This is a genomic window from Rhizobium sp. 01N424 (assembly GCF_056399485.1).
This window is the reverse complement of sequence record NZ_JBFTRK010000003.1, coordinates 395,690-450,125: the sequence shown is the minus strand read 5'-3', so window position 1 is coordinate 450,125 and position 54,436 is coordinate 395,690. Positions and strand designations below refer to the sequence as shown.

59 protein-coding genes and 1 tRNA gene (2 of these 60 cut by a window edge) are annotated in these 54,436 nt (G+C 61.3%); 32 read left to right on the top strand and 28 right to left on the bottom strand.

Annotation, left to right across the window (positions count from 1 at the left end; genetic code table 11):
• The 5 genes from AC1DNK_RS12660 to AC1DNK_RS12640 form a co-directional block, all read right to left on the bottom strand.
• Positions 1 to 282 carry the 5' portion of a hypothetical protein gene (locus AC1DNK_RS12660; RefSeq protein WP_112386097.1) on the bottom strand. Its footprint begins 36 nt before the window's first position, so only the first 282 of its 318 coding nucleotides appear in the window; the start codon lies at positions 280 to 282; its stop codon lies off the left edge, out of view.
• 124 nt (positions 283 to 406) lie between these two features.
• Positions 407 to 820, bottom strand: a complete 414-nt coding sequence (gene mutT, locus AC1DNK_RS12655) for an 8-oxo-dGTP diphosphatase MutT (RefSeq protein WP_477941371.1) — start codon at positions 818 to 820, stop codon at positions 407 to 409.
• The gene (locus AC1DNK_RS12650) at positions 817 to 1,638 is read right to left on the bottom strand and encodes a GNAT family N-acetyltransferase (RefSeq protein WP_477941370.1); all 822 of its coding nucleotides are present in this window, start codon (positions 1,636 to 1,638) and stop codon (positions 817 to 819) included. The genes mutT and AC1DNK_RS12650 overlap by 4 nt, the downstream gene beginning before the upstream one ends.
• Positions 1,607 to 2,848 (bottom strand): bifunctional glutamate N-acetyltransferase/amino-acid acetyltransferase ArgJ, encoded by a 1,242-nt coding sequence (gene argJ, locus AC1DNK_RS12645; protein ID WP_477941368.1) that lies wholly within the window; start codon positions 2,846 to 2,848, stop codon positions 1,607 to 1,609. Before argJ ends, AC1DNK_RS12650 begins: the two co-directional genes overlap by 32 nt.
• A 58-nt stretch (positions 2,849 to 2,906) precedes the next feature.
• Positions 2,907 to 3,794: a peptidylprolyl isomerase gene (locus AC1DNK_RS12640; RefSeq protein WP_112386101.1), complete on the bottom strand. Its 888-nt coding sequence runs from the start codon at positions 3,792 to 3,794 to the stop codon at positions 2,907 to 2,909.
• A 250-nt stretch (positions 3,795 to 4,044) separates the two neighbouring features.
• Here AC1DNK_RS12640 and secA point away from each other — a divergent pair, with 250 nt between their 5' ends.
• The 3 genes from secA to AC1DNK_RS12625 all read left to right on the top strand — a co-directional run bounded on the left by secA (position 4,045) and on the right by AC1DNK_RS12625 (position 9,617).
• Positions 4,045 to 6,759 (top strand): preprotein translocase subunit SecA, encoded by a 2,715-nt coding sequence (gene secA / locus AC1DNK_RS12635; RefSeq protein WP_112517675.1) that lies wholly within the window; start codon positions 4,045 to 4,047, stop codon positions 6,757 to 6,759.
• Positions 6,760 to 6,924: 165 nt separating this feature from the next.
• Positions 6,925 to 8,340: a lipopolysaccharide biosynthesis protein gene (locus AC1DNK_RS12630; RefSeq protein ID WP_477941367.1), complete on the top strand. Its 1,416-nt coding sequence runs from the start codon at positions 6,925 to 6,927 to the stop codon at positions 8,338 to 8,340.
• Positions 8,340 to 9,617: a GNAT family N-acetyltransferase gene (locus tag AC1DNK_RS12625; protein WP_477941366.1), complete on the top strand. Its 1,278-nt coding sequence runs from the start codon at positions 8,340 to 8,342 to the stop codon at positions 9,615 to 9,617. The genes AC1DNK_RS12630 and AC1DNK_RS12625 overlap by 1 nt, the downstream gene beginning before the upstream one ends.
• Here the strand turns inward: AC1DNK_RS12625 and AC1DNK_RS12620 are convergent.
• Positions 9,614 to 11,242, bottom strand: coding sequence for an AMP-binding protein (locus AC1DNK_RS12620; RefSeq protein ID WP_477941365.1), 1,629 nt, complete (start codon positions 11,240 to 11,242; stop codon positions 9,614 to 9,616). The two genes, AC1DNK_RS12625 and AC1DNK_RS12620, sit on opposite strands and share 4 nt — an antisense overlap.
• A 167-nt stretch (positions 11,243 to 11,409) precedes the next feature.
• On the opposite strand from AC1DNK_RS12620, the gene AC1DNK_RS12615 reads away from it, so the two are divergent.
• Complete coding sequence (locus tag AC1DNK_RS12615; protein ID WP_477941364.1) at positions 11,410 to 12,390, top strand: aldo/keto reductase; 981 nt, start codon at positions 11,410 to 11,412, stop codon at positions 12,388 to 12,390.
• A 19-nt stretch (positions 12,391 to 12,409) separates the two neighbouring features.
• On the opposite strand, the gene AC1DNK_RS12610 is transcribed toward AC1DNK_RS12615, so the two are convergent.
• Positions 12,410 to 12,997: a TetR/AcrR family transcriptional regulator gene (locus tag AC1DNK_RS12610; protein WP_477941363.1), complete on the bottom strand. Its 588-nt coding sequence runs from the start codon at positions 12,995 to 12,997 to the stop codon at positions 12,410 to 12,412.
• 126 nt (positions 12,998 to 13,123) lie between these two features.
• Between AC1DNK_RS12610 and AC1DNK_RS12605 the strand changes: the two genes are divergently transcribed.
• Positions 13,124 to 14,419 (top strand): MFS transporter, encoded by a 1,296-nt coding sequence (locus tag AC1DNK_RS12605; RefSeq protein WP_112517680.1) that lies wholly within the window; start codon positions 13,124 to 13,126, stop codon positions 14,417 to 14,419.
• A 119-nt stretch (positions 14,420 to 14,538) separates the two neighbouring features.
• Positions 14,539 to 14,623: transfer RNA gene (locus AC1DNK_RS12600), tRNA-Leu, on the top strand.
• 70 nt (positions 14,624 to 14,693) lie between these two features.
• Here the strand turns inward: AC1DNK_RS12600 and AC1DNK_RS12595 are convergent.
• Together AC1DNK_RS12595 and AC1DNK_RS12590 are read right to left on the bottom strand one after the other, a co-directional pair.
• Positions 14,694 to 14,981 carry a hypothetical protein gene (locus AC1DNK_RS12595; RefSeq protein WP_112386109.1) on the bottom strand — a complete coding sequence of 96 codons (288 nt, stop codon included), beginning with the start codon at positions 14,979 to 14,981 and terminating at the stop codon, positions 14,694 to 14,696.
• A gap of 164 nt (positions 14,982 to 15,145) precedes the next feature.
• A complete protein-coding gene (locus AC1DNK_RS12590) occupies positions 15,146 to 15,355 on the bottom strand; it encodes a hypothetical protein (protein WP_112386110.1) in 210 nt (69 codons plus the stop codon).
• Positions 15,356 to 15,594: 239 nt separating this feature from the next.
• Between AC1DNK_RS12590 and AC1DNK_RS12585 the strand changes: the two genes are divergently transcribed.
• From AC1DNK_RS12585 to AC1DNK_RS12575, 3 genes are all read left to right on the top strand, one after another.
• Positions 15,595 to 17,358, top strand: a complete 1,764-nt coding sequence (locus AC1DNK_RS12585) for a cation:proton antiporter domain-containing protein (protein ID WP_477941362.1) — start codon at positions 15,595 to 15,597, stop codon at positions 17,356 to 17,358.
• Between the two features lie 127 nt (positions 17,359 to 17,485).
• Positions 17,486 to 18,082: a YqaA family protein gene (locus tag AC1DNK_RS12580; protein ID WP_477941360.1), complete on the top strand. Its 597-nt coding sequence runs from the start codon at positions 17,486 to 17,488 to the stop codon at positions 18,080 to 18,082.
• A gap of 19 nt (positions 18,083 to 18,101) precedes the next feature.
• Positions 18,102 to 18,617, top strand: a complete 516-nt coding sequence (locus AC1DNK_RS12575) for a disulfide bond formation protein B (RefSeq protein ID WP_112386113.1) — start codon at positions 18,102 to 18,104, stop codon at positions 18,615 to 18,617.
• A 15-nt stretch (positions 18,618 to 18,632) separates the two neighbouring features.
• On the opposite strand, the gene AC1DNK_RS12570 is transcribed toward AC1DNK_RS12575, so the two are convergent.
• Complete coding sequence (locus AC1DNK_RS12570; protein ID WP_477941359.1) at positions 18,633 to 19,190, bottom strand: HNH endonuclease; 558 nt, start codon at positions 19,188 to 19,190, stop codon at positions 18,633 to 18,635.
• Between the two features lie 111 nt (positions 19,191 to 19,301).
• The gene (locus AC1DNK_RS12565) at positions 19,302 to 19,988 is read right to left on the bottom strand and encodes a DNA-3-methyladenine glycosylase family protein (protein WP_477941358.1); all 687 of its coding nucleotides are present in this window, start codon (positions 19,986 to 19,988) and stop codon (positions 19,302 to 19,304) included.
• Here AC1DNK_RS12565 and gluQRS point away from each other — a divergent pair.
• On the top strand, positions 19,987 to 20,868 hold the full coding sequence (gluQRS, locus tag AC1DNK_RS12560) for a tRNA glutamyl-Q(34) synthetase GluQRS (RefSeq protein WP_477941357.1): 882 nt from the start codon (positions 19,987 to 19,989) through the stop codon (positions 20,866 to 20,868). The genes AC1DNK_RS12565 and gluQRS overlap by 2 nt on opposite strands.
• Here gluQRS and AC1DNK_RS12555 read toward each other — a convergent pair.
• A complete protein-coding gene (locus tag AC1DNK_RS12555) occupies positions 20,833 to 21,798 on the bottom strand; it encodes a YihY/virulence factor BrkB family protein (RefSeq protein WP_477941356.1) in 966 nt (321 codons plus the stop codon). The two genes, gluQRS and AC1DNK_RS12555, sit on opposite strands and share 36 nt — an antisense overlap.
• 76 nt (positions 21,799 to 21,874) lie before the next feature.
• On the opposite strand from AC1DNK_RS12555, the gene AC1DNK_RS12550 reads away from it, so the two are divergent.
• The 7 genes from AC1DNK_RS12550 to AC1DNK_RS12520 all read left to right on the top strand — a co-directional run bounded on the left by AC1DNK_RS12550 (position 21,875) and on the right by AC1DNK_RS12520 (position 27,230).
• Positions 21,875 to 22,708 (top strand): SDR family oxidoreductase, encoded by an 834-nt coding sequence (locus tag AC1DNK_RS12550; RefSeq protein WP_477941355.1) that lies wholly within the window; start codon positions 21,875 to 21,877, stop codon positions 22,706 to 22,708.
• A gap of 18 nt (positions 22,709 to 22,726) precedes the next feature.
• A complete protein-coding gene (locus AC1DNK_RS12545) occupies positions 22,727 to 22,930 on the top strand; it encodes a twin transmembrane helix small protein (RefSeq protein ID WP_112386119.1) in 204 nt (67 codons plus the stop codon).
• A gap of 23 nt (positions 22,931 to 22,953) precedes the next feature.
• Positions 22,954 to 23,532 carry a cob(I)yrinic acid a,c-diamide adenosyltransferase gene (locus tag AC1DNK_RS12540; RefSeq protein ID WP_477941354.1) on the top strand — a complete coding sequence of 193 codons (579 nt, stop codon included), beginning with the start codon at positions 22,954 to 22,956 and terminating at the stop codon, positions 23,530 to 23,532.
• Positions 23,533 to 23,569: 37 nt separating this feature from the next.
• On the top strand, positions 23,570 to 24,325 hold the full coding sequence (locus AC1DNK_RS12535) for a rhomboid family intramembrane serine protease (protein WP_477941353.1): 756 nt from the start codon (positions 23,570 to 23,572) through the stop codon (positions 24,323 to 24,325).
• A 175-nt stretch (positions 24,326 to 24,500) separates the two neighbouring features.
• The gene (locus AC1DNK_RS12530; RefSeq protein ID WP_112386122.1) at positions 24,501 to 25,250 is read left to right on the top strand and encodes an electron transfer flavoprotein subunit beta/FixA family protein; all 750 of its coding nucleotides are present in this window, start codon (positions 24,501 to 24,503) and stop codon (positions 25,248 to 25,250) included.
• A gap of 22 nt (positions 25,251 to 25,272) precedes the next feature.
• Positions 25,273 to 26,202: an electron transfer flavoprotein subunit alpha/FixB family protein gene (locus AC1DNK_RS12525; RefSeq protein WP_477941352.1), complete on the top strand. Its 930-nt coding sequence runs from the start codon at positions 25,273 to 25,275 to the stop codon at positions 26,200 to 26,202.
• A gap of 149 nt (positions 26,203 to 26,351) precedes the next feature.
• Positions 26,352 to 27,230, top strand: coding sequence for a 3-hydroxybutyryl-CoA dehydrogenase (locus tag AC1DNK_RS12520; RefSeq protein ID WP_112386124.1), 879 nt, complete (start codon positions 26,352 to 26,354; stop codon positions 27,228 to 27,230).
• A 6-nt stretch (positions 27,231 to 27,236) separates the two neighbouring features.
• On the opposite strand, the gene tlpA is transcribed toward AC1DNK_RS12520, so the two are convergent.
• Complete coding sequence (tlpA, locus tag AC1DNK_RS12515; protein WP_477941350.1) at positions 27,237 to 27,899, bottom strand: thiol:disulfide interchange protein TlpA; 663 nt, start codon at positions 27,897 to 27,899, stop codon at positions 27,237 to 27,239.
• 42 nt (positions 27,900 to 27,941) lie between these two features.
• On the opposite strand from tlpA, the gene argH reads away from it, so the two are divergent.
• The 5 genes from argH to AC1DNK_RS12490 all read left to right on the top strand — a co-directional run bounded on the left by argH (position 27,942) and on the right by AC1DNK_RS12490 (position 34,287).
• Complete coding sequence (argH, locus tag AC1DNK_RS12510; protein WP_477941348.1) at positions 27,942 to 29,345, top strand: argininosuccinate lyase; 1,404 nt, start codon at positions 27,942 to 27,944, stop codon at positions 29,343 to 29,345.
• A gap of 96 nt (positions 29,346 to 29,441) precedes the next feature.
• Positions 29,442 to 29,636, top strand: coding sequence for an LPS translocon maturation chaperone LptM (gene lptM / locus AC1DNK_RS12505; RefSeq protein WP_112386127.1), 195 nt, complete (start codon positions 29,442 to 29,444; stop codon positions 29,634 to 29,636).
• Between the two features lie 12 nt (positions 29,637 to 29,648).
• Entirely contained in the window at positions 29,649 to 30,917 is a 1,269-nt protein-coding gene (gene lysA / locus AC1DNK_RS12500; RefSeq protein ID WP_112539035.1) for a diaminopimelate decarboxylase, read from the top strand.
• 163 nt (positions 30,918 to 31,080) lie between these two features.
• Entirely contained in the window at positions 31,081 to 33,762 is a 2,682-nt protein-coding gene (locus AC1DNK_RS12495) for a TIGR02302 family protein (protein ID WP_477941347.1), read from the top strand.
• Between the two features lie 78 nt (positions 33,763 to 33,840).
• Complete coding sequence (locus tag AC1DNK_RS12490) at positions 33,841 to 34,287, top strand: hypothetical protein (protein ID WP_477941346.1); 447 nt, start codon at positions 33,841 to 33,843, stop codon at positions 34,285 to 34,287.
• A 10-nt stretch (positions 34,288 to 34,297) separates the two neighbouring features.
• Here AC1DNK_RS12490 and AC1DNK_RS12485 read toward each other — a convergent pair whose 3' ends face one another.
• From AC1DNK_RS12485 to AC1DNK_RS12475, 3 genes are all read right to left on the bottom strand, one after another.
• The gene (locus tag AC1DNK_RS12485; protein WP_027512336.1) at positions 34,298 to 34,657 is read right to left on the bottom strand and encodes a response regulator; all 360 of its coding nucleotides are present in this window, start codon (positions 34,655 to 34,657) and stop codon (positions 34,298 to 34,300) included.
• A gap of 118 nt (positions 34,658 to 34,775) precedes the next feature.
• Positions 34,776 to 35,318: a hypoxanthine phosphoribosyltransferase gene (hpt, locus tag AC1DNK_RS12480; RefSeq protein WP_112386130.1), complete on the bottom strand. Its 543-nt coding sequence runs from the start codon at positions 35,316 to 35,318 to the stop codon at positions 34,776 to 34,778.
• Positions 35,319 to 35,379: 61 nt separating this feature from the next.
• Entirely contained in the window at positions 35,380 to 36,042 is a 663-nt protein-coding gene (locus AC1DNK_RS12475; protein WP_477941344.1) for a hypothetical protein, read from the bottom strand.
• 207 nt (positions 36,043 to 36,249) lie between these two features.
• Here AC1DNK_RS12475 and ftsE point away from each other — a divergent pair, with 207 nt between their 5' ends.
• The 4 genes from ftsE to AC1DNK_RS12455 all read left to right on the top strand — a co-directional run bounded on the left by ftsE (position 36,250) and on the right by AC1DNK_RS12455 (position 39,583).
• Positions 36,250 to 36,909 carry a cell division ATP-binding protein FtsE gene (ftsE, locus tag AC1DNK_RS12470; RefSeq protein ID WP_477941343.1) on the top strand — a complete coding sequence of 220 codons (660 nt, stop codon included), beginning with the start codon at positions 36,250 to 36,252 and terminating at the stop codon, positions 36,907 to 36,909.
• Between the two features lie 58 nt (positions 36,910 to 36,967).
• Positions 36,968 to 37,915: a cell division protein FtsX gene (locus AC1DNK_RS12465; protein ID WP_405049624.1), complete on the top strand. Its 948-nt coding sequence runs from the start codon at positions 36,968 to 36,970 to the stop codon at positions 37,913 to 37,915.
• A 67-nt stretch (positions 37,916 to 37,982) separates the two neighbouring features.
• The gene (locus tag AC1DNK_RS12460) at positions 37,983 to 38,699 is read left to right on the top strand and encodes a YdcF family protein (protein ID WP_477941341.1); all 717 of its coding nucleotides are present in this window, start codon (positions 37,983 to 37,985) and stop codon (positions 38,697 to 38,699) included.
• A gap of 86 nt (positions 38,700 to 38,785) precedes the next feature.
• Positions 38,786 to 39,583, top strand: coding sequence for a lysophospholipid acyltransferase family protein (locus tag AC1DNK_RS12455; RefSeq protein ID WP_112386134.1), 798 nt, complete (start codon positions 38,786 to 38,788; stop codon positions 39,581 to 39,583).
• A 2-nt stretch (positions 39,584 to 39,585) separates the two neighbouring features.
• Here AC1DNK_RS12455 and AC1DNK_RS12450 read toward each other — a convergent pair whose 3' ends face one another.
• On the bottom strand, positions 39,586 to 40,116 hold the full coding sequence (locus AC1DNK_RS12450) for a gamma-glutamylcyclotransferase (protein WP_477941340.1): 531 nt from the start codon (positions 40,114 to 40,116) through the stop codon (positions 39,586 to 39,588).
• Positions 40,117 to 40,167: 51 nt separating this feature from the next.
• Between AC1DNK_RS12450 and AC1DNK_RS12445 the strand changes: the two genes are divergently transcribed.
• Positions 40,168 to 41,169 (top strand): DUF2125 domain-containing protein, encoded by a 1,002-nt coding sequence (locus tag AC1DNK_RS12445; RefSeq protein ID WP_112539042.1) that lies wholly within the window; start codon positions 40,168 to 40,170, stop codon positions 41,167 to 41,169.
• A 26-nt stretch (positions 41,170 to 41,195) separates the two neighbouring features.
• On the opposite strand, the gene AC1DNK_RS12440 is transcribed toward AC1DNK_RS12445, so the two are convergent.
• The 3 genes from AC1DNK_RS12440 to AC1DNK_RS12430 all read right to left on the bottom strand — a co-directional run bounded on the left by AC1DNK_RS12440 (position 41,196) and on the right by AC1DNK_RS12430 (position 44,095).
• Positions 41,196 to 42,128 (bottom strand): prephenate/arogenate dehydrogenase family protein, encoded by a 933-nt coding sequence (locus AC1DNK_RS12440; RefSeq protein WP_477941339.1) that lies wholly within the window; start codon positions 42,126 to 42,128, stop codon positions 41,196 to 41,198.
• Positions 42,125 to 43,234: a histidinol-phosphate transaminase gene (hisC, locus tag AC1DNK_RS12435; RefSeq protein ID WP_477941338.1), complete on the bottom strand. Its 1,110-nt coding sequence runs from the start codon at positions 43,232 to 43,234 to the stop codon at positions 42,125 to 42,127. The genes AC1DNK_RS12440 and hisC overlap by 4 nt, the downstream gene beginning before the upstream one ends.
• Positions 43,235 to 43,318: 84 nt before the next feature.
• A complete protein-coding gene (locus AC1DNK_RS12430; protein WP_112386139.1) occupies positions 43,319 to 44,095 on the bottom strand; it encodes a class I SAM-dependent methyltransferase in 777 nt (258 codons plus the stop codon).
• Positions 44,096 to 44,148: 53 nt separating this feature from the next.
• On the opposite strand from AC1DNK_RS12430, the gene gloB reads away from it, so the two are divergent.
• Complete coding sequence (gene gloB / locus AC1DNK_RS12425; protein WP_112517699.1) at positions 44,149 to 44,919, top strand: hydroxyacylglutathione hydrolase; 771 nt, start codon at positions 44,149 to 44,151, stop codon at positions 44,917 to 44,919.
• Positions 44,919 to 45,341 (top strand): cupin domain-containing protein, encoded by a 423-nt coding sequence (locus tag AC1DNK_RS12420; protein ID WP_112517700.1) that lies wholly within the window; start codon positions 44,919 to 44,921, stop codon positions 45,339 to 45,341. The genes gloB and AC1DNK_RS12420 overlap by 1 nt, the downstream gene beginning before the upstream one ends.
• Position 45,342: 1 nt before the next feature.
• Here AC1DNK_RS12420 and yddG read toward each other — a convergent pair whose 3' ends face one another.
• Positions 45,343 to 46,236 (bottom strand): aromatic amino acid exporter YddG, encoded by an 894-nt coding sequence (yddG, locus tag AC1DNK_RS12415; RefSeq protein ID WP_477941424.1) that lies wholly within the window; start codon positions 46,234 to 46,236, stop codon positions 45,343 to 45,345.
• A 30-nt stretch (positions 46,237 to 46,266) separates the two neighbouring features.
• Positions 46,267 to 47,043 carry a DUF3108 domain-containing protein gene (locus AC1DNK_RS12410; RefSeq protein WP_112386142.1) on the bottom strand — a complete coding sequence of 259 codons (777 nt, stop codon included), beginning with the start codon at positions 47,041 to 47,043 and terminating at the stop codon, positions 46,267 to 46,269.
• 238 nt (positions 47,044 to 47,281) lie between these two features.
• Between AC1DNK_RS12410 and rpmB the strand changes: the two genes are divergently transcribed.
• Complete coding sequence (gene rpmB, locus AC1DNK_RS12405) at positions 47,282 to 47,581, top strand: 50S ribosomal protein L28 (RefSeq protein WP_112386143.1); 300 nt, start codon at positions 47,282 to 47,284, stop codon at positions 47,579 to 47,581.
• Positions 47,582 to 47,714: 133 nt separating this feature from the next.
• Positions 47,715 to 48,350, top strand: coding sequence for a VUT family protein (locus AC1DNK_RS12400; protein ID WP_310296172.1), 636 nt, complete (start codon positions 47,715 to 47,717; stop codon positions 48,348 to 48,350).
• 22 nt (positions 48,351 to 48,372) lie between these two features.
• On the opposite strand, the gene AC1DNK_RS12395 is transcribed toward AC1DNK_RS12400, so the two are convergent.
• From AC1DNK_RS12395 to AC1DNK_RS12375, 5 genes are all read right to left on the bottom strand, one after another.
• Positions 48,373 to 48,933 carry an ATP-binding protein gene (locus AC1DNK_RS12395; RefSeq protein WP_310296174.1) on the bottom strand — a complete coding sequence of 187 codons (561 nt, stop codon included), beginning with the start codon at positions 48,931 to 48,933 and terminating at the stop codon, positions 48,373 to 48,375.
• A 69-nt stretch (positions 48,934 to 49,002) separates the two neighbouring features.
• Complete coding sequence (locus AC1DNK_RS12390) at positions 49,003 to 49,992, bottom strand: esterase-like activity of phytase family protein (protein ID WP_477941335.1); 990 nt, start codon at positions 49,990 to 49,992, stop codon at positions 49,003 to 49,005.
• Between the two features lie 4 nt (positions 49,993 to 49,996).
• Entirely contained in the window at positions 49,997 to 51,898 is a 1,902-nt protein-coding gene (cobT, locus tag AC1DNK_RS12385) for a cobaltochelatase subunit CobT (protein WP_477941333.1), read from the bottom strand.
• A 12-nt stretch (positions 51,899 to 51,910) separates the two neighbouring features.
• Positions 51,911 to 52,903: a cobaltochelatase subunit CobS gene (gene cobS, locus AC1DNK_RS12380; RefSeq protein ID WP_112517950.1), complete on the bottom strand. Its 993-nt coding sequence runs from the start codon at positions 52,901 to 52,903 to the stop codon at positions 51,911 to 51,913.
• Between the two features lie 304 nt (positions 52,904 to 53,207).
• The gene (locus tag AC1DNK_RS12375; RefSeq protein WP_477941331.1) at positions 53,208 to 53,822 is read right to left on the bottom strand and encodes a J domain-containing protein; all 615 of its coding nucleotides are present in this window, start codon (positions 53,820 to 53,822) and stop codon (positions 53,208 to 53,210) included.
• 107 nt (positions 53,823 to 53,929) lie between these two features.
• On the opposite strand from AC1DNK_RS12375, the gene AC1DNK_RS12370 reads away from it, so the two are divergent.
• A complete protein-coding gene (locus tag AC1DNK_RS12370; RefSeq protein ID WP_112386148.1) occupies positions 53,930 to 54,211 on the top strand; it encodes a BolA family protein in 282 nt (93 codons plus the stop codon).
• A 55-nt stretch (positions 54,212 to 54,266) separates the two neighbouring features.
• Here the strand turns inward: AC1DNK_RS12370 and AC1DNK_RS12365 are convergent, their stop codons facing one another.
• A protein-coding gene (locus AC1DNK_RS12365) for an HlyC/CorC family transporter (RefSeq protein ID WP_310296183.1) crosses the window boundary here: on the bottom strand, positions 54,267 to 54,436 show its final stretch. 1,141 nt of this gene lie beyond the right edge of the window; the window shows 170 of its 1,311 coding nt (coding positions 1,142-1,311); its start codon lies off the right edge, out of view; the stop codon is at positions 54,267 to 54,269.

Below are 54,436 nucleotides of genomic sequence, written 5' to 3'. Positions count from 1 at the left end.
GCAGACGGAGCCAGGGCTTTCCTGGAGCACGCTGCGGCGGATTGTGTAGCGCTTGCCGTTCTCGGTCTTGGGGATCGAGCCCGTCGTGATGTTGTCGAATTCCGTCGGCACGCTGGCAAACACGCTGGACTTCGATTTATCGGCGAGCATCGGCGTGAGGATCAACGTCAGGGCGACCGCGGCTGTGCCGAACAGCAAGGCAAGATTAAGCGCACCCGTCCTGCGCGAGGCATTCGAGCTCTGCTGCTTCTCTCTGACTGCTTTCCAGAAATCGTCGTCCATCCGTCAAGCCTTTACACACACACGCCGGTTGCTTGATTGAGGCCGATCTTTGGCAGAAGGTGATAAACGATCGATTAATATCCGCGGACAAAAACCATCCGTGAAAGTAAATCGTGAGAAATCTCTAAAGTAGATCCTGCAGCATCGGTATCAGCGGCTCGTCGGCCGGTGGCATCGGATAATCGCGCAATGCCATGGGCTTAACCCATTTCAGCGCCTGGCCTTCGCGGCCCTGCGGAACGCCTTCGTAGCGGCGGCATACATAAAGCGGCATCAGCAAATGAAATGTGTCATAGCTGTGGCTGGCGAAAGTCAGCGGCGCCAGACAGGCGACCTTGGTCTTGATGCCGAGCTCTTCCTCGAGCTCCCGCACCAGCGTTTCCTCCGGCGTCTCGCCGGGCTCCAGCTTGCCGCCCGGAAATTCCCAGAGCCCTGCAAGCGATTTCCCCTCCGGGCGCTGCGCCAGAAGAATTCGCCCATCGGAATCGATCAGCGCGCAGGCGGCAACCAGAAGGATCTTCTTGCCGGCCTCGCTCATCCGCAGCGATCCTTGCGCCAGTAGCTGTAGCGATAGGCTTCGCGAAAGCCGATCCGCTCGTAAAGAGCGAGCGCCGGCGCATTGTCCGCCTTTACCTGAAGCCAGGCGGAGCGCGCAGAGCGCATCCGTGCCCAGCGCAGCGCAGACGTCAGGATTTCGAGACCCAGCCCCTCGCGCCGGCGCTCCCGCGCAACCGATAGCGACATGATACCCGCGAGATCGTTGTCCTGAACGCAGAGCACTGTCGCCAGCGGACCGGTCTCCGGATCCTCGATCATGAACAAGCCGGATGGCGGCTTGATCGCATTGATGATCTCGGCAAGCGCCGGCTTCAGTTTCGCCGAGACCTGATCGGTCGCCAGATTGGCATCGACGAAGCGGCCGATATCGTGGGTCGGGAGATGATCGAGCGTATCGGGAAGCTCGGCCTGCGTCAGATCGCAGGTCATGACGATCGTCTCGTCGAAATGCGTCCAGTTCTGCGCTGCCACCAGATCCACCAGCAAGGGCGAGCAGAGCGGCGTTTGCCGCAAAACCGCCGGGCGGCCATAGGCCTCGAACTTGCGGCTCGCCTTTTCCACGCGGATTTCGATGTCGCGATGGTCGGACGGATCGAGCGGCACGATGGAATTCAGGCGGTTGGACGGATGACCGGCCGTCAAACGCACCTGCCAACTGCCATCATATTGCACGGACGAGGCCGGCCAGGCCCGGAACCCGACGGCCTCGAGCCTGCGCACCAGCGGCAGATTTGCACTTTTTGAAGAAGTCTCAGTCAATGAACGATCAGCTCCGGTAGTCGCCGTTGATCGCCACATACTCCTTAGTGAGGTCGCAGGTCCAGACCGTTGCGTGACCATTCCCGAGGCCGATATCGACTTTGACAGGAATATCCTGCTCCTTCATGACATTCGAGGCCGCCTCTTCGGAGTAGCCGGGGTCACGCTCGCCGTTGACGGCAACGCGCACGTCACCGAACCAGATCGCCAGCCTGTCGCGGTCCGCCATCTCGCCGGCCTTGCCGACAGCCATGACGATACGCCCCCAATTGGCGTCTTCGCCGGCAGCCGCGGTCTTCACCAGCGGTGAATTGGCGATCGAAAGCGCGATGCGCTTTGCGGCAGCGTCGCTCTCGGCGCCGGTCACGGTGATCTCCAGCATCTTCGTGGCGCCTTCGCCATCGCGACAAACCTGCAGGGCGAGATCCTTGAGCACTTCATTGAGCGCTACGCGGAAAGTCGCGAGGCGGGCATCGTCGGCGCGCTCGACGCGGGCCTGACCGTCTGCCGTAGCCGCACCCGTTGCAAACAGCATCAGCGTATCGGATGTCGAGGTGTCGCTATCGACAGTCATCGAGTTGAAGGTCGGGCCAACGCCCTCGGACAGCATCGCCTGCAGGACAGCCGGGGCAATATCGGCATCGGTCACCACGAAGGACAGCATCGTCGCCATATCGGGCGCGATCATGCCAGCGCCCTTGGCGATGCCGTTGATGGTGACGGTCGCACCACCGATCTCGGCGCTGCGCGTGGCGACCTTCGGATAGGTATCGGTCGTCATGATCGCCTTGGCAGCTTCGAACCAGAAGTCGCCACTCGCATCGCGATGCATGGCATCCAGAACACCAGCAAACTTGGTCGCATCCAGCGGCTCACCGATGACGCCGGTCGATGCCAGGTAGATTTCATTCTCGCCGCAGCCGACGGCGGCGGCAGCCGACTTCGCCGTCAGCTCGGTCGCAGCGCGACCCTTGAGGCCAGTAAAGGCGTTGGCATTGCCGGAATTGACAACGACGGCGCGTGCAATGCCATGCGGCAGGTTGGCGCGGCAGAAATCGACAGGCGCCGAAGGGCATTTCGAACGCGTGAAAACGCCCGCAACCGAGGCAGGCTTGTCGAAGACCATCATCAGCACGTCGGTCCGGTTCTTGTACTTGATGCCTGCAGAAGCGGTCGCCATGCGCACACCGCGCAGCGCAGGCATGGATGCGAAGGTCTTCGGGGCGAGCGGAGAAACGGAACCGGACATTGTGATGGACCTGCCTGATAGTGAAGGGCCCGGAAGAACCGGGCCCGAATAGTGATGATTACTGCTGCGGCTGAACGACGGGCTCTTGACCCGGCGCCGGCTGCTTGTTCGCATCCTCGTAACCCTTGCGCAGGGTTTCGTCCATGATGTCGACCTTGGACTTTTCCTTCGCGGAAGCGAGAAGAGCAAGATACTTGTCGCGCATGACGAGCTGACGAACCTGATCCTTGACCTGATCGAACGGCGGCGGAGGTGCGTCGCGCTTATCTTCGACCTTGATGACGTGATAGCCGAAATCGGTCTTCACAGGGGTCTTCGAGTAGGTTCCCTTGTCGAGCGCGAAGGCTGCGTCTTCGAATTCCTTGACCATGCGGCCCTTGGTGAAATAGCCGAGATCGCCCCCGTCAGCCTTGTTCGGGTCGGTGGACTTTTCCTTGGCGAGCTCTGCGAAATCCTTGCCGGCGTCGAGCTGCTTGATGACGTCCTTGGCTTCGTCTTCGGTCTTCACCAGGATGTGGCGGGCATGCACTTCTTCCTGCTTCGGAAGAGCGGCGACTTCCTTGTCGTAGCGCGCCTTCACTTCGTCGTCGGTAACGGTGTCAACGACGTGCTTCTTGAAGTAGGCGTTGTGCAGTTCGCGGTCCGTCAGATACTGAAGGCGCTTCTTGAACTCGTCGGTCTGATCGAGCTTTTCCGTGGCGGCATCGCCGGCGAGCAGCTTTACGTCGATGGCGGCGGAAAGCGCTGCGACCTTCTTCTGATCGTCAGGCAGCTGCGCCAGCTGCGGATCGAGATTGGCGATCGCCAGATCCAGTTCCGACTGATGAATTTCCAGAGTGCCAACCTTGGCAATGACGGCATCCGGCTTGTCTTCAGCATAGACCGGCGCATGGAACGCAACGAAGGTCGCGACCGCCATCACGGCAAGTTTGTTGTAGCTCAACATCAAATAACCTTTCAGAGTTACACCGCCGGCTTCAGCATCATGTGTGAATCCAGCCCAAAACAGCGTTCAACACTGGAATGTGGCCTTTCTATATCAGCCAAATCCGTTGACATCATTCGACCCCCCTCTTATCTGTCACGCAACCTCGCGTCCAGAAAAGTTTCCTGGCGTTTCGAGACGCGTGCCTGATTTTCGGCTGGGCATTCGTATAAGAAAAGCCGGGGAAGAATATTGAGAAAGGACCAGTCATATGGTCAGCTTTGGCGGCCTTGCCCGCAAGATATTTGGCTCTGCCAATGACCGCCGCGTGCGGTCTTTCCAGCCGAAAGTCGCAGACATCAATGCGATTGAAGAAAAGACGCGGGCATTGAGCGACGAACAGCTCGCCGCTCAGACGGTCGAGTTCCGCAAGCTCCTCGCCGAAGGCAAGACGCTCGACGACATCCTGGTGCCCGCCTTCGCGGTCGTCCGCGAGGCCTCGCGCCGTGTACTCGGCATGCGACCTTTTGACGTACAGCTCGTCGGCGGCATGATCCTTCACTCCGGCGATATCGCAGAGATGAAGACCGGTGAAGGTAAGACACTGGTCGCAACCCTGCCGGTTTATCTGAACGCGCTTTCCGGCAAGGGCGTGCACGTCGTCACCGTCAACGACTACCTGGCGCAGCGCGACGCGGCGACCATGGGCAAGGTCTACGGCTTCCTCGGGCTGACCACGGGCGTCATCGTCCACGGCCTTTCCGACGAGGAACGCGCCGCCGCCTATGGCTGCGACATCACCTACGCGACCAACAACGAGCTCGGCTTCGATTATCTGCGCGATAACATGAAGTACGAGAAGAACCAGATGGTTCAGCGCGGCCATAACTTCGCGATCGTCGACGAAGTGGACTCGATCCTCGTCGATGAAGCGCGCACGCCGCTGATCATCTCCGGTCCGCTGGACGACCGCTCCGATCTCTACAACACGATCGATGCCTATATCCCGCTCCTCTCGGACGGCGACTATGAGATCGATGAAAAGCAGCGTTCTGCCAACTTCTCCGAAGAAGGCACCGAAAAGCTTGAAAACCTGCTGAAACAGGCCGGCCTGCTGAAGGGCAACGCACTCTACGACATCGAAAACGTCGCGATCGTTCACCACGTCAATAACGCGCTGAAGGCCCACAAGCTGTTCCAGCGCGACAAGGACTATATCGTCCGCAACGACGAGATCGTTATCATCGACGAATTCACCGGCCGCATGATGCCGGGACGCCGTTATTCGGAAGGCCAGCACCAGGCGCTCGAAGCCAAGGAAAAGGTCAAGATCCAGCCTGAGAACCAGACACTGGCGCAGATCACGTTCCAGAATTATTTCCGCATGTACGGCAAGCTCGCCGGCATGACCGGTACGGCGCAGACGGAAGCGGAAGAATTCGGCAACATCTACGGCCTCGAAGTCGTCGAAGTACCGACCAACCTGCCGATCCAGCGTATCGATGAAGACGACGAGGTCTACCGGACCTTTGAGGAGAAGTTCAAGGCGATCATCGCCGAGATCGCCGAGGCGCAAAAGCGCAACCAGCCCGTTCTGGTTGGCACGACCTCGATCGAGAAGTCCGAACTGCTGGCCGACATGATGCGCAAGCAGGGCTTCAAGGACTTTCAGGTCCTCAACGCCCGCTATCATGAGCAGGAAGCCTATATCGTCGCACAGGCCGGCGTTCCCGGCGCCGTTACGATCGCCACCAACATGGCCGGCCGCGGTACCGACATTCAGCTCGGCGGCAATCTCGACATGCGTGTCGAGCGCGAGCTCGATGGCGTCGAGCCCGGCCCGGAATACGACGCGAAGGTCGAGGCGATCCGCGAAGAGATCAAGCAGCTCAAGGAAAAGGCGATTGCCGCAGGCGGTCTCTACGTCATCGCGACAGAGCGTCACGAAAGCCGCCGTATCGACAACCAGCTGCGTGGCCGTTCCGGCCGCCAGGGCGACCCTGGCCGTTCGAAGTTCTACCTGTCGCTTCAGGACGACCTGATGCGCATCTTCGGCTCCGACCGTATGGATTCGATGCTGACGAAGCTCGGCCTCAAGGAAGGCGAAGCGATCGTCCATCCCTGGATCAACAAGGCCCTCGAGCGCGCCCAGAAGAAGGTCGAAGCCCGCAACTTCGACATCCGCAAAAACCTGCTCAAGTATGACGACGTTCTGAACGATCAGCGCAAGGTCATCTTCGACCAGCGCCTGGAGCTGATGGAATCGGCCAATATCGCCGAGACCGTTTCGGACATGCGCCGCGAAGTCATCGAAGATCTCGTCGACAAGCACATCCCCGAGCGCGCCTATGCCGAACAGTGGGATGCTGCCGGTCTGAAGGAACAGGTCGTCAGCCTGCTGAACCTTGATCTGCCCGTCGAAGACTGGGTCAAGGAAGAAGGTATCGGCGAAGACGATATCCGCGAGCGCCTGACCGAAGCCTCCAACGCCGCCTTCACGGAGAAGGCCGAACGTTTCGGTGATGACATCATGCGCTATGTCGAGCGCTCGATCGTCATGCAGACGCTCGACCATCTCTGGCGCGAACACATCGTCAATCTCGATCACCTGCGCTCGGTCATCGGTTTCCGCGGCTATGCGCAGCGCGATCCGTTGCAGGAATACAAGTCGGAAGCCTTCGAGCTCTTCCAGTCGCTGCTGAACAACCTCCGCCAGGCGGTCACCGCACAGCTGATGCGCGTCGAACTGGTCCAGCAGGCGCCTGCCGAACCAGAACTTCCGGTCATGCACGCACAGCACCTAGACCCGGCGACCGGCGAGAACGAATTTGCGACGGCTTACCAGGCCTCGGAAGTCATCGTCGCTCCCGAGAACCGCGACCCGAACGACCCCTCCACCTGGGGCAAGGTCGGCCGCAACGAAGCCTGCCCTTGCGGCTCGGGCAAGAAGTTCAAGCACTGCCACGGCGCATTTGCCGAAGCGTAAGAGCTTGGATAGACAATGAAGATGCCGCCTCCGGGTGGCATTTTCATTTGCGGCACAGACAACCGCGATATTAAGCGCCGCGGATGCGCCACAACCGTTTCTTAACCCTGATCTGGCAAGACTGACGATACGATTTGCCTGAGTTCTGGGTTGTGCGTGTTCATTATGGCAGTCATTGAGACGGCGGAAAAAATGCTGCCCGCGAGCCTGCGTCCCGCCGGAAGCCGGGTTCTCCACATGCTTGCCGCCGTGCTGACCCAGCGGGATGGCAAGGCGACCGCCCAGCGCATGGCGCTGACGGCCTTCGCAATCCGCATCCTCAGCGCCGCCCTAGCCTTCGTTTCCCAGATCGTCCTTGCGCGGCTGATGGGCGAGTGGGAATACGGTATCTACGTCTTCATCTGGGTACTGATCGTTCTTTTCGGCGACCTCTCCTGCCTCGGTTTCCACACCGCGATCGTTCGCTTCCTGCCGCAATACAAGGCATCGGGCGCTTTCGAGGAAATCCGCGGCCTGACCGGCACCGCCCGCATCTTCGCGATCCTTTCCGGTTCGCTGCTGATGGTGTTTGGCATGGCAGGCCTGCATTTCTTCGGCGACAGGATTGCGACCTACTATCTGATCCCCGGCTTCCTTGGCCTTCTCGCTCTACCGATGATCGCGCTCGGAGACGTCCTGGAGGGTACTTCGCGCGCCAATCACTGGCCGGTCATGGCCCTGAGCCCGATCTATATCATCCGGCCGGTACTGATCATCGTCTTTATGCTCATCGCGAACGCGATGGGTGCAGATCATACCGCCGTCACGGCGATGCAGGCTGCTCTCGCTGCTACCTACGTTACGGCGCTTGGCCAATATGCCGCGACGCTGCTACGCCTGCGCCACCACTACGACACCGGAGATCGCAAGGTTGATTTCATCGTTTGGCTGAGCGTCGCCTTCCCGATCTTTCTGATCGAGGGTGCCAGCTTCCTGCTGACCAACTCCGATGTCGTCATCGTCGGTATCTTTCTTGAGCCGCATGATGTCGCAATATACTTCGCTGCAGCCAAAACCATGGCGCTGGTGCAGTTCATCATGTTTTCGGTAAAGGCTGCCTCCGGCCCGCGTTTCTCCAGCATAATCGCCGACGGCACGAGGGGCGAGCTCGCCTCTGCCGCCGCCGACGCTGCGCGATGGACGTTCTGGCCGGCACTTGGCGTCGGCCTCGCGGTCCTTGCCGCTGGCCACCTGCTTCTATCGCTATTCGGTGGAGCCTTCACCGCCGGCTATGTTCTGATGGCGATCCTGCTTGCCGGCATTCTTGCCAAGGCGCTGGTTGGCCCGGCCGAAATGCTGCTGATGATGGCAGGCAAGCAGAACCTCTGCGCTGCCCTCTATGCTGGCGCGCTGACGGCCAATATCACGCTGAACCTGACCCTTATCCCCCACCTCGGAACCATCGGCACCGCGATCGCCACGGCATCGGCGATGGCCGTCGAGGCAACACTTCTTCATATCGCTGTGCGGCGCACGCTTGGCATCGTACTTTTTGCATTCAGCCGCCCGGCGATTGCGCAGGCAGACAGGAAGGCCCCTTGATGGTGCGCACCCCTCCGAATACCGAGTCCACCGACGCTACCACCAACCGGATGGTTCACGAGCTCGCCTCGCTGAATTTCGAGGGACCGCAGGCCGAGGCCCGCGTCGAGATCGGCCGCCTGGGGCGCGAGCTTTGCGTCTATCCCGGCAAGCTCGGCTACGAGCTGCAGGATGAACTCGACTTCCTGTCGAACCGGGCGATCGAACCGAACGTTTTCTTCACCGGCCGCTTCCTGGCGCCCGCCATGCCGCGCCTCGACGACCGGCAGGTCAGCTTCGCGCTGATGCGTGATACCGGCGGCAATCGCAGCCGCATGCGCTTCCTGATGCCGTTCTCCGTCGAGAAGCCGGGCTTTGCCGTCGGCCCATCGATCATCCGTGCGTGGTCGAACAGCTTCGCGCCGCTTGGAACGCCGCTTGTCGATGCCGAGGATGCAGCCGAGACGCTCGACAATCTCTTCGAGGGCCTGACGATCCGCGATCTCAGGCTGCCCCCCATTCTGGTCCTTCCGGATCTGCGGCTGAACGGCATTTTCGCTCGGCTCGTCAAAGCCGTCGCGCTGAGCCGCAACCTGCCGATCACCATGACAAACCCCTTCGAGCGTCCGATGCTGCAGAGCGAGGAAGACGCCGCCGTCTATCTCACAAGCTCCGTATCCTCGTCGCACATGCGCGAGATGCGCCGGCAATGGCGGCTTCTTGAGGACAAGGGCACGGTGACCTACAGCGTCGCCCGCCAGCCGCGCGACGTGCATATGCGCTTCGAACAGTTTCTCGCCATGGAAGCCGGCGGATGGAAGGGCAAGAAGCGCAGCGCGCTCGCCACCGACCGCTACCACACCGCCTTCGCCCGCGAAGCCGTCTCCAATCTGGCAGCCATCGACGCGGTCCGTATTCACACCATCGACTTTAACGGCAAGGCGATTGCCGCCATCGTCGTGCTGATGATGGGTGGCGAGGCCTATACTTGGAAAACCGCCTATGACGAGGAGTTTGCCCGCTATTCGCCCGGCAAGCTGCTGATGGGCGAGTTGACGGAATGGCATCTCGACGACGCCAACATCATCAGGTCCGATTCCTGCGCCATTCCCGGCCACCCGATCATGAGCCGCTTCTGGAAGGAACGCGAGGAGATGGGAACGCTGGTCATCGGCCTGTCGCAGAACGGCGACCGGGACGTGCGCCAGGCGGCAACCCAGCTGCACATGTACAGCAACACCCGCAACATGGCGAAAATGCTGCGCGCCAAGATCATGTCGCTTGCCGGACGCGGCTAGGCGGTCTCTGCGGCGGCGCGCTCCCGCAGCGTTCGCCGGATCACCTTGCCAGTCGTCGTCAAAGGCAGCGCATCGACGAATTCCACTTCACGTGGATATTCGTGCATCGAGAGGCGCATCTTCACCCAGTCGCGGATTTCGGCGGCAAGTCCCGCGCTTGGCACAAAGCCCTGTGACAGCACGACATAGGCCTTGACGATCTCGGTGCGGACCGGGTCCGGCTTGCCGACCGCCGCTGCCAGCTGCACCGCGGGGTGGCCGGACAGGCAATCCTCGATCTCCGCCGGCCCGATCCGGTATCCGGATGAGGTGATGACGTCGTCGTCGCGGCCCTCGAAGGTGATGAAGCCTTCTTCATCCTGATGCGCCAGGTCTCCTGTCAGCAGCCAGCCGTTGGCGAACTTGCGCTCCGTCGCGTCATCATCGTTCCAGTAGCCAAGAAACATCACCGGATCCGGCGCCCTGACACCGATCTGCCCGGTCTGCCCCACCGGCAGCTCGTTGCCCTTGTCATCGACGACGGCAGCCAGATGCCCCGGCACCGGCCGCCCGATCGCCCCCGCCTTCGAAACGCCGGCGGCGGCACTTGAGGAGATCACAAAATTGCACTCAGTCTGACCGTAGAATTCGTTGACGGTCATTCCCAGCGCATCGCGCACCCAGTTATAGGTCTCGCGGCCGAGAGACTCGCCCGCCGAACCGATTGTGCGCAGATCAAGATGGTATTTCTGGTGCAGATCGCCGCCAGCCTTCAATAGCCTGAGCGCCGTTGGCGGAATGAAGGCGTTGCGCACATGCATCTCCGCCATGATCCGGTAGGCCGTATCCGCATCGAATTTCTGGGCCGGCGATGAAACCACGGGCACGCCGAGCAGCAGGCTTGGCAGCAGCGCGTTCAGCAATCCGCCCGCCCAAGCCCAGTCGGATGGCGTCCACACCTTGTCTCCCGCCTGCGGGAACCCCTCATGGGCAAACTGCATGCCCGGAATATGGCCCGCGAGCACGCGATGGCCATGCAAGGCGCCCTTCGGCGGACCCGTCGTGCCCGAGGTGAAGATCATCAGCGCCGGATCATCGGGGCCGGTCCCGGCGGCCTCGAAGACAGGCGAATACGCTGCGACCAGATCTGCGAAATAAAGCGCTTCTCCGCCGTCGATCGAAATGACCGTCTTCAGTTCGGGAAGCCGGTCGCGGATTTTCGCGATCCGCGTCATCCCGAAGGCATTGGTGATGACAGCGGATGCGCCTGCCGTCTTCAGCCGGTATTCCAGCGCCTCGACACCAAAAAGCAGCGCCAGTGGCAGCGCGATGGCGCCCATCTTGTAGATCGCGACATGCGAAATGACAGTCTCGAAGGATTGCGGCAGCAGCAATGCCACACGATCGCCGCGCCGGATACCGAGCGAAACCAGCGCGTTGGCGAGTGACGCCGACCTCTGAGAAAGCTCGCCATAGCTCATCGCTTGATGGCGGCCGTCAGGGTTGAAATGTTCGAGACAGATCCTGCCAGACTCTCTTGCAGCCCAATCGTCGCTGACCGCCCGGCCGATATTGAAATCACCTGGAATGTCCCACGCAAATTCACGGTAGAGATCGTCGTACCGATCGAAGTCGGGCAATTTCATAGGTCAGGTCCAGTCGATGCTGCACCAGCTAACACCCTGTAGCGCCGAAGCGCAAGCGGGTGGCCGAGCACTGCAAATTTCTGCCCGCAGCCTGCTGACACTTCGCCCGTATTCGCCCTAGATTATTCGGCAGGCGGCGGCGTTTATTCAATCACGGAGTCATTTCAATGGATTATGTAAAACTCGGCAGGACCGGCCTCGAAGTGTCGAAAATCTGCCTCGGATGCATGACCTTCGGCGATCCCGGCCGCGGCAACCATGCCTGGACGCTCGGCGAAGAGGAAAGCCGCACGATCCTCAAGCAGGCGATCGATCTCGGCATCAACTTCCTCGACACCGCCAACACCTATTCTGATGGCTCTTCCGAAGAGATCGTCGGCAGGGCCATCAAGAGCTTTTCCAAGCGCGAAGACATCGTGCTCGCCACCAAGGTCTTCAACCGCATGCGCCCCGGCCCCAATGGCGCCGGCCTGTCGCGCAAGGCGATCTTCGACGAGATCGACAACAGCCTGCGCCGCCTCGGCACCGATTACGTCGACCTCTACCAGATCCATCGCTTCGACTATTCGACGCCGATCGAGGAAACGCTGGAGGCACTGCATGACGTCGTGAAATCGGGCAAGGCCCGCTATATCGGCGCCTCCTCGATGCATGCGTGGCAATTTGCCAAGATGGTCTATGCCTCGCGCCTCAACGGCTGGACCGAATTCGTCAGCATGCAGGATCACGTCAATCTGCTCTACCGCGAGGAAGAGCGCGAGATGCTGCCATTCTGCCAGGACCAGAAGATCGCCGTCATTCCCTGGAGCCCGCTTGCCCGCGGCCGCCTGACGCGCGACTGGGACGAGCAGACGGCCCGCACCGAAAGCGACGAATTCGGCAAGACGCTCTACCGTCAGGCCGAAGAATCCGACCGCAAGATCATCGACGCCGTTGGCCGTCTGGCGAAGGAGCATGGCGTGCCTCGTGCGCAGATCGCAACGGCCTGGATCCTGCAGAAGAGCGCAATCACGGCACCGATCATCGGCGCATCCCGGCCGGGTCATCTGAGCGATGCCGTCGCCGCGTTGGCGGTTAAACTGACGCCGGAGGAGATCGCAGCCCTCGAAGAACCCTACATTCCCCACCGCGTCGAAGGCTTCAAATAAGCAAACGGCCGGCGCCGTCTCAAACCTTGAGCGGCGCCGATTTCGGCGCCAACCTCTCACGCATCGACGAGAGGAATTGCGCCGCCAGTTCGCGGCTCTGGACGGCCCGCGCCAGGCTGACCGCCCCCATCATCGACGACAGCGTGGTAAAGCCGTTCTTGCGCCGTTCTTCTGGCGTGTCGCCGGGGACGACTTCAGCCAGGATTGCCGCAAGCTTCTCGAAGCCATCGTTGAAAATTTCGCGTACCGCGCCAGTGCTTCGCCCGACCTCGTCCATCAGCGAGACGAAGACGCAGCTGTTGCCGGGATCATCGACGGCCCGCCAGGAGACATAGTGCTCGATAAGCGCCTCCAGCGGCCGATCAGGAGACTGCGCGATCAGCTCCTTCCAGCGCACTTCAACCCGCGCGACCAGCGCCCGGCTGACCTCGATCTGCAATTCGTCCTTCGACTGAAAGTGGCCGTAGAAACCGCCATGCGTCAGCCCGCAGGCCTTCATGATGTCGGCAACACCAACGCCATCGAAGCCGTTCTCGCGAAACATCACACCCGCCGCCTGGATGATCTTCTCACGGTTTTCGGCAAATTTTTCGCGGCTGACACGCATCAAAACAATTCCTGAAATTGGTCGCTTGACAATTTATATGATGCCGATCATCAATACGCAACAAATATGATGATCATCATCTAAATCGGTGATGTATTGATCAGCTCCATAAATGGAACACGCCCCATGGTATCCACAGCGCTAGCCTCTACCCTCGCCCGGCGAAACATTCACTATGGATGGATCATCGTCGCCGCTACCTTCCTGACCATGCTGGTGACGGCAGGCGCCATGGGCGCACCCGGCGTTCTCATCAAGCCGTTACAGGATGAATTCGGCTGGGAGACCTCGCAGATTTCTTCTGCCCTGGCGATCCGCCTCATCCTCTTCGGCCTGATGGGTCCGTTCGCCGCCGCCTTCATGAATTACTTCGGCGTCCGCAAGGTCATCGTCTTTGCCCTCGGCCTGATCGGCGCAGGCTTTATCGGCTCGCTGTTCATGACCTCGCTCTGGCAACTTCTGGTGCTCTGGGGCATCGTCGTCGGTTTCGGCACCGGCCTGACGGCCATGGTCCTTGCCGCAACCGTCTCGGCCCGCTGGTTCACCAAGCATCGCGGCCTCGTCGTCGGCATGCTCTCGGCGAGCTCAGCCACCGGCCAGCTCGTCTTCCTGCCGCTGATGGCGGAACTGACCGAGCGCTTCGGCTGGCGCTCGACGGTCTTCTTTGTCTGCGCCATGATCATGGTCGCCGCCCTTGTCGTCCTTCTCTTCATGCGCGACCGCCCATCGGATCTGAACCTGCCATCGGTCGGCGAGGCACACGTGACGGCGGCGCCCGCCCGCGGCACGCTGATCGACGCTCTGAAGATGCCGCTTGTCGTCCTCAAGGAGATTTCGGGAACCTCGACCTTCTGGATCCTGTTTGCCACTTTCTTCATCTGCGGCCTCAGTACCAACGGCCTGATCCAGACGCATTTCGTCACGCTTTGCGGCGATTTCGGCATCCTCCCGGTCGCAGCCGCCAGCGTTCTGGCTGTCATGGGCATCTTCGACTTCTTCGGCACGATCGGTTCCGGCTGGCTCTCCGACCGTTTCGATAATCGTTGGCTGCTCTTCTGGTATTATGGCCTGCGCGGCCTCTCGCTGCTCTTCCTGCCCTTCAGCAACTTCACCTTCTATGGCCTGTCGATCTTCGCTGTCTTCTACGGTCTCGACTGGATCGCCACGGTGCCGCCGACCGTCAAGATAGCCGCCGATCGCTTCGGCAAGGAGAAGGTCGGCCTGGTCTTCGGCTGGGTCTTCGCGGGCCATCAGCTGGGCGCAGCAACCGCCGCCTACGGCGCCGGCCTGTCGCGCACCGAGCTTCAGAGCTATCTTCCGGCCTTCTTCATCGCCGGCGCCTTCTGCCTGCTCGCCTCGATCCTGGCGATCACACTGAAGAAGCCGGGCCTTGGCAGCGCCGGATCCGCCGTCGCCCACTAACGAAAATGGCTTCCGGCGCATTTGCGCCGGAAGCCATATCAAATCAGCCGGATAACCCCGCCCGCCGTCTTGCATGCGCGGGCAATCGCATGTTAGACACCCGCCCGTCGGTATCCGTTGCCCCATTGGCGGAATTGGTAGACGCGCTCGACTCAAAATCGAGTTTCGAAAGAAGTGCTGGTTCGACTCCGGCATGGGGCACCACCTCCCGGAAAAGCAGCCCTTAGAGCTGCGTCCCCTAGCGTGCCTGCGAAGCCTGCCGAACCGTCTGCGTCTACTTGTTCTTCAGCAGCCACATCTTGCCGGCCATGGTGATGCCGTAGACATCCTTGGCGGCGTCGGTGTCGAGGTTGCGGCGCTCGATGAGGCCGGATCCGCTCAGTTCTTCGATCGACTTGGGCGTCACGGACTTGATCTTCTGCGGACGCTCTTTCCACCGGTCGTTCTTTGCGTAGGTCACGGTGGCGTTCTCATGAGTCCACTTGTTCGTGGCCTGGGGATGAAGGTCGCCGTCCTTGGCAAGCTTCAGCGCAGAGATGAGGGCGGGGGTAAGTTCGATCATAATTGTAAAAGGCCTGTTTTAAGTTTCTGAGGGGCCCTTAGCACATATTTGGCGAACACCCTCAAAAAAGCGGCCGGATTCGTATTTTTTGCAAAATTACGCGGCAATTCGGTTACCACCGCCTCATAACAGGCCAGCGGCAAGGACCCTGCCGAATGCCGTTCCTAGTGGATCAGCTGTATCCGTATCTCTTCCTTCGCAGCGAAGGAGCGGCATTCATCGAGATCATCACCAACGAAGATGACATCACCGTCGGCGTCGAAGACGCCCCAGCAGGCCTCATCCTCGAGAAAGACCTCCCTGACATAGCCGAATTCGACAGTATCATCGCAGTAGTGGCTGGCGGCCGCCGCAACAGTTCCTAATTCTCGCATGGAATTCTCCAATGAGATGGCATCGACTGTTTTAGTGCGAGCTCATATTGAGCGCCGAAACTGGCTTCAGGCTGTTGCAACCTTGACGGAATGCTTGCGCGAGGTCTCATTCCAGATACTGCGCAGGCACATCTCCTGCCAAAATTCCTGCGAGCCGCCGTGCTACCGTTCAAATCAAGTGTTTAATTTTGCTTGCCCTTCGTTCAAAGTGGCGCCGCAACGAACGGCAAGGGGACGACGTGCATCAGGAAGCAGGCCTTATCGCAACAGTCGCCGTAAGCTTCGTCTTTGCGGCGGTGCTCGGCTATGTCGCCGACCGGCTGCGGCTGCCGCCGCTGGTCGGATATCTGATGGCCGGGATCCTGATGGGGCCATTCACGCCCGGCTTCGTCGCCGACACAGGACTGGCAAGCCAGCTTGCAGAAATGGGCGTCATCCTGCTGATGTTCGGCGTCGGCCTGCATTTTTCGGCGAGCGACCTTCTGGCCGTGCGCGGCGTGGCGGTTCCAGGCGCCATCATCCAGATCCTGCTTGCGACACTGCTTGGCGTGGCGCTCTGCACCTATTGGGGCTGGAGCCTGGGAGCCGGGATCGTTTTCGGCCTCAGCCTCTCGGTCGCCAGTACCGTCGTGCTTCTGAAAGCCCTGGAAGAGCGAAATCTCATCAACACGGCCAGCGGCCGCGTCGCGATCGGCTGGCTGATCGTCGAAGATCTGGCAATGGTGCTGGCGCTCGTCCTGCTTCCTGCGCTCGCCGAGTTGCTGGGCGGCCACGCGAGCGATGCAGTCGCTCATGGCGCGGGCCTGCCCCTGCCGCTGACGATCGCACTGACGTTGGTGAAAGTCGCCGCCTTCGCCATCATGGCCGTCGTGCTCGGCCCCAAGGTCGTACCCTGGCTTCTGACCCTCGTGGCCCGCACCGGCTCGCGAGAGCTCTTCACCCTGACGGTTCTGGCGATCGCGCTCGGCATCGCCTTCGGCTCGGCGGCGATCTTCGGCGTTTCCTTCGCGCTCGGCGCCTTCTTCGCCGGCGTCGTCATGAGCGAGTCCAACCTCAGCCACCGCGCCGCCGCGGATTCGCTGCCGCTGCAGAATGCCTTTTCGGTGCTGTTCTTCGTTTCGGTCGGCATGCTTTTCAATCCGTCGATCCTGCTGCAGGAGCCGATGGCGGTCTTCGGTGCGCTGGCGCTGATCATCATCGGCAAGGGGATCATTTCCTTCGGTATCGTCATGCTGTTGCGCTTCCCTGTCGGCATGGGCCTGACAGTGGCGGGCGGTCTGGCGCAGATCGGCGAATTCTCCTTCATCCTGGCAAGCCTCGGCGTCTCGCTCGGCCTCATGCCGAAGGAGGGCCAAGATCTCATCCTCGCAGCCGCCATTCTGTCGATCACGCTCAATCCGCTGGTCTGCCTCGCAGCCGAGGTCGCGCACAAGCGCGTCCACAGGAAGTGGCCGCATCTCTACGACGGCTATGGCCGCAAGCGCCTCGACGTGCTGGGACGCGAGCTCGAGAAGAACCGCCTGCTTGGCGAGGAACGCGAACGCGAACATCAGCTGGAAATGCAGAAGCTGGTCGAGACCTTCCCGATGTTTGCGGAGGTCGACGAGCATTCGCAGGAAGAGCTGCTGCTGCTCTTCCGGCCGAAATCGGCGCTCCCCGGCGAACGCGTGGTCCGCAAGGGCGATCGTGGCGACGGCATGTACTTTATCTCTTCGGGCGCTGTCGAGGTGCGCGTCAATGGCGGGCCGGTCCGGCTCGAGCCGGGCTCGTTCTTCGGCGAGATGGCGCTGCTCTCGGGCGGGCGCCGCACGGCCGATGTCATCGCCATCGATTTCTGCCAGTTCCTGGTTCTGGAACGCCGCGACTTCAACATGTTCACGGCACGCCACCCGGCTTTGAGGGCAGCGGTCAGCGATATGGCGCGCGAACGCACGGAAATGAACGTGATGCGCGCCAAACGCGCCGCCCATCCCGAACCGCGCGAGCCTTCGGCCGAAACCTGAAACACGGTCATCCGCCGCCGGATCACGAAAAATTTCACCGCCGGCGCCACTATCATTGCCACAGTGAGCATTTACAGCGCCTGACCCGCCGCCTAATGCTCTTGCACCGCAGCACGAAAGGAATGGAATGCTCCGCAGACTTTACGACTGGACCATGTCTCTCGCCGCCCGCAAGTCGGCCGAAGTCTGGCTCGCCGTTATCGCCTTCGTCGAAAGCTCCGTCTTTCTCGTTCCGGCCGATGTCCTTTATCTTCCGATGGCGCTTGCCAAGCCGGAACGCGCCTATCGCTACGCGTTGGTGGCAACGGTCGCCTCAGTCCTCGGCGGCATCGCCGGCTGGGCGCTCGGCTATTACGCCTATGATGCGCTCGCCCGTCCTGTCCTGGAATTCTACGGCAAGCTCGAAGCCTTCGAGCAGCTCAGGGTCTATATCCATGACGAGTGGGAAATCCTGCTGCTGCTTCTGGTGACATCGGGTCTGGCGCACCTGCCGCCGATCAAGATCGTCACCATTCTCGCCGGCGTCATCCACATGAACCTCGGCTTCTTCGTCATCTCGGCGATCGTCGCCCGCGGCGCCCGCTTCTTCTTCCTCGCCTGGCTGCTTCGCCGATACGGCGAGCCGATCCGGCACTTCATCGAGAAGCGTCTCGGCCAGCTCGCCGCCATCGCGGCTGTGGTGCTGATCGCCCTCGGCGTTGCCTACAAGCTCATTGCCCACTGAAACTCCGCGGAGCCCCGCCATGACTGCCATTGCCCCATCCGTCAGCCGTCCGGTCTTCATCTATTCGCTGGTCCTCGCCGTCGCCATGGCGGTCGTGGTCGGCACTGCGCTCGGCTTCCAGTATATCGGCGGCTACATCCCCTGCGCGCTCTGCCTGATGCAGCGCCAGCCCTATTATTACGCCATTCCGATCGCGCTCCTTGGCGCGGTCGGTTCGCTCTTCGGCCTCCCGAACTGGATGTCGCGTGCGCTCCTCCTTGCAGCCGGCGCCCTGATGGTCGTCGGCGCCGGCATGGGCGTATATCACTCGGGCGTCGAATGGCACTTCTGGGCCGGCCCCACGACCTGCTCGACGACGGCAGGCAGCATGACGCAGAATGCCGGCGATCTGCTGACCGAACTCAACACCATCAAGGGACCATCCTGCACGGACGCGGCTTTGCGCGTGCTCGGCCTGTCCTTTGCGGGCTGGAACGTGATTGCAAGCCTCGTGCTCGCGGCCTTTGCCTTTATCGGCGTCCGCAAGTCGGCCTGACAAAGGCGTCTGCCGTTACGGCTGCAGTTCGGTATCCCAGTAGAGATAATCGAGCCAGCTGTCGTGCAGATAGTTCGGCGGGAAAAGGCGGCCGTTATTGTGCAGATCCTGCACCGTCGGCTGGTACGGCTTCTGATGCGGAAACATGCCTGCCTGCTTCGGTAGCTTGCTGCCCTTCCTGAGATTGCAGGGAGAGCAGGCCGCCACGACATTCTCCCAGGTCGTCTCGCCGCCATGGGCGCGCGGGATGACATGGTCGAAGGTCAGGTCGTTGTGATCGCCGCAATACTGGCATTCGAACTTGTCCCGAAGGAACACGTTGAAGCGCGTGAATGCGGGATTGCGCGATGGCTGAACATAGGTCTTGAGGCAAACGACGCTGGGTAGCCGCATCGAAAAGCTCGGCGAAGAAACCGAGTGTTCGTACTCTGCGATGATATTCACACGGTCAAGGAAGACCGCCTTGATCGCGTCCTGCCAGGACCAGAGCGACAAGGGATAATAACTCAAAGGCCTGTAGTCAGCGTTCAGAACGAGCGCCGGCAGGGCCTGGGGGGAGACTGCAATCGTCAAGGGACTCTCCTGATCGATTCGGCATCTGCATCCTTATATTAGGCCGGTTGTGACAGCCTTGTGAAGTCCAATAAATTCAGTCAATAACGGCAATTCGATGAGTGTTGCCGATCAGGCGACCGGCACCAGCCCGCGGCCGAGTTTTTGCGCATAATACGCCCAGAAAAGCCTTGCGGCCACGGATCTCCACGGTGCCCAGACTTCCGCCATTGCCGCCAGCGCCTTGGCCTGCGGCCGTTCGGCGAGACCGAATGCCGCGGCGACCGCATTCTGCAGCGCAACGTCGCCGGATGGAAAAATATCGGCATGGCCGCAGCAGAACATCAGATAGACCTCTGCCGTCCAGGGACCGACGCCCTTCAGCGCCGTCAACGCATGCAGCGCCTCGTCTGGTGGCAGCACCGAAAGTGCGGTCAGATCAAGATGTCCGGCTGCGACCGCGGTCGCGATCCCTGACAGCGTCGAGGCCTTGGCACGGGAGAGCCCGAACTCCTGCCACGCCTCCTCATGCAGCATCACGTAGCTCTCGGCCGTCAGCTTGCCATCGGCAGGCAGCATTCGCCGCCAGATCGCTTCGGCACTTGCGCGTGAGACCATCTGCGAGACGATGATATGGGCAAGTCCGGCAAAACCCGGCTCGCGCAGCCGCAAGGGCAGCGGCCCCGCATCGGCGGCGACGGCTGAAAGACGCGGATCGAGCCGCAGCAATTCAGCCAGCCCCTGCTCCACATCGCCCTCGTTTCGAATGATCTGCACGTCGCCTCGCGGTGGTTTCGAATCCGTGGCAGAAGAAAGCATGACCACGACTCAGCGTCAAAAACCCGTCTTCCGTTTTGCCCCCAGCCCCAACGGGCCGCTGCATCTTGGCCATGCGCTGTCTGCGTTGATCAATCAGGACATGGCCGGGAAAGCTGATGGCCGGTTGCTGCTGCGCATCGAAGACATCGACCTGACGCGCTGCACACCCGATTTCGAAACCGGCATCTACCACGACATGGAATGGCTGGGCATTTCATGGGAGAGGCCGGCGCGCTGCCAATCGGAGCATTTCGGCGAGTATCAGGCAGCGCTCCAGCAGCTGATCGGCCGCGGCCTCGTCTATCCGTCCTTCATGACCCGCGGCGAAGTGAAAACAAAGGTCGCATCCCATGAGGCAGCAGGCGTGCCATGGCCGCGCGATCCGGATGGTTCACCGCTCTATCCCGCTGACGACCGCGAATTGAGCGCGGTGGAGCGAGCGGACAGGCTGAGCGCAGGCCTCAAGCATGCATGGCGGCTAGACATGCGCCGCGCGCTGGAGGCTGCCGGTTCAAACCTGAGCTGGACCGACACCGGAGACGGCGAACGCGGCATCGTTGAAGCCGACCCGGCCGCCTGGGGCGATGTCATCCTCTCCCGCTCCGATGCGCCATCCAGCTACCATCTTTCCGTCGCTCTCGACGACGCGCTCCAGGGCGTCACCCATGTTGTGCGCGGGCTCGATCTTTTCCATGCGACGTCGGTCCACCGGCTGCTGCAGGTTCTGCTCGGCCTGCCAGAGCCCGCCTATCACCACCACCGCCTCGTGACGGACCCATCGGGCCGCAAGCTCTCGAAAAGCGAGGGCGATACCGGGCTTGCCGAACTACGGGCAAAGGGTCTTTCAGCCGCCGATATCCGGCAGCTTGTCGGCCTCTGAGCGCTTGTGGCCATTGCCGCTGAGAAAATTGCGCTTGAAGATCGCCCGAACCCGAAATTTCAGCAGCGCCGCGTTCAGTTCAGCGCCGATAATGAAGATCACCCCCACCATATAAAGGAAGATCAGCACCACCATCACCGAGGCGAGACCGGCATAGGTCGCGGTGTAATTGGCGAAGGTTGCCAGATAATAGGCGAAGATCAGCGCGCCAGCGAGCCAGAGAAGCAGCGTCAGCAACACGCCCGGTATGACGTCGAACACCTTGCGGCGCCCGGACGGAAGCCAGAGATGCACGACCAGCAAGCCGAGCGTCAGCATCACCAGCGTGCCGTAGATACGCCAGCTGAAGACCACCTCCAACGTATCGACGATAAGTGGCAGCCACTGGCGAACGGTCGGCGGTATCCACTCGAAAGCATCGTTGTGGAGCAGCCATTCGCGGGCATAGTCGAGGCCAACGGGCACCGCCACAAGCAGGATGCTGATGGCCGCAAAGATGATGACGGCGACGAGGACATATCCAAGACTGGCAAGGCGCGTGAAATACCACGGCCGCGTCTCCTGCACGCGATAGGCGCGGTTAAGTGAGATGCGCAGCGCCTCCACGCCATTCGAGGCGAAGTAGGCGGCAGCGAGAACCGAAATGGTGAGCAGCCCGCCGCGCGGCACAGTCAGGACCTGCACCACCTGATCGGCCAGCGGCTTGGCGATCGCTTCCGGCCAGGTATCGAAGATGATGTGGATCGCCGTCATCGAAAACTGATCGGCGCCGAGGAAGTTCGCAAGCGCCGTGCCAAAGATCAGGAACGGAAAGACGGCAAGCAGGGTGGAAAGCGCCACATGGCTCGCCATGGCGAAGCCGTCGTCCTCAATGAGATGGCAGATCGCGTCATAGACCACCTCATAGAGCATACGCAGTATCTTCGGCATTCCATCTCCGGCGCTGGCGATTGTAACCTCGGTGCGAATATGGGAAACGAGTCCCAGTTTGTACAGGAATCAATGAATGGCAGAGCCGCGCACCATCATCGTTACCGGATGTTCATCCGGGATCGGTGCCTATTGCGCACGCGCTCTCAAGGCTGACGGCTGGCGTGTCTTCGCCACTGTACGCAAGCAGGAAGATCTCGGATCGCTTGAGGCGGACGGCATAGAAGCCTTCCGCATGGATTATGCCCATACCGATTCCATCGCCGATTTCATGCGTGAGATCGAAGCCGTCTCCGGTGGCCGCATCGACGCCCTCTTCAACAATGGCGCTTATGGCCAGCCGGGCGCCGTCGAGGATCTGACGACGGATGTGCTGCGCGAACAGTTCGAGAGCAACTTTTTCGGCTGGCATGAACTGACACGCCGCGTGCTGCCACTGATGCGCAAGCAAGGCAGCGGCCGCATCGTCCAGTGCTCCTCGATCCTCGGCGTCGTACCTTACCGCTACCGCGGCGCCTACACCGCATCGAAATTCGCCCTCGAAGGGCTGAGTGTCACGCTGCGCATGGAGCTGCAAGGCAGCGGTATCCATGTCAGCCTGATCGAGCCCGGCCCTATCGCCTCGCGCTTCACGGCCAATGCACTCTCCAAGATCAACGAGCACATCGATATCCGCGGCTCCGTGCATGCGGCAGATTATCGCCGACAGCTGGCGCGGCTTGACGGCACCGGCCCGGTCAGCCGACATAAACTTCAACCGGATGCGGTCTATGCGGTTCTGAAGGACGCATTGAACTCGAAAAATCCGAAGCCACATTATCCTGTAACGGTTCCGGCAAAGCAGGGCATGATGCTGAAGAGACTGCTGCCTGCAGATCTCTTCTATCGCCTGATGCGCTGGACCGACTGACCAAGAAAGCCGAATGCCATGTCCACGGCCACTTACATTCTCGCCATCATCGTCATGGGCCTCGTCGCGCTGGTGCTGATCCGCGGCCTCTTCAACATGATGAAGGGCGGCGATTCCAACCTGTCGAACAAGCTGATGCAGCTGCGCGTGCTGCTGCAGGCGATCGCCGTCATCCTGATCATGCTGACACTGTGGCTGACCGGCGGCGGCCGCCCGACCTGACGCATTGAGAACTGGGGGAACGAGTGGTCAAGCTCAACAAGATCTACACCAAGACCGGCGATGACGGCACGACCGCGCTGGTCTCCGGCCTCCGGCGGCAGAAGCACGATCTGCGTATCGAAGCCTATGGCACGATCGACGAGACGAATTCCGCGATCGGCGTCGTCAGACTCCACACCGGCGATCACCCAGAGCTCGACCGGATGCTGATGCTCATCCAGAACGACCTCTTCGATCTCGGCGCCGATCTTGCGACCCCCGACACCGGCAAGCCGCTCGATTATGAGCCGCTGCGCATTGTCGCCGCCCAGGTGACCCGTCTGGAAGCTGATATCGACAGGCTGAACGCCGATTTAGAACCTTTGAAATCCTTTGTACTGCCGGCCGGCTCGCCGGCTGCCGCGCATCTGCATCTGGCGCGCACCATCTCGCGGCGCGCCGAGCGGCTGATGGTGGCGCTGTCGCGAACCGAAGGCGAGACGGTCGGCCAGGAGGCGCTGAAATACGTCAACCGCCTCTCCGATTTCCTCTTCGTTGCCGCCCGTCATGCGAATGACCATGGCCGCGCGGATGTGCTTTGGGTTCCCGGAAAAAACAGATAGGTTCCCGGCAACGAAGATCGCCCGGGGGCAGGCTTTCATGTTCATTCCACTGCACGACGCCAATACGCTGAAACATATCAAGGTGCAGTGGGTAACGCTGGCCCTGATCGCCGCGAATGTCGCGATCTGGCTGTTCACCGGCTTTGCCTCTCCTGATATCGCCAAGGCCGCAACCGTCGGCCTCGGATATATCCCGGCCGTCGCTTTCGATCACGCTATCCTGCCGCCTGAGCTGGAACTGATCCCCGAGCCGCTGACCTATATCAGCTATGCCTTCCTGCATGGCAGTTTTTGGCATCTGGCGGGAAACATGATCTTCCTTTGGGTCTTCGGCGACAATGTCGAAGATGCCATGGGGCATCTGCGCTTTCTCATCTTCTATCTGGCCTGTGCCGCATTCGGCGCGCTCTGCCACGGCCTGCTCGCAACTGAATCCCAAGCGCCGCTGATCGGTGCGTCAGGTGCCATATCGGGCATCGTGGCGGCCTATCTCGTGCTGCACCCGCGCGTCAAAGTCTGGGTTCTGGTGTTCTTCCGTGTGCCCTTGCCGCTTCCGGCTTTCATTCCTTTGCTGCTCTGGGTCGGCCAGCAGTTCTTCATGCTGGTCATCAGTACGGATGGCGACGTCTCCTGGGGTGCGCATGTCGGCGGTATCCTCGCAGGCGCCATCCTCGTCCTGCTCCTGAAGCGCCGCGATGTGCCCCTCTTCGACCGGGAGATCGTCACGCCGCGCGCAGTGCGCAGCACGCCTGCCATCCGCCGCACCATCGCAGCCGAAGACAGCCACTCCTGACAGCGTACGCGCAATATTGACGTAAACGTAATATATTTCCGGTCTCCAATTTGTCTGTCTGCGACTGGCCAGCGTTGTATTTGGAGGAAAAACGCGTATCCATGTCGCCATTCGACAATCGGAGCAGCGCCGAAACGCGCATTTTCCTGGCGAAAGAGTTTGAAGGAAGGACCCCATGAAGATTCTCGTTCCTGTGAAGCGGGTGGTTGATTACAACGTGAAGATCCGCGTCAAGCCTGACGGCACGGGTGTTGAGCTCGCCAACGTCAAGATGTCGATGAACCCGTTCGACGAGATCTCGGTGGAAGAGGCGCTGCGGCTGAAGGAAGCCGGCAAGGCCGAGGAAGTGGTCGTGGTCTCGATCGGTCCGGCCAAGGCCGAAGAGACGCTACGCACCGCTCTCGCCATGGGTGCCGACCGCGCCATTCTCGTCGAGACCGATGATGCCGTCGAGCCGCTCACCGTTGCCAAGATCCTGAAGGGCGTCGCCGATGCCGAACAGCCGGGTCTCGTGATCGTCGGCAAGCAGGCGATCGATGACGATAGCAACCAGACTGGCCAGATGCTGGCAGCCCTGCTCGGCACGGCCCAGGCGACCTTCGCCTCGAAGATCGAGATCGGCGACGGCAAGGCGACCGTGACCCGCGAAGTCGACGGCGGCCTGCAGACGATCGACGTCAAGCTTCCGGCTGTCGTGACCACGGATCTCCGCCTCAACGAGCCGCGCTATGCGTCGCTGCCGAACATCATGAAGGCAAAGAAGAAGCCGCTCGACAAGAAGAGCCCGGCTGATTTCGGCGTCTCCACCGAGCCGCGCCTCAAGGTGCTGAAGACCGAAGAGCCCTCCGGCCGCAAGGCTGGCGTCAAGGTCAAGTCGGTCGCCGAGCTCGTCGAGAAGCTCAAGACCGAAGCCGGCGTCCTCTAAGGTTCGAGAAAGGAATATATCCATGGCCATTCTTCTTCTGGCTGACCACGACAATGCCACCCTTTCCGACCAGACCGGCAAGGCACTGACGGCTGCTTCCAAGATCGGCGGCGACGTTCATGTGCTGGTAGCCGGCAAGGGCGCCAAGGCGGCTGCCGATGCGGCTGCCAAACTGTCAGGCGTTTCCAAGGTTCTGCTCGCCGAAAGCGACGAACTCGCCCATAATCTGGCCGAGCCGCTCTCCGATCTGATCGTCTCGCTCGCTGGCAGCTACGACACGATCATCGCGGCTGCGACCTCGACCGGCAAAAACGTCCTGCCGCGTGTTGCCGCCCTGCTCGATGTCGCGCAGATTTCGGAAATCATCGAAGTCGTCTCCGCCGACACCTTCAAGCGGCCGATCTATGCCGGCAATGCCATCCAGACGGTGCAGTCTGTTGACGCCAAGAAGGTGATCACGGTGCGTACCGCATCCTTCGCCTCGGCCGCTGACGGCGGTTCGGCATCCGTCGAGACGGTCTCGGCAGCCTCCGGCGCTGGTCTCTCGACGTTCGTCAAGGATGCACTGTCCTCCTCCGACCGTCCGGAACTCACCTCCGCCAAGATCATCATCTCCGGCGGCCGTGCGCTTGGCTCTGCCGAGAAGTTTCAGGAGGTCATCCTGCCGGTTGCCGATAAGCTCGGTGCGGCCGTCGGCGCCTCGCGCGCTGCCGTCGATGCCGGTTACGCTCCGAACGACTGGCAGGTCGGGCAGACGGGCAAGGTCGTCGCCCCGCAGCTCTACATCGCCTGCGGCATCTCCGGCGCCATCCAGCATCTGGCCGGCATGAAGGACTCGAAGGTCATCGTCGCCATCAACAAGGACGAGGAGGCACCGATCTTCCAGGTCGCCGACTACGGCCTCGTCGCTGATCTCTTCGAAGCCCTGCCCGAATTGCAGAAAGCTCTTTGAGCGGGCACATGCCAGCTTTTCGCACTTGCGAATGACTGGAAAATTATCTCTTATGGGACTACTACTGCTGCCGGGCGATCATTTTGCCCGGCAATTTCATTAAAAAATACGGCTGCGCTCGCGGGGGCGACTGCCGCGGGGGTTTGGATATGAGCGCGTTGAAGACGATCGGTATTGTCGGTGCGGGCCAGATGGGTTGCGGCATCGCGCACGTTTCGGCCGCTGCAGGCTACAAGGTCCATATCTATGACCTCAGCCAGGACCGCATCGAGTCCGGCCTGGCCACCATCAACGGCAATCTCGCAAAGCAGGTGACCAACGGCAAGATGACCGAGGAAGAGCGCAAGACAGCCCTCTCGCTCATCACCGGCTCCGCCAATCTCAACGATCTGGCCCCATCCGATCTCGTCATCGAGGCCGCGACCGAAGAAGAAGCCGTCAAGCGCAAGATCTACGCCCAGGTCTGTCCGGTCCTGAAGCCGGAAGCGCTTCTTGCCACCAACACTTCGTCGCTTTCCATCACCCGCCTTGCATCGGCCACCGACCGCCCCGAACATTTCATGGGCATTCACTTCATGAACCCGGTGCCGGTGATGAAGCTCGTCGAACTGGTGCGCGGCATCGCGACCGACGAGAAGACCTTCTCGACCGCCAAGGCATTCGTAGCCTCGCTGGAAAAGACCGTCACGGTCGCCGAGGACTTCCCGGCTTTCATCGTCAACCGCATCCTGCTGCCGATGATCAACGAGGCGATCTACACGCTCTATGAAGGCGTCGGCACCGTCGACGCTATCGACACCGCCATGAAGCTCGGCGCCAACCACCCGATGGGCCCGCTGCAGCTCGCCGATTTCATCGGCCTCGACACCTGCCTTTCGATCATGCAGGTCCTGCATGACGGTCTCGCGGATTCGAAATACCGCCCCTGCCCGCTGCTGGTGAAATATGTCGAAGCAGGTTGGCTCGGCCGCAAGTCTGGCCGCGGCTTCTACGATTACCGCGGCGAAGTGCCGGTCCCGACCCGCTAAGCGGCGTCAGAGGCCGATCGCCCCCCTGATCAGCGCCTTCGCATCCTGGCTGTCCCATGCAGCCGGGCCGTTCATCGCCGAGACCAGGCATCCCTTGTCATCGATCAGCAGCGTAACCGGCAGGCCGAAGGCAAGGCCTTCCTTTTTCAGGCTATTGAACACGCCGATCGTATTGTCGCGGTAGAGTTTCAGGGAATCGACGCCGGTCTCGCTGAGGAAGGCCTTCGGCTTCTCGTCGTCTCCGGTGTCGATGTTGACGGCGACCACCTGGAACTTGTCGCTGCCCATCTCCTTCTCGAGCGCATTCAGCGCCGGCATTTCCTCGCGGCAGGGCACGCACCACGTCGCCCAGAGATTGAGAAGCACGGTCTTTCCGGCAAAATTGTCGAGCGTGACAGGCTTATTGCCGGCATCGTTGAAGGCGACCGATGTCAGTTTGCGCGGCTCGTTGGCAGCGACCATTGCCGCAACCTGCCCCTTGGCAAGCGGCGTAATCTTTTGCGCCAGATCCTTTGCCGCGGCGCATTGGCCGGACGCGGTTTCGCCGCCGCCATTGCCAGACCCCGTCTCCTTAATGTAAACCGCTGCCGCACCGGCAATTATGCCTGCGACGGCGGCTATCGAGATCAATTTCAGGGATGGCAGCCCAAGCGGCTTTCTTGTCGTCATTTCATTCTCCAGGACATGCATCTTTCAAGGCAGGCAGCTTCGATGGCCGACGGCAACACGGACACCAAATCCTCCAACCAGATGTGGGGCGGACGCTTCGCTTCCGGCCCCGATGCGATCATGGAGGAGATAAATGCCTCGATCGGTTTCGACAAGAAGCTATTCGCTCAGGATATCCGCGGATCGATCGCCCACGCGACGATGCTTGCCCATCAGGGCATCATATCAGCCGACGATAAGGACAAGATCGTTCACGGGCTAAACACGATCCTGTCAGAAATCGAAAGCGGCAATTTCGAATTCTCGCGCCAGCTCGAAGACATTCACATGAATGTCGAAGCCCGTCTCGCAACGCTGATCGGCCCGGCTGCCGGACGACTGCACACCGCCCGCTCGCGCAACGACCAGGTGGCGCTCGACTTCCGCCTCTGGGTGAAGGAAGAGCTGCAGAAGACCGAGGCGATGCTGACCAGCCTGATCGCAGCGTTCCTCGACCGCGCCGAAGAGCATGCCGACAGCGTCATGCCAGGCTTCACCCATTTGCAGACCGCCCAGCCCGTCACCTTCGGTCACCACTGCATGGCCTATGTCGAAATGTTCGGCCGCGACCGCTCGCGCGTGCGCCATGCCATCGAGCATCTCGACGAGAGCCCGATCGGCGCCGCGGCACTGGCAGGCACCGGCTACCCGATCGACCGTCACATGACGGCCAAGGCGCTCGGCTTCCGTGAGCCGACCCGCAATTCGATCGACACCGTCTCCGACCGCGACTTCGCCATCGAATTCCTGTCGATCGCCGCGATCGCCGGCATGCATTTGTCGCGCCTCGCCGAAGAAATCGTCATCTGGTCGACGCCGCAATTCGGCTTCGTGCGCCTCTCCGACGCCTTCTCCACCGGCTCCTCGATCATGCCGCAGAAGAAGAACCCGGATGCTGCCGAGCTGGTACGTGCCAAGACCGGCCGCATCAACGGCTCCCTGGTTGCCCTGCTGACCATCATGAAGGGCCTGCCGCTCGCCTATTCCAAGGATATGCAGGAAGACAAGGAACAGGTCTTCGACGCCGCCGAAAGCCTGGAACTGGCGATCGCCGCCATGACCGGCATGGTCCGTGACATGACCATCAACACCGCGCGCATGAAAGCGGCCGCCGGCTCCGGCTACTCGACCGCGACCGATCTTGCCGACTGGCTGGTGCGCGAAGCGGGCCTTCCTTTCCGTGATGCCCATCATGTGACCGGCCGTGCCGTGGCGCTGGCGGAAAGCAAGGGCTGCGATCTCGCCGAGCTGCCGCTCGCCGATCTGCAGGCGATCAATTCTGCGATCACCGACGCAGTCTACGGCGTTTTGACGGTCGAAGCCTCGGTCGCCAGCCGCAAGAGCTTCGGCGGCACCGCCCCGTCGGAAGTGCGCAAGCAGATCGCCTACTGGCGCGGCCGCAACTGAGTTCGGACCGCCAATAACAGCGCAACAATCAGGGTGCACAAGCTGGATAAACTTCGCTATGAAGATGTCCACCAGTGCCGCTCCAAGAGGATACCCATGCAGACCAGCTTGCCGCACCTCATCCGCCTGACGGTCGTTCTTGCCGTCGTCGGCCTTGCCGTTGCCGGATGTGGACGCAAAGGCGATCTCGATCCGCCGAGTGCGCAGGCAACGAAGGGCGGCGATTCCTCCAAGCCGACGAAACAGCCGGGCGTTGCCGACAAGCCTTTCCTTCTCGATCCCCTGCTCTGATAGGCTGAAGCCGTGAACCACTTCGAGTATCGCGACGGCATTCTTTACGCCGAGAACGTTCCTGTTCCCGAAATTGCCAAGGCCGTTGGCACCCCCTTCTATTGCTATTCCACCGCAACGCTGGAGCGCCATTACCGCGTCTTCGCCGAAGCCTTCAGCGATGTCGACTCCATGGTCTGCTATGCCATGAAGGCGAACTCGAACCAAGCAGTCCTCAAGACCCTCGGCAAGCTCGGCGCCGGTATCGACGTCGTCTCCGAGGGGGAACTGCGCCGCGCATTGGCCGCCGGTATCCCGGCATCCCGCATCATGTTCTCCGGCGTCGGCAAGACGCCGCATGAGATGGATTTCGCGCTCGAAGCCGGCATCTACTGCTTCAATGTCGAGTCCGAACCCGAGCTCGAGATCCTCAACAGCCGCGCCGTCAAGGCCGGCAAGAAGGCGCCGGTTTCCTTCCGCATCAACCCCGATGTCGATGCGAAGACGCATTCGAAGATCTCGACCGGCAAGAAGGAAAACAAGTTCGGCATCTCCTGGGAGCGTGCCCGCGCCGTCTATGCGCGCGCTGCGACACTTCCCGGCATCGAGGTGACCGGCATCGACATGCATATCGGCAGCCAGATCACCGAGCTGCAGCCCTTCGACGATGCCTTCAAGCTGCTGCACGATCTGGTCGCCACGCTACGCGCCGACGGCCACGACATCCACCATGTCGATATCGGCGGCGGTCTCGGCATTCCCTACAAGGACGACAACAACCCGCCGCCACTGCCCGACGCCTATGCGGCGATCGTCAAGAACCAGCTACGCAGCCTGAACTGCAAGATCGTCACCGAGCCCGGCCGCCTCATCGTCGGCAATGCCGGTATCCTGGTGACCGAAGTGATCTACGTGAAGGACGGCGGCGAGAAGACCTTCGTCATCGTCGATGGCGCGATGAACGATCTCATCCGCCCGACGCTCTACGAAGCCTACCACGAGATCAAGCCCGTGGTGATCTCCGCCGCCAACGCGCCGCGCATCAAGGCTGATATCGTCGGCCCGGTCTGCGAGACCGGCGACTATCTGGCGCTCGACCGCGAGATGGCAATGCCTAAGCCGGGCGATCTCTTCGCCGTCATGTCGGGTGGCGCCTACGGCGCGGTGCAGGCGGGCACCTACAACAGCCGCCTGCTGGTTCCGGAAGTGCTGGTCAAGGGCTCCGATTTCCACGTCATCCGGCCGCGCCGGACCTACGAGGAATTGATCGGCCTTGATTCCGTCCCGGCCTGGCTCGACTGACGAACCATCACTTTTTGGCGACCGGCCGTGAAAAACCGGCATTAACCGCCGGTCGCCCTCGCCTTCGCCACAAAGAGTGTTATCCTTTCCTCATGCGAGCGAATTGCTGAGCAATCGCCGGAAGCGCCCACTGTTACTCTAACACGCCATGGCGGAGACCGGATTGAAGAAGAGCCCGAGCAGGCAGGGACATGGTGCATTTGCCATCAGGCCATCTCTTGCGAGGCTGGTTGCGGTAAAGCGTCTTTTCGCGCGTGTCGTCCTTCTCTCCGAGCAAGCATTGCCGCCGCTGGTGCCCGTTCTCTCGGTCATCGCGCTTTATCTTGCTACCTCCTGGTTTGGCCTCTTCCGCAGCGTCCCTGATATCCTGCGCATCCTGCTGCTGATCGCGTTTGCGGCGGCCTTCGTTGCATCACTCATCCCGTTCCGCCGTCTGCACTGGCCAAGCAACGCCGAGGCCGACCGGCTGCTCGAAGAGCGCAACGGCCTGCCGCATCAGCCTGTCACCGTGCAGGAAGACGAACCCGCCTTCGACACGCCCTTTGCCCGCGCGCTCTGGCGCGAACACCAGACGCGCATGGCCGAGAAGATCGCCGCGCTCGACGCCGGTTATCCGCGCCCGGATATCGCCCGGCACGACCGCTTCGCCCTGCGCGCCATTCCGGCGCTGCTTGTCGTCATGGGTTTTGGCTATTCGCTGTCCACCAATGGCGGCTCGATCGCCGACGCCTTTCAGCCTCCCGTCGAGCAGGGCGAGACAAATCCCGCCGTCCGCATCGATGCCTGGGTCACGCCTCCCTCCTATACCGGCCGCGCCCCCGTCTATCTGACGGCGACAGGCACGGAGCAGGCGCCGATCAACGTTCCGCAATTCTCCAGCCTGACCGTGCGCGTCAGTGGCGGCCAAGTGGACGAGAAGGTCGTCTTCAAAAAGGAGAACGGCGAGGCCAGGGAGATTGCCGCCGAAAAGCAGGCAGGTCAGCAGCCGGCAGGCGTTCCAGATCAGGCGGCGCAGCCGCAGCAGACGGCGGCCGGTGAAACGCCGGTGCCCACGGCACAGACGCATCTGATGAAGCTTGAGGAAAACGGTGCGCTGCAGGTCAACGGCCGCAGCTGGAGCTTCAATGTCATTCCCGACAAGGCGCCAGAGATCGCTTTCGACGGGCTGCCGAAAGCGAGCGTGAATGGTGCTCTCGAGATCAAGTTCACGGCCAAGGATGATTACGGCGTCCAGGAAGCCCATGCGGAAATTCTACCCGTCGAATCCGATCCGGCTGCCAAGCCTCTCTACCCGCTTCCCGATTTCCGCCTCGATATCCCGCGCCGCAACGCCCGCGATGCCAAAGGCGTCAGCAGCAAGAACCTGACCGAGCATCCGCTGGCCGGCAAGCGCGTCCGCGTGACACTGGTTGCCAAGGATGCGGCAGGCCAGATCGGCCGCAGCCCGCCGCACGAAATGGTGCTCCCTGCGCGGCCGTTCAACGAACCTCTTGCCGCAGCCGTTGCCGAGGAACGCCAGGTCTTTGCGCTCGACACCCGCAAGATGCCCGATGCGATCGCGCTCAACGAAGCGCTGACGATCCGCCCGGAAGAGACGATCCCGAAACTCACCAACTACCTGCTGATCGAATCGGCGCTGGCGCGCATGAAGCTTGCCAAGACAGACGAGCAGCTGAAGGACACCGCCGATTATCTCTGGGACATCGCGCTTGGCATCGAGGACGGCGATCTCTCGCAGGCCGAGCGCAATCTGCGCAACGCCCAGCAGAATCTCGCCGATGCGCTGCAGCGCAATGCGCCGGATGCTGAAGTCAAGAAGCTGATGGACGAGCTTCGCAAGGCGATGAACGAATACATGAAGGAGCTCGCCCAGCGCATGCAGAATGCGCCGATGCAGCCCAATCAGAATGCCCAGATGTTGCGGCAGCAGGATCTGGAGCGGATGATGGACCAGATCGAAAACCTCGCCCGCTCCGGCAACCGCGATGCCGCACAGCAGATGCTGTCGGAACTGCAGCGGATGATGAATAACCTGCAGGCCGGACGCCCGCAGCAGGGCCAGCAGCAGCAGGGCGACAATAGCCAGATGCGCCAGCAGATGGACAAGCTTGGCCAGATCCTGCGCGACCAGCAGAAGCTGATGGAGCAGACCTTCAAGCTCGACCAGCAGCTGCGCGACCGCATGCAGCGCGGCGACCCCGATATGGGCATGAACGACCCGCTGCTTGACAATATGATGCCCGGCCAGGACGGCGAACAGCAAGATCAGGGCCAGCAGCAGCAACAGCAGGGCCAGAACGGCCAGCAGGGCGACCAGCAGTCCAACGAGATGACCGAACAGCAGCTCCGCGATGCGCTGAAGAAGCTGCGCGAACAGCAGGATGCGCTCGGCAAGCAACTCGGCGAACTGCAGAAGGGTCTGGGCGACATGGGCATGAAGCCCGGCCCGGGCTTCGGCCAGGCCCAGCGCGAGATGGAAGGCGCCGGACGCGAACTCGGCCAGGGCCGTGGCGATACCGCCGTGCAAGGCCAGGGCCGCGCGCTGGAAGCACTGCGCCAGGGCGCCCGTGACATGATGAACCAGATGATGCAGGCGCAACAGGGCCAGCAGGGTCAGCAAGGCCCGAACGGCCAGGTCGGCCAGGGCGATCAGAACGGCCGCGACCCGCTTGGCCGCCCGCGGCGCGCCGATGGGCCTGACTTTGGTGATACCGTGAAGGTGCCCGACGAGATCGACGTCCAGCGCGCCCGCGAGATTCTCGATGCCATCCGGGAGAAGCTCGGCAACAACCCGCCGCAAGAGATGGAGCGGCGCTATCTGGAGCGTCTGCTGGATATTCAGTGACGAAGTGCTGAAATCCTTCGCCTTTTCGCGTGAGCTTCGTAATGTCGATCTTGACGGTTGACGAACGACAGCGATTCGATGACAATTCTCTTCAAGACTGCAATCAGCGAAAACTCGGCTTTCGAGATGATAGAAAAGGCGCTCTCCGGCGCTTACCAGTATGACGGCTATCTGAATGTCGTCAGCGATGCCGGCGAAACGGCGCTGTCCTGGGGACCGGCCATGCATGCCGAGGAGTTCAAGGCCGAGGTCAGCGAGATCCTGAGAAAGACCTGGGACGCCGCCCGCTTCTGGATCATCTACGAGCGCCGCGACGATCGCCGCGATCCCGAAGCCACGGAAATCCGCAACGCCGCCTTCCGCATCACCCGCGGCTATAGCGGCGTCGTGGTCATCACGCTAAGCCTGCTCGGGAAGCGTGACAGTGACAACGATATCGAACTGGTATTCGTCTGCTTCGAGCAGGACTTTCACAGGCGGAATTTCCGGGTGCGCTACGAAGGCAAGTTCGTCCCGGATGAATGAGGCTGCCTGATCAGGCAGCCAGTGCGCGGGCGACCGCCTTGCGGATATCGGGAAGCGCAAACGGCTTCGAGACCACATCAACGATCTTTTCAGCCAGATCGTCAGCGCGTTCGCGCTGTTCGGCATAGCCAGTCATCAGCAGGATTTTCAATGCAGGAAAGGCCGACTTTGCCTGGTGCGCCAGCTCGATGCCGTCCATGACGGGCATGCGGATATCCGACAGCAGCAGATCGTAGACGCCGTCCTTCAGCTTCTCCAGCCCCTCGGCACCATCGGCCGCTTCATCGGTCTCATGACCGTCAAGGCGCAAGGCCCGGGCTACGAAAGAACGGAGGGAGTCCTCGTCTTCCGTGATCAGAATTTTTGCCATCGATGCATCGCTCCGTCTTCATGCCCCAAGACGGAAATCGCATGCCGTTCCTTTGCGATCGGTAAACGGCGACGGGCGATGGACGGGATGGTTAACAACCCGTCTGTATCGCAGGCGCTCAGGCGTCGCCGGTGACGACGCCGACGAAGGGAAGTTCGCGGAAAGCGTAGGCGACATCCATGCCGTAGCCGACGACGAAATAGTCGGGGCATTCGAAGCCGACATAATCGGCCTCGAGCTTTTCCTTGCGCTTGACGCTCTTGTCGAGCAACACCGCGATCGTCACGTTGCGGGCGCCGCGTTCGAAGAGCAGTTCCTTGGCAAACAGCAGCGTACGGCCGGATTCCAGAATGTCGTCGATCAGCAGGACATCGCGGTCCTTCACATCGCTGTCGATATCCTTGACGATGCGAACGCCCTGCGAAACCGTGCCGGTGCCGTAGCTCGACAGCGTGATGAACTCGACCTCAGGCGCCAGGCCGTTGTTGTGCAGGGCGCGGATCAGGTCGGCCGCGAAAATGAACGACCCCTTCAAGACAGCGATCACCAGAAGGTCCTTGGTCGGACCTTCGGCAATCTGCTTTGCCATTGCATCGTTGCGCTCGGCAATCTGCTCGGCAGTGAAAAGAGGATCGATATTTTTTCCGCGCACGACAGGCATACGGCTTGCTCCGTGAAAATGAAGGGTAAGCCGTTAGCACATTAGACGCGGAGAAACACCCTTAGGGCATGAATGACAGCCGGACTTCCGGCATTTTTCCACCAGAGTGCTGAACACGCGCCGAAAATCCGCGGCTCTCGCCGCCATAGATCACGTCGACTGGCGGGTTAATGACGATGCTCGCCATCAGCCGCCCATCGCTCACCAGATCGGCGCGAATGGGCCGAACCGTCTGCGTGGTGCCGCTCTCGTTTTCGAGAATGCCGTTGACCATCAGGATGCGCATGCCATTGGCATCGCGCGGCGTCAGCGTCACGTGGGTGAAATGCAGAGGCGATCCGGCAGCGGACTGATCCTCTGCCTGAAGGCTGGAGAAGCCGCCGGACAACCCGAAGACCAGAAGAAAAAGCAGAAGAACAAGCGCCGCAAAACTCTTGAACGATGCCTGCTGCAGATGTTCTTCCAGGGCGCGGAAGGCGGCCACAGCTCCGGTCACCGCTTTCGGTGTCTCCACCTTCGGTACCGCTGCGGCCCGCTTGCGATTATCGTTGAAACTTTTCGCATTGAAGCCCGGCGATGGGCTTCGCCCGCTGATGACGACGAACTCGGCGTCGGAAATGTCAGCCGGGCGCGTTCCGGCCCGCGGCTGGCGTGCCGCCTTGTCCGGCGGCAGAAAATCATAGGCGTGCCCCGGCGCGCGGCGGCTGAACGAAGATGCTTCCATGATGACGGCCTTTCAGCTCTTCACATGGTTTCGGTGCACGGACGATACCGGGCATTGAAACGAATCCAGCTCAGTCGTAAATTTTAATGGTTAATGCTTCGCTAAATCCGGTGCCGGGAGGGCATCTTTCCGCCGAAATTTACCGGTTGTTAATCCACTTGGTTAACAAGTCGATGGTGAGAAACCTCGAACAATCTGAGTTGCCCGTTGATCCACTTCGAGAATGTCGGTTTGCGCTATGGCATGGGGYCGGAGATCCTCCGGGACCTGACCTTTGACATTCCGAAAAAGTCCTTCCAGTTTCTGACGGGTCCCTCCGGCGCCGGCAAGACCACACTGCTGCGCCTGCTCTTCATGTCGCTGCAGCCGACCCGCGGTCTGATCCGCATGTTCGGCCGCGATATTTCCGATATTCCGCGCCCGGAACTGCCGCTGCTGCGCCGCCGCGTCGGCATCGTCTTCCAGGACTTTCGCCTTCTCGACCACCTGACGACCTACGAGAACGTCGCGCTGCCACTGCGCGTGCGGGGCAAGGACGAGAGCACCTACAAGACCGACGTCCTGGAACTGCTGAAATGGGTCGGGCTCGGCGAGCGCATCAACGTGCTGCCGCCGGTCCTCTCCGGCGGTGAGAAGCAGCGCGCCGCGATCGCCCGCGCTCTCATCGACCGCCCGGAAGTCCTGCTCGCCGACGAACCGACCGGCAACGTCGATCCGCCGATGGCGCGCCGCCTTCTCAATCTCTTCCTCGAGCTCAACCGGCTCGGCACCGCCGTCGTCATAGCCACCCACGATCTGGCCCTGATGGACCAGGTCGAGGCGCGGCGGATGATTCTGTCCGAGGGGCATCTCGACGTCTATGACTGAGCGATCCCCCAGCACGAAGGTAGCGGAAGCGGCCACCCAGCAGCAGCGGCGACCTGAAATGCGCGTTCGCCCGACAGCGCCGATACTGCCGCCCTCCAACATCCAGGGCAACGCGCTGATGGTGGTGATCGCCATCATGGCCTTCCTTGCCTGCCTGACGCTCGGCGGCGTCAGTATGGTGCGCTCGACGGCCGCCAGCTGGGAAAGCCAGATCTCCCGCGAAATCACCATCCAGATCAAGCCGGACGACGGCCTCGACATGGAAAAGGCGCTGAACCAGGCGCGCGATATCGCCATGACCTTCGTCGGCACCAAGAGCGGCCAGATCGTCGATGAGGCGGCGACCGCCCGCCTGCTGGAGCCCTGGCTCGGCAGCGGCCTCGATCTCAAGGAACTCCCGGTTCCGCGGCTCGTTATCGTTACGATCGACGAAAACAATCCGCCGGATTTCGAGGCAATGCGCTCGCTGCTCAAGGACAGTATCCCGCAGGCGACGCTGGACGACCACAGAACCTGGGTCGACCGGCTGGTCTCGATGGCGCATACGACAGTGATGATCGGCACGGGTATTCTGCTGCTGGTCTTCACCGCTATGGTGCTCACCGTCGTCTTCGCGACACGCGGCGCTCTGTCGGGCAACCGCCATATCGTCGAGGTCCTCCATTTCGTCGGCGCCGAAAGCTCCTTCGTCGCAACCGAATTCCAGAAACACTTCCTGAAAATCAGCCTCAAGGGCTCGGCGATCGGCAGCGGTCTGGCAGCGCTGTTTTTTGCCGCCGCCGGCTTCCTGCAGAGCCGTACGATCGCCACACCGCAGACTGACCAGGCCACCGCGCTTTTCGGGACCTTTTCTGTCGGCGTGCTCGGCTATTTCGGCATCTTCGCCACGATGATCATCATCGCCCTGCTGACGACGCTGACGGCGCGCGTCACGGTCGTCCGCACGATATACGAGATCGATACACTTCGCTCCGATCCGACACGAACAGACGGGATAGCGAGCTGATGATAGCGATCACATGTAGCACCGCCTTTGCCTGTTCGCTGCCGCAATCCCGATATATGCACGACTCATGACCATGGGCTACACGAGACGCAATCCGATTCGCCCCGACCCGGCGCTGGCTAGCTACCGGGTCGAGACGCCGCGTCGCGGGCCTCTGCGCCGCATGCTGCGCTGGTGCGGCTTTGCCGTCGTTCTGGCAATGGCGCTGGTTTTCGGCGGCTTCCTGCGCTTTGCCGATTCCGTCACCACAATGAAGCCTCCAGCCGAACCGAAGGCCGACGCGATCGTCGTGTTGACAGGCGGCTACCAGCGCATCGACCAGGCGGTCGAACTCCTGCAGAAGGGCGCCGGTAAGCGGCTGCTGATTTCAGGCGTCCACCCCTCGACCACACCGGCGCAGATTCGCAAGACCACGACAGGGTCGGCCGATCTCTTCGATTGCTGTGTCGATATCGGCTATGACGCGATCGACACGATCGGCAATGCCGAGGAAGCATCGAACTGGATCCATGCCAAGGGCTACCGAAGCGTGCTCGTCGTCACCAACAACTATCACATGCCCCGCAGTCTCGCCGAACTTGCCTATGTCGACGACGACACCCAGTTCATCCCCTATCCGGTCGTGAATTCCGACCTGAAGACGCGCGCCTGGTTCATGGATCGGAATGCGCTGCGTGTCATGCTCGCCGAGTATGGCAAGGTGCTGTTTGCCGGTGCGCGCAACATCACCGGCTTCGGCCGTCATCCCGGCCTGCGTTCGGCTGCCGCCGACGGCAAGGACTGAAGCGAAGCGTCTTTTTCTGGCGGTGATAATCGTGTAGGCAGGTCGCAACCGCCCTGCCCGCGGATATAGGCTTTTCGGGAAACCTTATGCTCGCCCTGCGTTCCGTTCTCTTCAACACGATCTTCTACGCCAACCTCATCCTGCGGATGATCGTGCTTTCGCCCTATTATTTCGTCGTGCCCCGGCTGACCGCCTATCGCATTCCGAAGAACTGGGCGCTCTCGAACCATTGGTTGATGGAGAAGATCGTCGGCACGACCTTCGAGATCGAGGGCATGGAGAACCTGCCCGATGGCGGCTACATCCTGGCGCCGAAGCATCAATCCTTCTGGGATACCTACGCGCTGCTGCCCTGGCTGAAGGACCCGGTCTATATCCTCAAGCGCGAGCTGATGTGGATCCCGCTGTTCGGCTGGTACGCCAAGAAGCAGCGGATGATCCCGGTTGACCGCGGCGCCCGCGGCAAGGTGATGGTCGAAGTGCTGAAGCGGACCAAGGAAGAGCTGTCGACCGGCCGCCAGCTGATCATCTATCCTGAAGGCACCCGCCGCCCGCCAGGCGCCGAGCCAGTCTACAAATATGGCATTGCCCGCATGTATCGGGATCTCAACATCCCCGTCGTGCCGATCGCCATGCATCCAGGCCTGTTCTGGCCACGCCGCAGCACCATGCGCTATCCCGGCCATTTCAAGGTCCGCATACTGCCCGCGATCATGCCGGGCATGGATCCGGATGCCTTTTTCGAGCATCTCGTCGAAGTTACGGAGCGAGCCAGCGACGAACTGCTTCTCGACACCGTCGCCCGCAATCCGCATCTCCCGCTGCCGCAGACGGCCATCGACCGGCTTGCCGTTCTGAACGAACCGAAGACCGCGTCGGCCTGAGTTCAGGCGGCGCGCAGCCGCTCGACTTCGCCGACCACCTGCTCCAGCCAGTGATCGCGGATCCCCATCTGCTTCAGATGAGACAAGGTGTTGAAGACATAAGCGTCGTTCGGACCCGATTGGCCCTCGGCCTCATTGACGACGCGCGCGGCCTCGCCGGTATCAAGGGCGCCCGCATATTGCACATGGCTGCGGTCCACGACATAGGCGACTGCCTTCACCGCGCGGCCATCGGCCAGCAGCAGCGAGACGCGCTTTTCCAGATACACATTGGTCACCAGTTCGCGAGCCCGCAGATAGTCGATGACCTCGTCCCAATTTTCCGGCTCGACGGAGAAAGCCATGCCGCGGCATGAGCCACCGCGATCGAGACCGAGCACGAGACCGGGATTTTCCCGCGTTCCCCGATGAACCCAGGAGCGGACGCAGAGCGAACGCCGATAGCCATAAATCAGAGCCTGCGACCGTTCAGCAAACTCGAAGCCCGGGTTCCACATTAGGGATCCGTAGCCAAACACCCAAAATTCGTCCATATCGCAAGCCAGACCGAGATTCCCATTCGCGATTCACCATTGGAGAACATCATGGCAGCGTCAAGCCAATCCGGCAGCAGCAGAAAATTCTGGTGGCTCGGCTTGGGCATCGTACTGGTGGTCGCAATCTATACCGGCGGCTGGTTCTACGCCGCTTCACAGCTCAAGGACACGGTTCTGAAGGTTATCGCGCCGCATAACACTGCCGGTGTCAGCGGTGAATGCGCCGATATCGATTTCCGCGGCTATCCTTTCCGCATCGGCCTGTTCTGCTCGAAAGTCGATGTCGACGACAACAAGAACGGCGTGTCGGCGAGCTTCGGCCAGCTGCGCTCCGCCGCACAGGTCTATGCGCCTGGCCATATCGTCTGGGAACTGGATTCGCCTGCCGAAATCCGCACCGCAAACGGCCTGACCCTCTCGGCCCAATGGGCAAACCTGCAGTCCAGCCTGATCACCAAGTTCAAGGGCATCGACCGGACATCGACCGTTATCGAAGGACTGAAGGCGACCGCGGTTTCCTCCTATAGCGGTCAGACGATCGACGTCGATGCCGCCCGTACGGAAATTCATCTCCGCCAGAATGAAGGCGATCTTGATGGCGCGATCTCGCTGCAGGATGCCAGCACCGTCATCAAGGATTGGCCGCAGGTCTTCCCGAAATTCTCGGCGAGCGCCGACGTGACGCTGGTCGGTAAGGCGGGAATGATCGATGGCAGCGACAGACAGGGGCTTTACGGCGCTAGTGGCGAGCTGCGCAAGGTCGTGGCCGATATCGGCGACGGCAAGGTCATGACGCTGACCGGCCCCTTCTCCTTCGATGAGCAGGGCTTTCTTTCGGGTAAGTTCAAGCTTGAGATCGAGCAGCTCGGCCCGTGGCGCGACAGCATCAAGCAGACTTTCCCGCAGATCGCCAAGACGGTCGATACCGCCGCCAAGCTTCTGAAAGCCTTGGCAGCCGGCAGCGATCGCGTGTCGGTGGATCTGGTGGTCAATCGCGGCGAGGCAACCGTCAGCGGCTTCATCCCGCTCGGCTCCATCCCGCCAATCTGAAGCATTTCCTTGGGAAACGCTCTCGGTTAGCTCTTCTTCGGTTCCTGGCCGTGATGGCGGCCGAAGTCCGGCGCGTCAACGTCCTGACCGGCCTGAATGATCGAGCGGCGGATGGCGCGGGTGCGGGTGAAGAGCTCGAAAAGCTTGTCGCCTTCACCCCAGCGGATAGCCCGCTGCAGATAGGCGAGATCTTCCGAGAAACGCGACAGCATCTCGAGGATCGCATCCTTGTTGTGCAGGCAGACGTCGCGCCACATGGTCGGGTCGGATGCCGCAAGACGGGTAAAGTCGCGGAAACCCGAAGCCGAATACTTGATGACCTCGGATTCCGTCACCGCCTCCAGATCGTCGGCAGTGCCGACGATATTGTAGGCGATGATGTGGGGCAGATGCGAAACGATGGCCAGCACCTTGTCGTGGTGCTGCGGATCCATCTCGTCGACCCGAGCGCCGAGCGCCTCCCAAAAATGGCGAAGCTTGGCAAGCGCTGCCGGATCGGTACCGGCCACCGGCGTGAAAATGCACCAGCGCTGTTCGAACAGTCCGGCGAAACCGGCATCCGGTCCAGACTTCTCGGTACCTGCCAGCGGGTGGCCCGGAATGAAGTGAACGCCTGCGGGAATATGCGGCTGCATCTGCGCGATAACAGAGGCCTTGGTCGAGCCCACGTCGGTGACAATCGCGCCCGGCATAAGCGTTGCGGCGATTTCCTTGGCGACACTTCCCGACGCACCGACCGGCACCGAAACGATGACGAGATCCGCACCCTTGACGGCTTCAGCCGCAGACTGGAGATAACGGTCACCGAGACCGAGTTCTTCCGCCCGCTTCAGCGTGTCGGCGCTGCGGGTCGAGATCACCACTTCCTTGGCGATCCCCAGCCGCTTGACGTCGTGAGCAATCGACGAGCCGATGAGGCCGATACCGATAAGCGCGATGCGGTCGAACTGGATGGTCATGCCTTGCGTCCCATAAACTCGCCGAGCGACTCGATAACACCGCGGTTCGCCTCTTCCGGGCCAACGCTCATGCGCAGCGAGTTCGGGAAGCCATAGCCCTTGACCGCACGCAGGACGTAGCCGCGGCTGGTCAGGAACTCGTCGGCATCGGCAGCGCGCTTGCCATCGGCATCGGGGAAATGGATGAGAATGAAATTGGTGACCGACGGCGTCACCGTCAGGCCAATCGTCTCCAGGGCACCCTTGAGCTTCTCGATCCACATCAGATTGAAGGCAACAGCCTCTTGGACATGCGACTGATCGCGAACAGCGGCAGCACCTGCGGAAATTGCCGGCGCATTCATGTTGAACGGCCCGCGGATGCGATTGAGCGCATCGATGATTTCAGCTGGCGCATACATCCAGCCGACGCGGAGCGCTGCGAGGCCATAGACCTTGGAGAAGGTGCGGGTCATGACGACATTGGCGTTGGACGAGACGATCTCGATACCGGATTCATAGTCGTTGCGGCGAACATACTCCGCATAGGCGGCATCGAGCACCAGCACGGCATCCTTCGGCAGCCCGGCCTGAAGACGGCGGATTTCGCTGACCGGCACATAGGTGCCTGTTGGGTTGCCCGGATTGGCGATGAACACGATCTTGGTCTTCGGCGTCACGGCTGCGAGGATCGCGTCGACATCGACCGCGTGATCCTTCTCCTTGACGGTAACGGGCGTGGCGCCCGCACCCATGATCTGGATCTTGTAAACGAGGAAGCCGTGCTCGGTGATGATGGCTTCGTCGCCAGCGCCGAGATAGACGTGGCAGAGCAGACCGAGCAGCTCGTCCGAACCGTTGCCGCACATGATGTTAGCCGGATTCAGACCATGAACAGCAGCGATCGCCTCGCGCAGCTCATGTGCCTGGCCGTCGGGATAGCGCTCGAGATTGCCGGCAGCGTTCTTGAAGGCTTCGATTGCCTTCGGGCTGGCGCCGAGCGGCGTCTCATTGGAGGAGAGCTTGTAGACGCGGGCAACGCCCGGCGCATGTTCCTTGCCCGGCACATAGGCTGCGATATCAAGAATACCGGGACGTGGAACGGGCTTGCTCTTCTCAACGCTCATGGGATCAACCTTGGAAAAATGCCAGGAATTCCGGCTTAAATTGCCCTTTGGCAATAAAACGGAAAGCGGCTTTTGTCGAGTGACTTAGCGGTTGCGCGTGGTCGGAACGCCATGCGGCGCAAGAACCGGCACGAAGACGCGGCGCGAGGCGCGCGCTGCCACTGGCAGACCCTGATAGAGACGCTTCTGCGCCTCGACGATGATGACACCGGAGAAGGCCGGCCACAGTGTCCGTCCGATGCGCTCGAAGCCACGCCGCAGGCTCAGTACAGTGCGCAGCTTGGACGGCGGGAAGAACAGCGCCTCGGCGGAAGCTCCGGGCGTGAAATTGGTCTCTCGCAGCAGATGTGTCAGCTGACCACGCGAATAGGGCCGGCCGGAGCCGAAAGGCGTATGCTCCATTCGTGCCCAGACGCCACGCCGGTTCGGCACGACAATCACCAATCGCCCGCCCGGCGCAAGCACCCGCCAGAGCTCCTTCAGCGTCTCCCGCGGGCTTTCGGCAAATTCCAGCGAATGCACCATCAGCACGCGGTCTACGGATGAATCCGGTAGCGGCAACTCCTCGTCGAAGATCAGCGCCGTCGAGGACAGCGAGCCCATCGGCCAGTTCACTGCACCCTGCCCTGCTGGCATGAAGGCGAAGGTGCGCTCAGTATCGGCGCCGAAACGATCGAGAAACGGCACGGCATAGCCGAGACCGACCAATCGCTCCTGCGGCAGCCGCACCCAGAGCGATGACAGCGCCATGGCGATCGACTGCTCGGCCAGGCGGCCAAGCTCGGAATGATAAAACTGGCGTAGATCGACAATATCCGCGTGCATTGCAGTAAATGTTATCAGTGGGCGGTTGGACTTCAAGGCCGGAGCCTCTACATTCCGGACATGTCCGTAGGAAAGAGGCCGTTCAGACTATGAAACCTTTGGAATTAGAAGTTTTTCTCTGCCGCTCCGATAATTTTGGCGTTCTCGTGCATGATCCGGAAACCGGCCTGACGGCAACGATCGACGCGCCGGATGCGGCTGCGGTCGAAGCGGCAGCCAAGCGCCGCGGCTGGACCATCTCCCACATCTTCACCACCCATCACCACACCGACCATGTCGAAGGCAATCTGGCGCTGAAGGAGCAGTTCGGCTGCGAGATCATCGGCCCGGTGAACGAGGCCGTCGCCATCCCGGGCCTCGACAAGACGATGGCCGATGGCGACAGCTTCACCTTCGGCGATCATACGGTCAATGTGATCGAGACCCCCGGCCACACAGCCGGTCACATCTGCTACCACTTCGTGGACGACAAGCTGCTCTTTGCCGCCGATACGCTGTTTGCGCTCGGTTGCGGCCGCCTTTTCGAGCGCCCCGCCGCCGACATGTGGCATTCGCTGCAGAAGCTCGCGGTGCTACCGGATGAGACGGCCATCTATTTCGGCCACGAATATACGCTGTCGAACGCCCGCTTCGCCGTCACCATCGATCCAACAAATGAGCGGCTGAAGGCCCGCGCCGCGGAAATCGAGGCATTGCGCGCCGAGGGACGTTTCACAATCCCGACGACGTTGGCGCTTGAGAAGGAAACCAACCCCTTCCTGCGCGCAGCCGATCCGGCGATCCGCCGCAATCTGCTGATGGAGACGAAGACGAACGAAGAGGTCTTTGCGGAAATCCGCAAGCGCAAGGACAATTTCTGATGTCGCCCGATGAGATTATCGAGGCGCTTTCGATGCAGCCGCATCCGGAAGGCGGCTTCTATGTCCAGACCTTCCGCGACACGAATGGCGGCGAGCGCGGCCATTCGACGGCAATCTACTACCTGCTGAAATCAGGACAACGGTCGCATTGGCATCGCGTCCACGACGCCGCCGAGATCTGGCACTATTACGCCGGAGCACCGCTGGCCCTGCATCGCTCGGAAGATGGCAGCAGCAGCGAAACGTTGAAGCTCGGCATCGACCTGGCAGGCGGCGAGCGCCCGCAGGCGATCATTCCCGCCAACTGGTGGCAATCGGCCGAAACGCTGGGCGATTTCACGCTTGTCGGCTGCACCGTCTCACCCGGCTTCGAATTCTCGAAATTCGAGATGGCACCGCCGGACTGGGCACCGGCCGGCTGACCTACTCGGCTGCCGCAGGCTGTTTCGGCGCGACCTTGCGCCGGAACATTTCCTGCGCCGCCAGCACCGCACCACCGGTCACCAGCAGGCAGGCAAAAGCAATCCGCCAGCTCGGCTCGGCAAAGCCGAACAGCGTCAGAATGAGCGTCGAGAGCAGCGGAGCGGCATAGCTTGCAGCGCCGAGGATCTGGATATCGCCATTCTTGACGCCGTGATCCCAGGCATAGAAGGCGGCCCCCACCGGAAAGAGCCCGAGCCCGGCAACCGCCAGCCATTCGAATGCCGTTTCCGGCCAGACGGTGGTTTCCAATCCGAGATGGCAGACAAGCGACAGAATGGAGGTCGCGATGCAGAAGCCGGTCACCACATCGGTCGACACCGCATCGAAACGCCGCGTCAGCAGCGAATAGCAGGACCAGGTGAAGGCGCAGAGAAGCGCCGCGCCATAGCCGATGGCATAGGCGCCATCGAAATTGATGCCGTTGCGTCCGACGATCAGAAACGTGCCGCAGAGACCGGCAAGGGCACCGGCAATATGATACCAGCGAAGCTTCTCGCCCGGCAGCAGCGCCGAGCCGACGACGATCAGCAGCGGCCACAGATAGGCGATCAGCCCCGCCTCCACCGCCGGAGCGTTCCGGAGCGCCGTGAAATAGAGAAAATGATAGCCGAACAGACCGGCGATGCCGACGATCCAGACCTTCGCCGGCTGCTTCAAGAGCGCCAGCCGCGACGGGTTGAGAACGAGGACGGCGATGCCGGGGATACTGCCGATGGCAAAGCAGATCGCCGACAGCTGGAACGGCGGCATCTTGCCGGATGCAGCCGTGAACAGCGCGAGAAACGACCACATCAGAATGGCCGTGAACCCGATCAAAGTTGCCCGAAGCTTCATCATGTCTCCCGATTGCGGAGACAGGCTCCGTCAGCTGGCGCTGTATTTCACCGCCTTGATCGTCACCGTTCCGTATTGCGTCGGAATGCTGACGTAGACTGGAGCATATACATTTGCCGCATCCGCCTTGGCAAACCAGATTTCCATCCGGCCGCTCTTGCTGAGATAATCGATATCCTTGCGGCCCTTCTTATAGCCCGATCGCGGCACGAAGCGCACGCTGCAGACGGTCGCCTTGCCGGTGAACCCATCCGTCGCAAAATCTTCGGAGCCCTTCGGCGATAGCACCAGATCCATGCGCATCTCGCCGTCATAGATCGGCAGCTTCTGCGAGCAGAGCTTCACGTCAGCAGGAAAGATCAGGCCGGAAATCGGATCGAGAACCGATCGCATGTCGCCCGGCGATACATTGATCCAGTTGCTCGGCGGCTTGCGCTCCGGCTTCACCGTCGTCGAGACGATATTACCGTTGCTGTAGCGAACCTCGTAGGTCCGCGCCCGCTTGCCGCTCTTGTAATAGAGCGAATAGCGCTGCGCCTGCAGCCGATCATCGCGAATGACGCCGTCGACGCTGGTCTTAGCCGAAATCGTCGTCACCAAGTCGGCGAGACCGGCCGAACTGATGTCGCCGGATACTGTGTAGCTCTTGTCATCCTCGATCTGCGTGACGAAGGCCGCCCGCGCGATCGGCAGGACACCGAGGGCGACGCGATATTCCGTGCGGTGGCGGATCTCCTCCGCGCCGGCCGGAATCGCCATCGATGCCACGATTGCAGGGATCAAAATCCGTCTGCCCAGAAGAGCCATGAAGCGAGCCTTGTTTGACGGGCGAACGCCGCCCTGTTACGCGGTCTATACTCTGGCCGCTTGTCGAAGCAAACACGAGCTTTTTGACAGAATTGCGGGAAAGGCCAAGGTTTGGCTTGACGCGGCGAGCCGCTCTGACTATAGAACCGCAACTTTCCAATCATAGCCTTGGATTGCAAGCCCGGTTTTGCCGGTGCGTCGTAATTCGGCGGCTGAGAAAAACAAGAATAGGTGTCAAATGTCTCGCGTGTGCGAATTGACCGGCAAGGCCGTCCTCGTTGGCAACAATGTCAGCCATGCCAACAACAAGACCAAGCGCCGGTTCCTGCCGAACCTGTGCCAGGTTACCCTGATCTCCGACGCTCTCGGCCAGCGTTACCGCCTGCGCGTTTCGGCTCACGCCCTGCGCTCGGTCGAACATCGCGGTGGTCTCGACGCGTTCCTGATCAAGGCAAGCGAAAACGAACTGTCGATGCGCGCTCGTCTGCTGCGCCGCCAGATCGTCAAGAAGACTGCAGAAGCTGCTGCTGCCGCCTAAGCATCGGCGCGCTTTCTTCTCGAAAGTTTCAAAAGGCTTGCACGGTTGAAACCGGACAAGCCTTTTGCTTTGCCGGTATAGTACCGGCCAAAATTTGTTCACTCCAACTGGTGGCATCACCCAGGATAAAAAAATGCTGAAGACACGCTATCTGCTTATCTATGTGGCCCTGATGACGCTCGTCGTCGTCGCCTCAAACTTCCTCGTTCAGTTTCCGCTGAACGCCATGGTCGCCGGCATCAACCTTGCCGACATCCTGACCTGGGGCGCCTTCACCTATCCGATCGCCTTCCTGATCACCGATCTGACGAACCGCCAGTTCGGTCCGCAGACCGCCCGCAAAGTCGTCTTTGCAGGCTTCGTCGTCGGCGTCGGCCTTTCCTTCTACACGGCCGTTCCGCGCATCGCGATCGCCTCGGGTTCGGCCTATCTTGCCGGACAGCTGCTCGACATCGCCGTCTTCAACCGCCTTCGCCGTCAGGCCTGGTGGCGCGCGCCGCTGGTCGGCTCGTTGATCGGCTCGGCGCTGGATACGATCATCTTCTTCTCCTTCGCTTTTGCAGCCTTCTTCGTCTTCTTCGGCGCGAACGAACCCTTCGCGCTGGAATCGGCACCGATCCTCGGCATTCTCTCGATGGAAGCTCCGCGCTGGATCTCCTGGGCGCTCGGCGACTTCACCGTGAAGATGCTGGTTGGCCTCGTCATGCTGCTGCCCTACGGCGCTCTGATGAACACCCTGCGCCCGATGCAGGCAACAGCCGCTCGCTGAAAACAAATGAGGCCGTTGGCGCCTATGCCAGCGGCCCTTTCGTTTTGACCGCAGGATGGCGCAATACTTCCGCGACGAGGCTATCGACCGGCTCTGAGGAATCGAGCCTGAGCAAAGGCGTTGCCCTGCCCTTCAGCCATTCCTCGTGCGAAGCGGCGCTTCGCCGTTCCGGCCCTGCCGTATCGTAGCTTTCTGCCCATTCCAGGAATTGCTGGCTCTTCTCTGCCATGTCGCCACCAGACTTGATCCGGTCGCCATAGCGGGTCTCCTCTCGCTCCCGGATGCGTGCCATGCGCAATACGGGGTCGATCCTGAGGAAGACGATGAGATCGTAGAGCGGCTCGAACTCGGCCGCCCATTTCAGCGCTGAGCCAGAAAGCACCCAGCCGTCGGCGGCCTGGATCGCTTGGCGGAGCATCGCCACGCGCGCCTCGACCGGCCGCTGTGTCGTGAATGGCGGATCGGTCGGCATCCAGAAGAAATGATCGGTATCGAGGTGCCGGAGCCCAAGCTTCCCGGCGAGCGCCTGACCGAGCGTAGTGGTACCGGAGCCTGACGCTCCCATGACATGAATATTCAGCATGGCTCTCTCGATTTGGGTGAAGGGAGAGAGCAGATAGCGGAGAGTTGTGACAGTTGTTCGGCGGCGCGCTCACTCGGCGAGCCGGAACTCCAGCATCACGTTCCGCTGCAGGATCGAATGGTTATCATCGGAAACGAGGATGATATGGGTCGAGCCATCCTCAGCCTGGAAGGCATCGAGCCCTTCCATATTGTCGATCTGATAGCCGAAATCGGCGGTCATCAGCACCGTGCCGGTTGCGACAGCGCCAGGCTGGATTTCGGCGGCAGCGATCCGGCGGATGCGCATGCCGATACCATCTGCCATGTTGAAGCGCCGCTCCAGAAGCAGCAGATCGCCATCGGGCAGAAACGCCCCGTCGGTCGGATCAAAATCGCCGGAGCGGCTGACAGCAAACCGGCCCTTCAGTGGCCCTTCGAGGATCGCCGCATAGACGTTTCCATCATCATCGAGGCTCTCTTCCGCAACAATGACCGCCGCGCCCTTCAGGGCGCTGTCTGCGGGTGCAATCGCCACCGTCTCAAGGCTGCGGTTGCCGCGCAGTTCATCGCGCGGGATCAGGATGGGCAGCGTGCCCAAGGCGGGTGAATTCGCAAAACCCTGACGGGGATAGATATCGACGCGATGATTGCCCTCGAATGAAACGAGTGCCCTGTCCTTGTCGAGCGCCAGCCCTTCGGCATCCATGCGGCCTTTGCCTTCAAAGCTGCGGCCGGTCGCGTCCTTCATGGGAGTGATATCGACATCGGCAAGGCCGGAAAGACGGCCCTGCGCATCGCGCACCAGCGTGCCGGTCAGCCAATGGCCGGTATCGAGCACCCCCGCCACATGCTTGCGATCCGGATCGACCTTGATCGATGACCACGAGCCGAAAATCCGGTTGGTCGAAACCATCTCCAGGCCGCCGATGAATTCCAGCGGGCCGAACCTGGTTTCGTTTGAACCAATCTTGAAGGTGGTGATGACGCGGCTCTCGATCGGAGCGCTCTTGGCAAACACGGCAGATGGCAATCCCGCGAGGCAGGCGGCAAGCATGGCCACGCGGGAAAAAGCGATCATTGGGTCAGCTGGCGCGGCGTGTGCGGCCGCCACGCGGCTGCGCAGCCTGATCCTCGAAGAGCGAGGCCAGCTGTTCCGTCATCGCGCCTGCAAGCTCGTCAGCATCGACGATGGTGACGGCGCGGCGGTAGTAGCGCGTGACGTCGTGACCGATACCGATGGCGAGCAGCTCGACCGGCGAACGCGTCTCGATCTGCTCGATGACGGCGCGCAGGTGGCGCTCCAGATAATTGCCCGGATTGACCGATAGCGTCGAATCATCGACCGGCGCGCCATCGGAGATCATCATCAGGATCTTGCGCTGCTCACGCCGCGCGATCAGGCGGTTATGCGCCCACATCAGCGCTTCGCCGTCGATATTTTCCTTGAGCAGCCCCTCGCGCATCATCAGCCCGAGATTGCTGCGGGCGCGGCGCCACGGAGCGTCGGCGGACTTGTAGATAATATGGCGCAGATCGTTGAGGCGGCCCGGCGTCTGCGGCTTGCCACCGGCCAGCCAGCTCTCGCGCGCCTGCCCGCCCTTCCAGGCCTTGGTGGTGAAACCGAGGATCTCGACCTTGACGCCGCAACGCTCCAGCGTGCGCGCCAGAATATCGGCGCAGGTGGCAGCAACGGTGATCGGACGTCCGCGCATCGAGCCGGAATTGTCGATCAGCAGTGTCACCACGGTGTCGCGGAACTGCGTGTCGCGCTCCATCTTGAAGGACAGCGCCTGCATCGGATCGATGATCATGCGCGTCAGGCGCGCCGGATCGAGATAGCCCTCTTCCAGGTCGAAATCCCAGGACCGGTTCTGCTGCGCCATCAGGCGGCGCTGCAGACGGTTCGCCAGACGGCCGACGGCACCCTGCAGATGCGCCAGCTGCTTGTCGAGGAAGGCGCGCAGGCGCTCGAGCTCCGTGGCGTCACAGAGTTCCTCGGCAGTGATGATCTCGTCGAATTCCTCGGTAAAGACCCGGTAATCGACCTTCTCGTTGAAATCGGCGAAAGGCGTATTCGGACGGCGGGTCTCGCCCGGCGTCTCGGAATCGTCCTCACCCTCTTCCATCATGTCGTCGTCGGAGATTTCGGCGCCTTCAGTCTCGCCGTCCTCCATCTGCTCGTCGGCGACTTCGCTGTCTTCGACCGGTGCAGCATCCGAACCGGCGTCTTCGTCGACCTCGTCCTGATCCTGCTCGTCGCCGCTCGGCTGGTCGTCCTGATCCGAGTCCTCGTCGGTTTCCGGCTCGCTGTCGTCGTCGCCATACTCCTCGGCCATTTCCATGGCCGACAGCATGTTGCGGATGACTTTGGAAAAGGCCTGCTGGTCATTGATGACGTTAGAGAGATTATCGAGCTCGGCGCCGGCCTTGTCCTCGATGAAAGGACGCCAGAGGTCGAGCACCTTGCCTGCCGAGGCCGGCGGCTTCTGACCGGTGAGCTTTTCGCGCACCATCATCGCCACGGCTTCACCGATCGGCGCGTCTTCCTGACGCTCGATACCGTTGAAATTCGCCTTAGCATATTTCTCGTCGGTCATGGAGCGCAGGTTCGCAGCCATGCCTTCCATCCGCAGCGCGCCGATCGATTCGACACGTGCCTGTTCAACCGCATCAAACACCGCGCGGGCGTCAGAACCCTGCGGCGCCATCGTCGTGTGGACCCTCTCGTCGTGGCAGGCAAGCCGGAGCGCCATGGAATCGCCGAGGCCGCGGGTCACCGCCAGCTCATGCGCCGTCGGCCGCTTGGAAAGCTCGGGCAGCCGGATACGCTCGGCCGTCATTCCCGGACGTTCGTTGGCGAAGGTCACTTCGACCTCGTCGTTACCGGCGATTGCGCGGACGCAGCCGGTCATCGCGCGCCGCAACGGCTCGATATCGATAGGGCCGTTGGGCTTGGCTTTCGAATTGTCACCACGAGATGCCATGATCGACCGGCCTTAGGCCTCCAGAACGATGTTGGCGGCGCTTTCCTTCAGCTCGACGCCAAAGGCACGCTGGTAATGTTCGGCAACCAGCGCACGTTCAAGCTCGTCGCACTTGTTGAGGAAGGTGACGCGGAAGGCGAAGGCGAGATCACCGAAGATCTCGGCATTTTCGGCCCAGGTAATGACGGTACGCGGGCTCATGACGGTCGACAGGTCGCCGTTCATGAAGGACGCGCGCGTCAGATCGGCAACGCGGACCATCTTGGAGACGGTGTCGCGGCCGTCCTTGTCCTTGCCGAAGCTCTTCACCTTGGCAGCGATGATGTTCACTTCATGCTCATGCGGCAGATAGTTCAGCGTCGTGACGATCGACCAGCGGTCCATCTGCGCCTGGTTGATCTGCTGCGTGCCGTGATAGAGGCCGGTCGTATCGCCGAGACCGACCGTGTTGGCGGTCGCGAACAGGCGGAAAGCCGGGTGCGGACGGATGACGCGGCTCTGATCGAGCAGCGTGAGGCGGCCGGCGGATTCCAGCACGCGCTGGATGACGAACATCACGTCCGGGCGGCCCGCATCGTATTCGTCGAAGACGAGCGCGACGTTGTGCTGGTAGGCCCAGGGAAGGATGCCGTCCTTGAATTCGGTGACCTGCAGCCCGTCCTTGACGACGATCGCGTCCTTGCCGATCAGATCGATACGGCTGACATGGCTGTCGAGGTTGATACGCACGCACGGCCAGTTGAGACGCGCGGCGACCTGCTCGATATGCGAGGACTTGCCGGTACCGTGGTAACCGGAGATCATGACGCGGCGGTTATGCGCAAAGCCTGCAAGAATGGCGAGCGTCGTCTCGCGGTCAAAAAGATAGTCTGGATCGAGATCCGGAACATAGGCGTCGCCCTTGCTGTAGGCGGGAACGCGAATATCGGAATCGATGCCGAAAACGTCTCTGACCGAAACGGTCGTGTCCGGCAGAGCGGGAATATCTAACTCAATCTTGCTCATCACGTCTCCAAGGCGGGCATAGCGCCCGGCCATATCTCTCAGGCCATTTCGCAACCGCGACGCCGCAGTTTTCTACCACGCCGTCCAGGGTGAGAACGTCGGCGATGCTTCTCCGGGACTGAAATGAAACCTCGGCGGGATGATGACCCCGAGCATTCTAGAACAAAGTCCCGGACAAGAAACGCCGCGTCCGGAAGGAAGGCAAAGGCGCCAGAAGCAAAACGCAATAATGCATGCCGCGATTGCCTGCGGCCCTAGCCGATTTGGACCATACCCGATTGAAGACGGAGAGCAAGGACGGGAATTAACAAAAACCGTTCTGCTTCAACAATTGATAGGCCTGGATCACGGCACGGAACCGCTCTTCGGATCCGCGGTCGCCGCCATTGGCGTCAGGGTGGTGCTTTTTCACCAGCTCCTTGTAGCGCGTCTTGATCTCGGCCGACGTCGCATCGGCGGCAAGGCCCATCGTATCGAACGCCTTGGCTTCGAGGCTTTTCAGCTTGCGCTGTTCCGGAAAGCGCGGGCCGCTGCCCTTGCTGCCACTGACAAAGCCGAACGGATCGCGCACCCGGTTATAGGAGCCCGAGCGGACGTCAGAATGCAGCGGGCTGTTCTTGGCGGCCTTGTTGACGCCGACCGTCCAGGTGGGGCGATGACCGGTGATCGCTTCCTTCTGGTAACGGGCGATCTCACCATCAGACAGGCCGGAGAAGTAGTTGTAGCCCTTGTTGTATTCCTTGACGTGCTCGAAGCAGAATAGAAAGAACTGCCCCTCGGCATTGCGTCCGACGGGAGCGCGATGCGCACCTTTCTTGTCACAGCCGTCCCACTGACAGGTCGGGGGAGCCTGTTCGGGTTCCTGCTCGCGTTTGCGGCGGGTGCGGATGCGATCGAAATATTTGGAATCAAGTCTCATGACGGCGCTAATTATGAAGCTGCCGCGGCGCGACAACAAGAATTGACAAATGGGAATGTTGCTGGCTTGGTGGGAACCCCTTTTTTCACCAGCAACTGGACGAAAACGTGACCCTTCAGGCCCGCATAGAAGAAAAACTGACCGAGGCTTTCGTGCCCGAACGTTTGAGCGTCATCAACGAAAGCCACCTCCACGCTGGCCACCAGCCTGACATAACAGGGACAGGCGAAACGCATATGCGTGTTCGCATCGTCTCTGAAAAATTTTCAGGAATGACGAGGCTAGCCCGACACCGGGCCATTACCGAGCTCTTGAAACCAGAGCTCGATGCCGGGCTTCATGCCCTCGCCGTCGAACCCTCGGCACCAGGAGAAGCGACCCGCTGGTAGTGGATACCGGCCCCATGTAAGTCTTCGCGGCGCGCAATCCAACAGCAAAAGCCGCTTAGACGGCCTTGGGCGCGTCTTCTTCGGCGGGGCGAATGCGCAGCTTGGTGATGCGGTTCTTTTCCCGCTTCATGACGATGAAGCGCTTGCCGTAGAAAGTGAAGGCCTGCCGCTCTTCCGGGATTGTCATCGACTCGTGAATGACGAGGCCGGCAATCGTCGTCGCCT

Bases quoted from the DNA above. Each gene is read 5' to 3' on its own strand.
- lptM (WP_112386127.1), top strand. From the start codon at position 29,442: ATGCAGACCAGCTTGCCGCACCTCATCCGCCTGACGGTCGTTCTTGCC.
- AC1DNK_RS12640 (WP_112386101.1), bottom strand. From the start codon at position 3,794: ATGTTGAGCTACAACAAACTTGCCGTGATGGCGGTCGCGACCTTCGTT.
- argJ (WP_477941368.1), bottom strand. From the start codon at position 2,848: ATGTCCGGTTCCGTTTCTCCGCTCGCCCCGAAGACCTTCGCATCCATG.
- AC1DNK_RS12460 (WP_477941341.1), top strand. From the start codon at position 37,983: ATGACCATGGGCTACACGAGACGCAATCCGATTCGCCCCGACCCGGCG.
- AC1DNK_RS12575 (WP_112386113.1), top strand. From the start codon at position 18,102: ATGACTGCCATTGCCCCATCCGTCAGCCGTCCGGTCTTCATCTATTCG.
- AC1DNK_RS12595 (WP_112386109.1), bottom strand. From the start codon at position 14,981: ATGATCGAACTTACCCCCGCCCTCATCTCTGCGCTGAAGCTTGCCAAG.
- yddG (WP_477941424.1), bottom strand. From the start codon at position 46,236: ATGAAGCTTCGGGCAACTTTGATCGGGTTCACGGCCATTCTGATGTGG.
- AC1DNK_RS12580 (WP_477941360.1), top strand. From the start codon at position 17,486: ATGCTCCGCAGACTTTACGACTGGACCATGTCTCTCGCCGCCCGCAAG.
- cobT (WP_477941333.1), bottom strand. From the start codon at position 51,898: ATGGCATCTCGTGGTGACAATTCGAAAGCCAAGCCCAACGGCCCTATC.
- hisC (WP_477941338.1), bottom strand. From the start codon at position 43,234: ATGAGCGTTGAGAAGAGCAAGCCCGTTCCACGTCCCGGTATTCTTGAT.
- gluQRS (WP_477941357.1), top strand. From the start codon at position 19,987: ATGACCACGACTCAGCGTCAAAAACCCGTCTTCCGTTTTGCCCCCAGC.
- AC1DNK_RS12565 (WP_477941358.1), bottom strand. From the start codon at position 19,988: ATGCTTTCTTCTGCCACGGATTCGAAACCACCGCGAGGCGACGTGCAG.
- AC1DNK_RS12455 (WP_112386134.1), top strand. From the start codon at position 38,786: ATGCTCGCCCTGCGTTCCGTTCTCTTCAACACGATCTTCTACGCCAAC.
- AC1DNK_RS12590 (WP_112386110.1), bottom strand. From the start codon at position 15,355: ATGCGAGAATTAGGAACTGTTGCGGCGGCCGCCAGCCACTACTGCGAT.
- hpt (WP_112386130.1), bottom strand. From the start codon at position 35,318: ATGCCTGTCGTGCGCGGAAAAAATATCGATCCTCTTTTCACTGCCGAG.
- AC1DNK_RS12420 (WP_112517700.1), top strand. From the start codon at position 44,919: ATGTCGCCCGATGAGATTATCGAGGCGCTTTCGATGCAGCCGCATCCG.
- AC1DNK_RS12530 (WP_112386122.1), top strand. From the start codon at position 24,501: ATGAAGATTCTCGTTCCTGTGAAGCGGGTGGTTGATTACAACGTGAAG.
- AC1DNK_RS12610 (WP_477941363.1), bottom strand. From the start codon at position 12,997: ATGCGTGTCAGCCGCGAAAAATTTGCCGAAAACCGTGAGAAGATCATC.
- AC1DNK_RS12450 (WP_477941340.1), bottom strand. From the start codon at position 40,116: ATGGACGAATTTTGGGTGTTTGGCTACGGATCCCTAATGTGGAACCCG.
- AC1DNK_RS12550 (WP_477941355.1), top strand. From the start codon at position 21,875: ATGGCAGAGCCGCGCACCATCATCGTTACCGGATGTTCATCCGGGATC.
- mutT (WP_477941371.1), bottom strand. From the start codon at position 820: ATGAGCGAGGCCGGCAAGAAGATCCTTCTGGTTGCCGCCTGCGCGCTG.
- rpmB (WP_112386143.1), top strand. From the start codon at position 47,282: ATGTCTCGCGTGTGCGAATTGACCGGCAAGGCCGTCCTCGTTGGCAAC.
- tlpA (WP_477941350.1), bottom strand. From the start codon at position 27,899: ATGACGACAAGAAAGCCGCTTGGGCTGCCATCCCTGAAATTGATCTCG.
- AC1DNK_RS12620 (WP_477941365.1), bottom strand. From the start codon at position 11,242: ATGAAATTGCCCGACTTCGATCGGTACGACGATCTCTACCGTGAATTT.
- AC1DNK_RS12375 (WP_477941331.1), bottom strand. From the start codon at position 53,822: ATGAGACTTGATTCCAAATATTTCGATCGCATCCGCACCCGCCGCAAA.
- AC1DNK_RS12520 (WP_112386124.1), top strand. From the start codon at position 26,352: ATGAGCGCGTTGAAGACGATCGGTATTGTCGGTGCGGGCCAGATGGGT.
- gloB (WP_112517699.1), top strand. From the start codon at position 44,149: ATGAAACCTTTGGAATTAGAAGTTTTTCTCTGCCGCTCCGATAATTTT.
- AC1DNK_RS12630 (WP_477941367.1), top strand. From the start codon at position 6,925: ATGGCAGTCATTGAGACGGCGGAAAAAATGCTGCCCGCGAGCCTGCGT.
- AC1DNK_RS12395 (WP_310296174.1), bottom strand. From the start codon at position 48,933: ATGCTGAATATTCATGTCATGGGAGCGTCAGGCTCCGGTACCACTACG.
- secA (WP_112517675.1), top strand. From the start codon at position 4,045: ATGGTCAGCTTTGGCGGCCTTGCCCGCAAGATATTTGGCTCTGCCAAT.
- AC1DNK_RS12440 (WP_477941339.1), bottom strand. From the start codon at position 42,128: ATGACCATCCAGTTCGACCGCATCGCGCTTATCGGTATCGGCCTCATC.
- AC1DNK_RS12400 (WP_310296172.1), top strand. From the start codon at position 47,715: ATGCTGAAGACACGCTATCTGCTTATCTATGTGGCCCTGATGACGCTC.
- AC1DNK_RS12390 (WP_477941335.1), bottom strand. From the start codon at position 49,992: ATGATCGCTTTTTCCCGCGTGGCCATGCTTGCCGCCTGCCTCGCGGGA.
- AC1DNK_RS12615 (WP_477941364.1), top strand. From the start codon at position 11,410: ATGGATTATGTAAAACTCGGCAGGACCGGCCTCGAAGTGTCGAAAATC.
- AC1DNK_RS12650 (WP_477941370.1), bottom strand. From the start codon at position 1,638: ATGTGGCGATCAACGGCGACTACCGGAGCTGATCGTTCATTGACTGAG.
- AC1DNK_RS12490 (WP_477941346.1), top strand. From the start codon at position 33,841: ATGACAATTCTCTTCAAGACTGCAATCAGCGAAAACTCGGCTTTCGAG.
- AC1DNK_RS12410 (WP_112386142.1), bottom strand. From the start codon at position 47,043: ATGGCTCTTCTGGGCAGACGGATTTTGATCCCTGCAATCGTGGCATCG.
- AC1DNK_RS12525 (WP_477941352.1), top strand. From the start codon at position 25,273: ATGGCCATTCTTCTTCTGGCTGACCACGACAATGCCACCCTTTCCGAC.
- AC1DNK_RS12465 (WP_405049624.1), top strand. From the start codon at position 36,968: ATGCGCGTTCGCCCGACAGCGCCGATACTGCCGCCCTCCAACATCCAG.
- argH (WP_477941348.1), top strand. From the start codon at position 27,942: ATGGCCGACGGCAACACGGACACCAAATCCTCCAACCAGATGTGGGGC.
- AC1DNK_RS12545 (WP_112386119.1), top strand. From the start codon at position 22,727: ATGTCCACGGCCACTTACATTCTCGCCATCATCGTCATGGGCCTCGTC.
- AC1DNK_RS12475 (WP_477941344.1), bottom strand. From the start codon at position 36,042: ATGGAAGCATCTTCGTTCAGCCGCCGCGCGCCGGGGCACGCCTATGAT.
- AC1DNK_RS12445 (WP_112539042.1), top strand. From the start codon at position 40,168: ATGGCAGCGTCAAGCCAATCCGGCAGCAGCAGAAAATTCTGGTGGCTC.
- AC1DNK_RS12625 (WP_477941366.1), top strand. From the start codon at position 8,340: ATGGTGCGCACCCCTCCGAATACCGAGTCCACCGACGCTACCACCAAC.
- cobS (WP_112517950.1), bottom strand. From the start codon at position 52,903: ATGAGCAAGATTGAGTTAGATATTCCCGCTCTGCCGGACACGACCGTT.
- AC1DNK_RS12485 (WP_027512336.1), bottom strand. From the start codon at position 34,657: ATGGCAAAAATTCTGATCACGGAAGACGAGGACTCCCTCCGTTCTTTC.
- AC1DNK_RS12535 (WP_477941353.1), top strand. From the start codon at position 23,570: ATGTTCATTCCACTGCACGACGCCAATACGCTGAAACATATCAAGGTG.
- AC1DNK_RS12605 (WP_112517680.1), top strand. From the start codon at position 13,124: ATGGTATCCACAGCGCTAGCCTCTACCCTCGCCCGGCGAAACATTCAC.
- AC1DNK_RS12555 (WP_477941356.1), bottom strand. From the start codon at position 21,798: ATGCCGAAGATACTGCGTATGCTCTATGAGGTGGTCTATGACGCGATC.